Origin of the sequence: Youngiibacter fragilis 232.1 (assembly GCF_000495435.3) — a bacterium.
GTDB lineage: Bacteria > Bacillota > Clostridia > Clostridiales > Clostridiaceae > Youngiibacter > Youngiibacter fragilis.
In genome coordinates, this window is the sequence record NZ_AXUN02000046.1 from 57,672 (window position 1) to 114,239 (window position 56,568).

Annotated in this window: 63 protein-coding genes (2 of these 63 running past the window's edge); 3 read left to right on the plus strand and 60 right to left on the minus strand. The window is 48.4% G+C overall.

Annotated features, from left to right (window positions below; genetic code table 11):
* From T472_RS03140 to T472_RS03275, 29 genes are all read right to left on the minus strand, one after another.
* On the minus strand, positions 1-97 hold the beginning of the coding sequence (locus tag T472_RS03140; protein ID WP_023387876.1) for a 1-deoxy-D-xylulose-5-phosphate reductoisomerase. Its footprint begins 1,058 nt before the window's first position; only the first 97 of its 1,155 coding nucleotides appear in the window; it begins with the start codon at positions 95-97; the stop codon falls past the left edge of the window.
* Between the two features lie 157 nt (positions 98-254).
* The gene (locus T472_RS19695; protein ID WP_160319116.1) at positions 255-392 is read right to left on the minus strand and encodes a hypothetical protein; all 138 of its coding nucleotides are present in this window, start codon (positions 390-392) and stop codon (positions 255-257) included.
* Positions 393-671: 279 nt separating this feature from the next.
* Complete coding sequence (locus tag T472_RS03145; protein WP_023387874.1) at positions 672-1,466, minus strand: phosphatidate cytidylyltransferase; 795 nt, start codon at positions 1,464-1,466, stop codon at positions 672-674.
* On the minus strand, positions 1,459-2,232 hold the full coding sequence (uppS, locus tag T472_RS03150) for an undecaprenyl pyrophosphate synthase (RefSeq protein WP_023387873.1): 774 nt from the start codon (positions 2,230-2,232) through the stop codon (positions 1,459-1,461). Before uppS ends, T472_RS03145 begins: the two co-directional genes overlap by 8 nt.
* A 27-nt stretch (positions 2,233-2,259) precedes the next feature.
* Positions 2,260-2,814 (minus strand): ribosome recycling factor, encoded by a 555-nt coding sequence (gene frr, locus T472_RS03155; RefSeq protein WP_023387872.1) that lies wholly within the window; start codon positions 2,812-2,814, stop codon positions 2,260-2,262.
* Between the two features lie 43 nt (positions 2,815-2,857).
* On the minus strand, positions 2,858-3,598 hold the full coding sequence (pyrH, locus tag T472_RS03160) for a UMP kinase (RefSeq protein WP_023387871.1): 741 nt from the start codon (positions 3,596-3,598) through the stop codon (positions 2,858-2,860).
* Between the two features lie 112 nt (positions 3,599-3,710).
* Positions 3,711-4,616, minus strand: a complete 906-nt coding sequence (gene tsf, locus T472_RS03165; RefSeq protein ID WP_023387870.1) for a translation elongation factor Ts — start codon at positions 4,614-4,616, stop codon at positions 3,711-3,713.
* A gap of 94 nt (positions 4,617-4,710) precedes the next feature.
* Positions 4,711-5,412 carry a 30S ribosomal protein S2 gene (gene rpsB, locus T472_RS03170; protein WP_023387869.1) on the minus strand — a complete coding sequence of 234 codons (702 nt, stop codon included), beginning with the start codon at positions 5,410-5,412 and terminating at the stop codon, positions 4,711-4,713.
* A 222-nt stretch (positions 5,413-5,634) separates the two neighbouring features.
* Positions 5,635-6,078 (minus strand): DUF488 domain-containing protein, encoded by a 444-nt coding sequence (locus tag T472_RS03175; protein WP_023387868.1) that lies wholly within the window; start codon positions 6,076-6,078, stop codon positions 5,635-5,637.
* 82 nt (positions 6,079-6,160) lie between these two features.
* A complete protein-coding gene (codY, locus tag T472_RS03180; RefSeq protein WP_023387867.1) occupies positions 6,161-6,937 on the minus strand; it encodes a GTP-sensing pleiotropic transcriptional regulator CodY in 777 nt (258 codons plus the stop codon).
* Between the two features lie 241 nt (positions 6,938-7,178).
* Positions 7,179-9,257: a type I DNA topoisomerase gene (topA, locus tag T472_RS03185; RefSeq protein ID WP_023387866.1), complete on the minus strand. Its 2,079-nt coding sequence runs from the start codon at positions 9,255-9,257 to the stop codon at positions 7,179-7,181.
* A gap of 118 nt (positions 9,258-9,375) precedes the next feature.
* On the minus strand, positions 9,376-10,377 hold the full coding sequence (gene dprA, locus T472_RS03190) for a DNA-processing protein DprA (protein ID WP_023387865.1): 1,002 nt from the start codon (positions 10,375-10,377) through the stop codon (positions 9,376-9,378).
* 60 nt (positions 10,378-10,437) lie between these two features.
* The gene (rnhB, locus tag T472_RS03195) at positions 10,438-11,247 is read right to left on the minus strand and encodes a ribonuclease HII (RefSeq protein WP_023387864.1); all 810 of its coding nucleotides are present in this window, start codon (positions 11,245-11,247) and stop codon (positions 10,438-10,440) included.
* Positions 11,231-12,097: a ribosome biogenesis GTPase YlqF gene (gene ylqF, locus T472_RS03200; protein WP_023387863.1), complete on the minus strand. Its 867-nt coding sequence runs from the start codon at positions 12,095-12,097 to the stop codon at positions 11,231-11,233. The genes rnhB and ylqF overlap by 17 nt, the downstream gene beginning before the upstream one ends.
* 64 nt (positions 12,098-12,161) lie before the next feature.
* Positions 12,162-12,509 (minus strand): 50S ribosomal protein L19, encoded by a 348-nt coding sequence (gene rplS, locus T472_RS03205; RefSeq protein ID WP_023387862.1) that lies wholly within the window; start codon positions 12,507-12,509, stop codon positions 12,162-12,164.
* 173 nt (positions 12,510-12,682) lie between these two features.
* A complete protein-coding gene (gene trmD, locus T472_RS03210) occupies positions 12,683-13,405 on the minus strand; it encodes a tRNA (guanosine(37)-N1)-methyltransferase TrmD (RefSeq protein WP_023387861.1) in 723 nt (240 codons plus the stop codon).
* Positions 13,395-13,892 (minus strand): ribosome maturation factor RimM, encoded by a 498-nt coding sequence (rimM, locus tag T472_RS03215; RefSeq protein WP_023387860.1) that lies wholly within the window; start codon positions 13,890-13,892, stop codon positions 13,395-13,397. Before rimM ends, trmD begins: the two co-directional genes overlap by 11 nt.
* A gap of 54 nt (positions 13,893-13,946) precedes the next feature.
* Entirely contained in the window at positions 13,947-14,174 is a 228-nt protein-coding gene (locus T472_RS03220) for a KH domain-containing protein (RefSeq protein WP_023387859.1), read from the minus strand.
* Positions 14,175-14,190: 16 nt separating this feature from the next.
* The gene (rpsP, locus tag T472_RS03225) at positions 14,191-14,436 is read right to left on the minus strand and encodes a 30S ribosomal protein S16 (RefSeq protein WP_023387858.1); all 246 of its coding nucleotides are present in this window, start codon (positions 14,434-14,436) and stop codon (positions 14,191-14,193) included.
* 27 nt (positions 14,437-14,463) lie between these two features.
* Positions 14,464-15,807, minus strand: a complete 1,344-nt coding sequence (ffh, locus tag T472_RS03230) for a signal recognition particle protein (protein ID WP_023387857.1) — start codon at positions 15,805-15,807, stop codon at positions 14,464-14,466.
* Between the two features lie 11 nt (positions 15,808-15,818).
* On the minus strand, positions 15,819-16,151 hold the full coding sequence (locus T472_RS03235; RefSeq protein ID WP_023387856.1) for a putative DNA-binding protein: 333 nt from the start codon (positions 16,149-16,151) through the stop codon (positions 15,819-15,821).
* Positions 16,152-16,256: 105 nt separating this feature from the next.
* Complete coding sequence (gene ftsY, locus T472_RS03240; RefSeq protein WP_023387855.1) at positions 16,257-17,159, minus strand: signal recognition particle-docking protein FtsY; 903 nt, start codon at positions 17,157-17,159, stop codon at positions 16,257-16,259.
* Positions 17,152-20,724 (minus strand): chromosome segregation protein SMC, encoded by a 3,573-nt coding sequence (gene smc / locus T472_RS03245; protein ID WP_023387854.1) that lies wholly within the window; start codon positions 20,722-20,724, stop codon positions 17,152-17,154. The genes ftsY and smc overlap by 8 nt, the downstream gene beginning before the upstream one ends.
* Positions 20,714-21,742, minus strand: coding sequence for an elongator complex protein 3 (locus tag T472_RS03250; RefSeq protein WP_023387853.1), 1,029 nt, complete (start codon positions 21,740-21,742; stop codon positions 20,714-20,716). The genes smc and T472_RS03250 overlap by 11 nt, the downstream gene beginning before the upstream one ends.
* Positions 21,735-22,424 carry a ribonuclease III gene (gene rnc, locus T472_RS03255; protein ID WP_023387852.1) on the minus strand — a complete coding sequence of 230 codons (690 nt, stop codon included), beginning with the start codon at positions 22,422-22,424 and terminating at the stop codon, positions 21,735-21,737. Before rnc ends, T472_RS03250 begins: the two co-directional genes overlap by 8 nt.
* A gap of 137 nt (positions 22,425-22,561) precedes the next feature.
* Positions 22,562-22,792, minus strand: coding sequence for an acyl carrier protein (gene acpP, locus T472_RS03260; protein ID WP_023387851.1), 231 nt, complete (start codon positions 22,790-22,792; stop codon positions 22,562-22,564).
* A 58-nt stretch (positions 22,793-22,850) separates the two neighbouring features.
* Positions 22,851-23,846 carry a phosphate acyltransferase PlsX gene (gene plsX / locus T472_RS03265; RefSeq protein WP_023387850.1) on the minus strand — a complete coding sequence of 332 codons (996 nt, stop codon included), beginning with the start codon at positions 23,844-23,846 and terminating at the stop codon, positions 22,851-22,853.
* Between the two features lie 162 nt (positions 23,847-24,008).
* Complete coding sequence (gene rpmF / locus T472_RS03270; protein WP_023387849.1) at positions 24,009-24,194, minus strand: 50S ribosomal protein L32; 186 nt, start codon at positions 24,192-24,194, stop codon at positions 24,009-24,011.
* Positions 24,195-24,196: 2 nt separating this feature from the next.
* A complete protein-coding gene (locus T472_RS03275) occupies positions 24,197-24,694 on the minus strand; it encodes a YceD family protein (RefSeq protein WP_023387848.1) in 498 nt (165 codons plus the stop codon).
* Between the two features lie 306 nt (positions 24,695-25,000).
* On the opposite strand from T472_RS03275, the gene T472_RS03285 reads away from it, so the two are divergent.
* A complete protein-coding gene (locus tag T472_RS03285; RefSeq protein ID WP_207643939.1) occupies positions 25,001-26,266 on the plus strand; it encodes a CapA family protein in 1,266 nt (421 codons plus the stop codon).
* Between the two features lie 70 nt (positions 26,267-26,336).
* Here the strand turns inward: T472_RS03285 and T472_RS03290 are convergent, their stop codons facing one another.
* Positions 26,337-27,530, minus strand: coding sequence for an acetate/propionate family kinase (locus T472_RS03290; protein WP_023387845.1), 1,194 nt, complete (start codon positions 27,528-27,530; stop codon positions 26,337-26,339).
* A gap of 46 nt (positions 27,531-27,576) precedes the next feature.
* Positions 27,577-28,578 (minus strand): phosphate acetyltransferase, encoded by a 1,002-nt coding sequence (gene pta, locus T472_RS03295; protein ID WP_023387844.1) that lies wholly within the window; start codon positions 28,576-28,578, stop codon positions 27,577-27,579.
* A gap of 108 nt (positions 28,579-28,686) precedes the next feature.
* Between pta and T472_RS03300 the strand changes: the two genes are divergently transcribed.
* Positions 28,687-29,868 carry a tRNA(Met) cytidine acetate ligase gene (locus T472_RS03300; protein ID WP_023387843.1) on the plus strand — a complete coding sequence of 394 codons (1,182 nt, stop codon included), beginning with the start codon at positions 28,687-28,689 and terminating at the stop codon, positions 29,866-29,868.
* A gap of 55 nt (positions 29,869-29,923) precedes the next feature.
* On the opposite strand, the gene T472_RS03305 is transcribed toward T472_RS03300, so the two are convergent.
* From T472_RS03305 to T472_RS03330, 6 genes are all read right to left on the minus strand, one after another.
* Positions 29,924-30,481, minus strand: a complete 558-nt coding sequence (locus T472_RS03305) for a hypothetical protein (RefSeq protein ID WP_023387842.1) — start codon at positions 30,479-30,481, stop codon at positions 29,924-29,926.
* Between the two features lies 1 nt (position 30,482).
* Positions 30,483-30,974: a pantetheine-phosphate adenylyltransferase gene (gene coaD / locus T472_RS03310; RefSeq protein ID WP_023387841.1), complete on the minus strand. Its 492-nt coding sequence runs from the start codon at positions 30,972-30,974 to the stop codon at positions 30,483-30,485.
* Positions 30,971-31,564: a 16S rRNA (guanine(966)-N(2))-methyltransferase RsmD gene (rsmD, locus tag T472_RS03315; RefSeq protein ID WP_023387840.1), complete on the minus strand. Its 594-nt coding sequence runs from the start codon at positions 31,562-31,564 to the stop codon at positions 30,971-30,973. Before rsmD ends, coaD begins: the two co-directional genes overlap by 4 nt.
* Positions 31,565-31,576: 12 nt before the next feature.
* Positions 31,577-33,598, minus strand: a complete 2,022-nt coding sequence (gene recG, locus T472_RS03320; RefSeq protein ID WP_023863311.1) for an ATP-dependent DNA helicase RecG — start codon at positions 33,596-33,598, stop codon at positions 31,577-31,579.
* Between the two features lie 48 nt (positions 33,599-33,646).
* Positions 33,647-35,287 (minus strand): DAK2 domain-containing protein, encoded by a 1,641-nt coding sequence (locus T472_RS03325; RefSeq protein ID WP_023387403.1) that lies wholly within the window; start codon positions 35,285-35,287, stop codon positions 33,647-33,649.
* 172 nt (positions 35,288-35,459) lie between these two features.
* Positions 35,460-35,807 carry an Asp23/Gls24 family envelope stress response protein gene (locus T472_RS03330; RefSeq protein ID WP_023387402.1) on the minus strand — a complete coding sequence of 116 codons (348 nt, stop codon included), beginning with the start codon at positions 35,805-35,807 and terminating at the stop codon, positions 35,460-35,462.
* Between the two features lie 185 nt (positions 35,808-35,992).
* On the opposite strand from T472_RS03330, the gene rpmB reads away from it, so the two are divergent.
* Positions 35,993-36,184, plus strand: coding sequence for a 50S ribosomal protein L28 (gene rpmB / locus T472_RS19205; protein WP_082447540.1), 192 nt, complete (start codon positions 35,993-35,995; stop codon positions 36,182-36,184).
* 75 nt (positions 36,185-36,259) lie between these two features.
* Here the strand turns inward: rpmB and T472_RS03335 are convergent, their stop codons facing one another.
* The 23 genes from T472_RS03335 to T472_RS03445 form a co-directional block, all read right to left on the minus strand.
* Positions 36,260-36,892: a thiamine diphosphokinase gene (locus T472_RS03335; RefSeq protein ID WP_023387401.1), complete on the minus strand. Its 633-nt coding sequence runs from the start codon at positions 36,890-36,892 to the stop codon at positions 36,260-36,262.
* On the minus strand, positions 36,889-37,542 hold the full coding sequence (gene rpe, locus T472_RS03340) for a ribulose-phosphate 3-epimerase (RefSeq protein WP_023387400.1): 654 nt from the start codon (positions 37,540-37,542) through the stop codon (positions 36,889-36,891). Before rpe ends, T472_RS03335 begins: the two co-directional genes overlap by 4 nt.
* A complete protein-coding gene (gene rsgA, locus T472_RS03345) occupies positions 37,530-38,399 on the minus strand; it encodes a ribosome small subunit-dependent GTPase A (protein ID WP_040906559.1) in 870 nt (289 codons plus the stop codon). Before rsgA ends, rpe begins: the two co-directional genes overlap by 13 nt.
* A 179-nt stretch (positions 38,400-38,578) precedes the next feature.
* Positions 38,579-40,480, minus strand: coding sequence for a Stk1 family PASTA domain-containing Ser/Thr kinase (pknB, locus tag T472_RS03350; RefSeq protein WP_023387398.1), 1,902 nt, complete (start codon positions 40,478-40,480; stop codon positions 38,579-38,581).
* Positions 40,477-41,196 (minus strand): Stp1/IreP family PP2C-type Ser/Thr phosphatase, encoded by a 720-nt coding sequence (locus tag T472_RS03355; RefSeq protein ID WP_023387397.1) that lies wholly within the window; start codon positions 41,194-41,196, stop codon positions 40,477-40,479. Before T472_RS03355 ends, pknB begins: the two co-directional genes overlap by 4 nt.
* A 15-nt stretch (positions 41,197-41,211) precedes the next feature.
* On the minus strand, positions 41,212-42,237 hold the full coding sequence (rlmN, locus tag T472_RS03360) for a dual-specificity RNA methyltransferase RlmN (RefSeq protein WP_023387396.1): 1,026 nt from the start codon (positions 42,235-42,237) through the stop codon (positions 41,212-41,214).
* A 105-nt stretch (positions 42,238-42,342) separates the two neighbouring features.
* On the minus strand, positions 42,343-43,659 hold the full coding sequence (gene rsmB, locus T472_RS03365) for a 16S rRNA (cytosine(967)-C(5))-methyltransferase RsmB (protein ID WP_023387395.1): 1,317 nt from the start codon (positions 43,657-43,659) through the stop codon (positions 42,343-42,345).
* Positions 43,660-43,661: 2 nt separating this feature from the next.
* Positions 43,662-44,354 (minus strand): zinc metallopeptidase, encoded by a 693-nt coding sequence (locus tag T472_RS03370; RefSeq protein ID WP_023387394.1) that lies wholly within the window; start codon positions 44,352-44,354, stop codon positions 43,662-43,664.
* Positions 44,354-45,331 (minus strand): methionyl-tRNA formyltransferase, encoded by a 978-nt coding sequence (gene fmt / locus T472_RS03375; protein WP_174515114.1) that lies wholly within the window; start codon positions 45,329-45,331, stop codon positions 44,354-44,356. The genes T472_RS03370 and fmt overlap by 1 nt, the downstream gene beginning before the upstream one ends.
* Positions 45,291-45,767: a peptide deformylase gene (gene def, locus T472_RS03380; protein WP_023387392.1), complete on the minus strand. Its 477-nt coding sequence runs from the start codon at positions 45,765-45,767 to the stop codon at positions 45,291-45,293. The genes fmt and def overlap by 41 nt, the downstream gene beginning before the upstream one ends.
* 14 nt (positions 45,768-45,781) lie before the next feature.
* Positions 45,782-47,950, minus strand: a complete 2,169-nt coding sequence (gene priA, locus T472_RS03385) for a replication restart helicase PriA (RefSeq protein WP_023387391.1) — start codon at positions 47,948-47,950, stop codon at positions 45,782-45,784.
* 36 nt (positions 47,951-47,986) lie between these two features.
* On the minus strand, positions 47,987-48,859 hold the full coding sequence (locus T472_RS03390; RefSeq protein ID WP_040906527.1) for a CHAD domain-containing protein: 873 nt from the start codon (positions 48,857-48,859) through the stop codon (positions 47,987-47,989).
* A gap of 2 nt (positions 48,860-48,861) precedes the next feature.
* On the minus strand, positions 48,862-49,371 hold the full coding sequence (locus tag T472_RS03395; RefSeq protein ID WP_023387389.1) for an O-acetyl-ADP-ribose deacetylase: 510 nt from the start codon (positions 49,369-49,371) through the stop codon (positions 48,862-48,864).
* A 130-nt stretch (positions 49,372-49,501) separates the two neighbouring features.
* Complete coding sequence (gene coaBC / locus T472_RS03400; RefSeq protein ID WP_023387388.1) at positions 49,502-50,680, minus strand: bifunctional phosphopantothenoylcysteine decarboxylase/phosphopantothenate--cysteine ligase CoaBC; 1,179 nt, start codon at positions 50,678-50,680, stop codon at positions 49,502-49,504.
* A 1-nt stretch (position 50,681) separates the two neighbouring features.
* A complete protein-coding gene (gene rpoZ / locus T472_RS03405; protein WP_023387387.1) occupies positions 50,682-50,897 on the minus strand; it encodes a DNA-directed RNA polymerase subunit omega in 216 nt (71 codons plus the stop codon).
* Positions 50,881-51,507 carry a guanylate kinase gene (gene gmk / locus T472_RS03410; protein ID WP_023387386.1) on the minus strand — a complete coding sequence of 209 codons (627 nt, stop codon included), beginning with the start codon at positions 51,505-51,507 and terminating at the stop codon, positions 50,881-50,883. The genes rpoZ and gmk overlap by 17 nt, the downstream gene beginning before the upstream one ends.
* Entirely contained in the window at positions 51,500-51,775 is a 276-nt protein-coding gene (remA, locus tag T472_RS03415; protein ID WP_023387385.1) for an extracellular matrix/biofilm regulator RemA, read from the minus strand. The genes gmk and remA overlap by 8 nt, the downstream gene beginning before the upstream one ends.
* Before the next feature lie 32 nt (positions 51,776-51,807).
* Positions 51,808-52,686 carry a YicC/YloC family endoribonuclease gene (locus tag T472_RS03420; RefSeq protein WP_023387384.1) on the minus strand — a complete coding sequence of 293 codons (879 nt, stop codon included), beginning with the start codon at positions 52,684-52,686 and terminating at the stop codon, positions 51,808-51,810.
* Between the two features lie 67 nt (positions 52,687-52,753).
* Positions 52,754-53,752 carry an asparaginase gene (locus T472_RS03425; RefSeq protein ID WP_023387383.1) on the minus strand — a complete coding sequence of 333 codons (999 nt, stop codon included), beginning with the start codon at positions 53,750-53,752 and terminating at the stop codon, positions 52,754-52,756.
* Positions 53,753-54,880, minus strand: a complete 1,128-nt coding sequence (locus tag T472_RS03430; protein WP_023863312.1) for a THUMP domain-containing class I SAM-dependent RNA methyltransferase — start codon at positions 54,878-54,880, stop codon at positions 53,753-53,755.
* Positions 54,870-55,655 (minus strand): exodeoxyribonuclease III, encoded by a 786-nt coding sequence (locus T472_RS03435; RefSeq protein WP_023388035.1) that lies wholly within the window; start codon positions 55,653-55,655, stop codon positions 54,870-54,872. Before T472_RS03435 ends, T472_RS03430 begins: the two co-directional genes overlap by 11 nt.
* Before the next feature lie 9 nt (positions 55,656-55,664).
* Positions 55,665-56,201, minus strand: coding sequence for a bifunctional pyr operon transcriptional regulator/uracil phosphoribosyltransferase PyrR (pyrR, locus tag T472_RS03440; protein WP_023388036.1), 537 nt, complete (start codon positions 56,199-56,201; stop codon positions 55,665-55,667).
* A protein-coding gene (locus T472_RS03445; protein WP_023388037.1) for an RluA family pseudouridine synthase crosses the window boundary here: on the minus strand, positions 56,198-56,568 show its 3' portion. The gene runs 544 nt beyond the window's last position; 371 of the gene's 915 nt are visible here — the last part of the coding sequence; its start codon lies beyond the right edge, outside the window — the gene reads right to left on this strand; the stop codon is at positions 56,198-56,200. Before T472_RS03445 ends, pyrR begins: the two co-directional genes overlap by 4 nt.

Genomic DNA, 56,568 nt, shown 5'->3' on the forward strand with positions numbered 1-56,568 from the left:
ATGCACCTACAAGCTTTATTTCCTTCTCGCTTCTCAGCACTTCCAAAGTCTGTGTCCCTATGGAGCCTGATGCTCCTATTATGGATATGTTCTTCACATTGCACTCCAATCCGGGGCAGAACCACATCTCTCTGCTCCCATTTTAATTCATCATGCTGAAATAATCCTTACGGAGATATTATCTATTACGTAGAAAAAAGAGCTTTCGCTCTTTTATTATACAATATTAATGTTGATGTGTCCTTCCTGCCGCACTACGTTGTTCTCTTTATCAGAAGGGTTAGTATGTAGTTGTTCAGTGATCTGTTTTCCTTTTCAGCTTCCTTGAGCAGTTCTTCCTTAAGGTCTACTGGAAGAGTAAACAGGATCTTGGTCTTTGGATCCTTCTTCATGATATTCACCTCCAAATATATAGACTTGCCCGCCTTTGTATCTCTTTGATTATATAATAGTTTTATAGCATGAATTAATCAATATATATTGTATAAACTGTTTATGAACTAATTATGATAAATTGTATCAGGCGGGATGCGCCTTAATAATAATTGGGTTAGAATTGGTTTGCAATTTCCATACTTATCCCAGCGCCGGCAATACCGGTGCGATTACCTATATATAGGAATGGCGCAGAAAGCGGGGTCTGAGGCTTATATGCCGCAGACCCCGCCAATTCAGCGGATGAAATACTGGTTATAGAAGAAGACCATCATCGCAACGAACATTATCGAGTCAAACCTGTCAAGGACACCACCATGTCCCGGTATGACCTTAGGATAATCCTTTTCTCCTGCATATCTCTTGACCGCAGAAGCGGCAAGGTCTCCAACCTGTCCGAGAACAGCTCCCAATAGTCCCATTGCAAGGAAATGCAAAGGCTCGATTCCGGTAGAGGATGCCGTTGCAATCCCGACAGCCAGTGCACCAAGCGCTCCTGCTGCTGCACCTCCCAAAGCACCTTCGACTGTTTTCTTGGGGCTTACCCTTTCAATCAGCTTGTGCTTACCGAAGAATCTTCCTGTATAATACGCGAACGTATCGCATACCCAGGATATTATGAACACCGTATATACCATAATGAGTCCATTATCAAGGCTATCAAGGAGTATCAGGTAGCCGAAGAGGACACCGGAATATATGAATCCGGTTATCGTTATTGACAGGTCCGAAAGGTCGAACCCTTCACTGAATACCATCATCATGAAACCAACAGCGGTTCCTGCGACTATTATTGTCCCGAGGCTGCCGAACGCATCTCCACCGGATATGAGGATCGCAAGATACGCTGCCAGAAGAATGTATCCCAGCACCTGTGAAGGCCTGAATCCCTTCTTCCGTGTCACAGAATAGAATTCGAACAAGGCCCGGGCTGCAAGCAGCGAGACAATAATCTTAAGAGGCCAGCCTCCAAGGAACACCATGACCAGGACAGGTATGAGGGTCAAAGCTCCCAGATACCTGCTATTCATTCATTATCCCTCCAAACCTTCTGTCCCTTGACTGATAGTCAGAGATTGCCTGCCTGAGGTCCTTCTCCGAGAAGTCAGGCCAATTTATGCTTGAAAACCAAAGCTCCGAGTACGCTCCCTGATACAGGAGGAAATTGGATAACCTCAATTCTCCGCTTGGCCTGATTATCAGTTCAGGATCTGGGATCCCCGAGGTGTACAGGTAGTCCTTGAATTTCTCCTCATCCATATCGTCTGATGATATGGTTCCCTTTGAAGCCTCGTCCATGATCCTCCTTACGGCTGATACGATTTCCTCACGTCCACCGTAGTTGAGTGCCAGGTGCATCCTAACACCTGTATTTCCGATTGTCTTTTCCTTCGCATCCAGAAGGGCTGTCCTTGCCGCTTCCGGCAGACGGGATATGTTTCCGATGAAGTCGACTGCCACATTATTCCTGTGCAGTTCAGAAATCTCGCCCTTCAGGTATTCTACCAGAAGGGTCATTAGAGCTCCTACCTCATCCTTAGGTCTTTTCCAGTTCTCTGTCGAAAATGCGTAAAGAGTCAGGTGTCTTACTCCCAGTCTCTCGCATTCCTTCAGGATCCGTCTGATCGTCTCCACTCCAGCCCTGTGACCCATGGTTCTAGGAAGATTCCTCTCTTTTGCCCACCTGCCGTTGCCGTCCATTATAATCCCAATATGTCCCGGAATCCTTCCCATGTCCAGGGAAGGTTCAGCGACCTTAGGAACCTCTTCCTGTTTTTTCCCGAAAAAATTAAACATTTGATCTACCTTTCGAAAGGAGAATCATCAGACGGTCATGATTTCCTTCTCTTTTCTTTCAAGCATTTCATCGATCTTCTTTACGAAAGCGTCAGTCTTCTTCTGCATATCCTCTTCGCCCTTCTTGATCTCATCCTCTGAAATATCGGACTTCTTCAGACCTTTGATCTTTTCAATTGCATCTCTTCTTATGGACCTGACAGCAACCTTGCACTCTTCCCCGTGCTTCTTTACCATCTTCACCAGATTAAGCCTGGTCTCCTTGGTAAGTTCAGGAACGACAAGCCTTATTACAGATCCGTCATTTGAAGGGTTGATGTTGAGGTCGGACTTCTGTATGGCCTTCTCTATTGCTTTCAGGGCCTTCTTGTCCCATGGAGTTATCATCAGCACCCTGGGTTCCGGCGCGGATACGTTTCCGACCTGGTTTATTGGCACCATGCCTCCGTAGTATTCAACCTCGATACGGTCAAGCATCGTTGGATTGGCCCTTCCGGCCTTCATTGTAGCCAAGTCGGATTCAAGAACATGTATCGACTTGGTCATTTTCTCTTCAGCAGTTTTGATGATATCCTTTATCATTTCCATTCCTCCGATTCAGATTATTTAAACTAAATGATTTCAATCATTGGCAGTCTTCAGCAGCTTCCTTTGCAAAGTTGTCGATTATCGTGCCATATTCCTCTCCGGTTGCAGCCTTCCTTATATTTCCAGCTTCATCAAGGGCGAATACTATTATCGGAATGTCGTTGTCCATGCAAAGGGTTATGGCTGTCGAATCCATTACAGTAAGGCCGAGCTCGATGACCTGCTTGTAGTCAAGGGTGTCGAATTTTATGGCATCGTCAAACTTATTAGGATCCTTGTCATATACCCCGTCAACCTTTTTGGCAAGAAGTATGCATTCCGCCTCAATCTCGGCAGCCCTTAAGGCCGCTGCCGTATCAGTTGTGAAATAAGGGTTCCCTGAGCCTGCCGCAAAAATCACGACCCTGCCCTTTTCAAGGTGCCTTATGGCCCTTCTTCTTATATATGGTTCAGCGATTTCCTTCATCTCGATTGCAGACTGGACTCTTGTCTCAATCCCCAGGTCCTCAAGCGAGTTCTGCAGCGCCAGTGCGTTTATGCATGTTGCCAACATTCCCATGTAGTCTGCAGTAGCCCTGTCCATGCCTCCGCCTTCTCTGCCTCTCCATATGTTGCCGGCACCAATGACCGCACCAACCTGGACCCCCATGTCGACGAGCTCCTTGATTTCAGTTGCTATCCTCTTTGCCACCTCGAAATCTATCCCGAACCCGTTCTTTCCTGCCATGGCTTCACCTGAAAGCTTCAGCATGACCCTTTTGTATTTGCACTCGCTCATTTTTATCCTCCGCTTGGATGTAATCTAATTACATTCTATCAACATTTTGAAAAAAAGAGAACACAGGGTGTTCTCTTTTGATGTTACTCTTTCACTAAAGGCAAGGTTCCTGTTACTTCTTCATCTGAGCCGCAACTTCAGCTGCGAAATCAACTTCTTCCTTCTCTATGCCTTCACCCTTTTCAAATCTTGCAAAGCTCTTTATTGCTATGCTTCCGAGTTTCTTTGACTCTTCCTTGAGGTATCCTGTGATTGTAAGGTCAGGGTTCTTGACGAACTGCTGCTCTACAAGACATACTTCCTTGAGGAACTTCTGCACTCTTCCAAGCACCATCTTCTCAACTATGTTTGCAGGCTTGCCTTCATTGAGGGCCTGTACCCTGTAGATTTCCTTTTCCTTTTCAATCGTTTCTGCATCAACAGAGGTCTTGTCAAGGTATTTTGGGTTAAGGGCTGCAACATGCATAGCAACATCCCTTGCCACGTTGGCAACCTCATCAGTCGCATTCTCTGAAGCAGTCTCTACAAGCACGCCTATCTTTCCGCCCATGTGGATGTATGATGCAACAACACCATCCTTGGCTTCGATCTTGACATATCTCCTGAGGCTCATGTTCTCACCGAGCTTGGCGATAAGAGCTGTTACAGCGTCCTGTACAGTTGCCTCTCCAAGTGTGAGTGCCTTAACGTCTTCTATGCTTGACACCTCGTTCTTTGCCACAAGAGCGGCTATCTCATTGGCAAGTCCTGAGAATGCTTCGTTAGCTGAAACGAAGTCAGTTTCACAGTTGAACTCTACCATTGCTGCGCTCTTTTTGTCTTCAGATACGTATGTAGCGACTACACCTTCAGCTGCGATCCTTCCGGATTTCTTCGCTGCTGCCGCAAGTCCTCTCTCCCTCAAAACCTCAACTGCCTTCTCCATGTCTCCGTTTGCTTCAGTAAGGGCCTTCTTGCAGTCCATCATTCCTGCTCCGGTCATGTCTCTGAGCTCTTTTACTGCCTGTGCACTAATCATTTATTTGCCTCCTGACTAATTTCTTTTTTTGTCCATTAAAATATCCGGTACTAATATAAAAGGTAAATGGAAAATCCACCTACCTTTTTTCGTTTTACTCGGCCTGATCTTCTCCCTGCCTAGCTTCTATTATGGCATCTGCCAGTCTGCCTGTGATAAGCTTGACAGCCCTTATTGCATCGTCGTTTCCAGGGATGACATAGTCTATCTCGTCCGGATCACAGTTTGTGTCGACAATTGCAACTATTGGAATTCCAAGAGTCTTGGCTTCCGCTATGGCGATTCTTTCCTTCCTTGGGTCAACAACGAACATTGCTCCGATATTCTTGGAGTTCATGTTCTTTATTCCGCCAAGGTTCTTCTCGAGCTTATCCATTTCTGCAACAAGTGCAGCAACTTCCTTCTTTGGAAGAACTTCGAAGGTTCCATCCTCCTGCATCTTCTTGAGTGACTCAAGCCTTCCTATTCTTGTCTTTATAGTGTTGAAGTTTGTGAGCATTCCACCGAGCCATCTGTTGTTGACGAAGTGCATTCCTGCCCTTGCTGCCTCTTCCTGTATAGCTTCCTGTGCCTGCTTCTTTGTTCCAACGAAAAGAATGTCCTTGCCTTCAGCTGCGACTTCCTTAACGAAGTTATAAGCCTCGTCAACCTTCTTCACAGTCTTCTGCAGGTCTATTATGTAGATCCCGTTCCTCTCTGTGAAAATGTACGGAGCCATTTTGGGGTTCCATCTCCTTGTCTGGTGTCCGAAATGGACTCCAGCCTCGAGGAGCTGCTTCATTGAAATTACTGCCATTTTTTGTTACCTCCTGGTTTTTTAACTTCCACGGCCATCATCTTTAAGTAGAACCTCTTCCAAGGCACCATTACTAAAATCAGGACGTGTGTTTATTTTTATCCTCAAGTATTGTACCATATGCACCTAAGTCTCGCAATAGGCAAGTCCAGTGAATGTCCAGTGAAATTGCATCGGGGAAAATTAGCTGAAATATGCCGACAATACGTCAGATTGACTTCTTCAGAGATTTACGACCTCAGATCCTTCAAATATTTCAGCAATATAGTCTGCAACTACGCTGCGATGACACTCCCTGTGATCCTCTTCGCTGCAGAGAAGGCATATCCCATCCATCATCCCTGCATACTCATCGATGAGTACCTGCTTCATGTCCCTTTCACCAAGGGTCTCACGAAACTTAAGCCCAAACTGCTCCATGCTCAGTTTTTTTGCTTTCCGGTCTTCAAACAGACCTTCATCAGGTGCGAACCTGACATCATGCCTGTATCCTATACCAAGCAGCTCTTCAGTAAAGTATCTAAGGTCATCACCCTTGGCAAATCCGGCAAGCTGTGAAGTGTTCCTGAGCCTTATGTCCAGAAGAAACCTTACATCATGGTTGCGAAGCAGTTCAAAAAAGGTTTCAGCGGACTTCCTGTTTGACCCGATGGTGAATATCCTCATCCAGTTCCACCTCCTGAGGCTTCAAGCCCGGCCGAAGATTGCTTCAGGCCGGGCTTTACGATCAGACGATCAGAGTCATTCCTTATTTCTTGTCAATCCCAAGCCTGTCAAGAAGCTTGTCATTCAGGATAGTGATCCTGGTACCCTTCATCCCAAGCGACCTGGACTTTATTACACCAGCGCTTTCAAATTTCCTGAGCGCATTGACGATTACCGACCTGGTTATTCCGACCTTGTCTGCAATCCTGGATGCAACGAGGAGTCCTTCATTGCCGTCCAGCTCCCTGAATATGTGGTTTACCGCTTCCCTCTCACTGTAGGAAAGAGTATCGATCGCAAGCTCGACAACTGCTGTCTTCCTCAGGTCCTCTTCGATCTCTATCTGCTTTGACCTCAGTATCTCAAGACCTATTATGGTTGCTGAATACTCTGCAAGTACAAGGTCGTCGTCATCGAACGGCGCAAGGATACTTACAAGTATGAGAGTTCCGAGTCTTTCTCTGTTTCCGTTTATAGGTACTATGGTCGTATACTTCGACTGATTGTCGTACTCCTTCTCGAAGTTCAGAACTTCCCTGTCGCCGGGTTCGAGATTCGAAAGAGTCTCGCTAACCTTGAGAAGAGTTTCATTGTACGATTCGCTGAACCTTTTCTCATCCAGAATGTATGAGAACTCATCATTTGTTGTGAAGGCATTCCTGAGATTGAGACCAAGTATCTTGCCCCTTCTTGATACGACATAGACATCTGATTCAAGCTCTTCGCTAAGGATATGGCAGATGTCGTCAAAAACTACGGGATCGGTACCTGATTTCTGAAGGATCTTGTTGAGCTTCCTTGTTTTGTTTAGCAGTGACATGTGGGACCTCCTCAAACAAATCTCATGATTTACAATAATTAGAAAATTTAGAATTATTCTAGATTCCTTAAAAATAATAACATATTATCAAATAATATACAATGCATTATTTTATATTGGCCTTGATTTTCAGTAATATTCATTCACTATCCAAAAATTTGGAATTGTTCAGATGAAGTACGAATTAACTCTTGCGTCAAATTTTGTGCACAAAAATAGGACGGTTAACCCGTCCTATTCCTTACTTCTCCAACTTCACCTTGTTCTTGCAGGTCTCAACGGAGCATTCGAGATATGCCCCATCCTTCTTGGTGTATTTCTTGTACTGCAATCCACCGCAAACCGCGCACTTTTCCTTGACCGGCTCATACCAGCTGACAAAGTCACATTCAGGATATCTTGAACAGCCGTAGAACCGCCTGCCCTTCCTGGATTTTCTTGCGAGCACTTCACCAACGCTGCATTTAGGGCATGGAACATCCAGTTTTTCAACTATAGGTTTAGTGTTGGTACATTCAGGGTAGCCCGAACAAGCGAGGAACTTGCCAAACCGGCCGTTCTTTATAACGAAGTGCTTTCCGCATTTTTCGCATATTTCATCGGTGACCTCATCCTCTATTGTGATCTTGGACACCTTGCTCTCAGCTTCCTCAATATCCTTTTTCAGTGGAATGTAGAAGCTTTCAACCACATCAGTCCACTTTGTTCCGCCTTCCTCTATAAGGTCCAGCTTCTCCTCTATGGAGGCAGTGAATTCAACATCGACAACATCCTTGAAATGCTCTGACATTATCGAGTTGACTATCTTGCCAAGCTCAGTCGGAAGAAGGTTCTTCTTCTCCCTTTCAACATACTGCCTGTCGAGAAGTGTCGATATGGTAGGTGCATATGTAGAAGGTCTTCCGATCCCCATTTCCTCCAGGGTCTTAACGAACGAAGCCTCAGTGAACCTTGGAGGCGGCTGCGTAAAGTGCTGTTCAGGCAGCACCTTTTCCCTTTTCAGGATATCTCCTTCAGCAAGGTCAGGGATCATGGTATTCTCTTCCTCATCATCGTTCTTGTATTCATACAGCTTCATGAAGCCATCGAACGCGACAGATGAGCCGCTTGCCCTCAGGGTATAGCTGCCGTTTTCAACCTCAAGGCTTACTGTATCTATCTTTGCAGATTCCATCTGGCTTGCCAGGAACCTTTCCCAAATCAGTCTGTAAAGCTTCAGTTCTTCATCCTTCAGGCTTCCCTTAACCACATCAGGTGTAAGCGAAACATTGGATGGCCTTATCGCTTCATGCGCATCCTGGGCGCCCTTCTTACCCTTGTACGTCTTGGGGACTGCAGGGTAGTATTCAGGACCGAAGGCATCCAGTATGAACTCCCTTGCCATGGCCTGAGCCTCATTTGATACCCTAACTGAATCAGTTCTCATGTATGTTATGAGCCCTACAGTTCCATGACCCTTGACATCGACTCCCTCATAAAGCCTCTGGGCGATTCCCATAGTCCTTTTTGTCTGGAAGTTAAGTCTTCTTGATGCTTCCTGCTGGAGGGTGGAGGTTATGAATGGCGGAAGCGGATTCTTTGCCTTCTGACCCTTCTTAAGGCTTTTTACCCTGAATTCGCCTTTTTCAAGCTCCTTTGTGATAGCCTCGGCTTCCTTCGCATTTGAAATCTCGACCTTCTTGCCATCCTTTGTGGAAAGCCTTGTCCTGATCTTCTTTGCAGCTTTCGCCAGAAGAGCATCAATAGTCCAGTACTCCCGGCTTTCAAAGTTCCCAATCTCAGTCTCCCTGTCGCAAATGAGCTTCAGAGCAGCGGATTGCACCCTGCCTGCACTTAGGCCCCATTTGACATTTTTCCATAGTATCGGGCTTATCTCATATCCCACAAGCCTGTCAAGGATCCTTCTGGCCTGCTGGGCATCGAAAAGGTCCTCGTTTATCGGCCTTGCATGCTTTATGGAATTCTTTACTGCATCCTTGGTGATCTCATTGAACTCGATCCTTACCTTCTGCTTCGGATCAAGCTTCAGGATCTCGGCAAGATGATAGCTTATGGCCTCACCTTCACGGTCAGGGTCAGTTGCGAGATATACGATGTCTGACTTCTTTGCCTGCTTCTTCAGGGTGTCGATCAGATCACCCTTACCCCTGATCGTTATGTACTTCGGCTCGAAATTATTGTCTACATTCACTCCAAGCTGACTCTTAGGGAGATCCCTGATATGTCCCATGGACGCTTCGACGACATAGTCCTTGCCCAGATATTTCTTTATGGTCTTGGCTTTCGCCGGTGATTCAACTATGACGAGTTTCTGGCTCATTCGTTTCCCCTTTGTCCTGTCCATGGCATTTACGACAGCAAGTTTGCTAGCGATATCGGAATATCGCAATTTATTCCATATTCTATACCATGGTTTCAAAATTGTCAAAAATATGGCATTATCTTTTTCTGAAAATTATTCTGGAATCTCCAGCTGATTCTACAATGAAGGGCTTATCAGTCATCTGTATATTGCTTTCGAAGGTTTCCTGCTTCAATCCGGTGATCCTTGAAAGGAAGGACTTTTCGACAGGGATTCCCAGAAGCCCTAAGTCCTCCAGTCTCCAGCCCACACATCCCGGGTCAGCTGAAATCATGTCCAGGACGAGCTCAGAAGGATGAGACAGAAGCCTTGCACCCATCTGTATCAGCTGATGGACTCCCTTCGAACCTTCACTTCTGATGTCTCCTGGAACCGCATAAACCCTCCTGTTCCACTCCTCCGCATATGCCGCTGTATGAAGGCTTCCGCTCTTCTCCCTGGCCTCAGCAACAACCACAGCTGAAGCCAAGGCCGCAATTATCCTGTTCCTCATTGGGAAGGTCCATTTTTTCGGCTTGAATCCGGGGGGATATTCGCTTAACAGCACTCCATTTTCAGCAATCAGACTGAAGAGCCTCCTGTTTTCGGACGGATAGGCTACATCCACACCACAGCCAAGTATGCACGCTGTTTTCCCTTCATTATATAAAGCTGCGAGGTGTGCTTCAGAGTCCACTCCCCTCGCACCTCCTGACACAACACAGGCTCCCAGCCGCGACACCGCGGAGGATGTCGCCCTTGCTGCAAACCTTCCATATTCTGAGCAGTCCCTTGAACCGACTATCGCGATACATGGCCTGTAAAGGAGTGAAAGGTCCCCCCTGTAGTACAGGACCATGGGAGGGGATTCCATCCTGTAAAGCTGCTCTGGATATTCTGAATCACCCACTGCAGCTACCTTTGCTCCAGCCTTCGTTATCATATCCAGAGCATCCTGATAGTCCCTCACGCCTGACCTTCCCAGGTATGGGGCACGGCCCTCCATTATGAGCCTTTCCTTCTCAGCATAAGGGACTGACGACAGAGCGATCGATAGCCGTATACCTCTGTCTAGAGACCTTGCGGATTCCCTGTCCATGAACATACCTCCTGCAAGCATGATATATCCATTATGCCTTCAGGAGGTATCCTTATTCATTCATGTTGTTTTTTCAAGTATGGATGTCAGGAAGCTCATCCTGTGGATCGGACAGGGACCCAGCCTTTTCAGCGCATCTATATGCACCTGACTCCCGTAGCCCACGTTTGAATCGAAGCCATAATCAGGATAGTACTGGTGTATGTTCTCCATTATCCTGTCCCTGTGGACCTTAGCAATTATCGAAGCACAAGCTATCGCTGCGCTCTTCGTATCTCCCTTTATGACAGGGGTGTTCCTTCCTCGGAAGTCCTTTATGGGATATCCGTCAGAAAGCACCATGTCTACCTTTATCGGAATCTGCCTCAATGACCCCCTGAACACCTCATGGTTGCAATAGGATATACCGACCCTGTCAATGTCAAGGTTGCTCATCTCATAGATTGCATAGGCTTCAGCCTGTTCCATGATTTTCTCGAAAAGTTCTTCCCTCTTCTTCCTTGAAAGCTTCTTCGAGTCATTTATCTCAAGTATCAGGGAACTATCCAAACTGTCCGTCCTGAGTACTACCGCGGCACCGACTATTGGTCCGGCAAGGGGACCCCTTCCAACTTCATCGACACCTGCCACAAGATTGCCAAACTTAGCGTCAAAGTCATATAGAGCCCTTACACGTGCAATTTCCGCAGAAATCCTGTTCTCTTCCCTTGTTATGGAGCTGCAGAGGGCCCTCACTGAAGACCTGGTATCACTGCCAAGGACATGCAGCCAGTAGTCCCTTTCCTCAAGCAGCTGACTGAGGTTTTCCTTCACGAACCTTGAGACTTCAGAAGCCTTCATGGTGCCTATTCCATCACTCATCCTGTTCATCCTCTTCCTCCGGCCACTCGAGGGTTATGTTGCCAAGCTTGTTTCCCCTGAACTCATCAAGCAGCATCACAGCAACCCTGTTGTAGTCAATTTCACCCTTTGACATTATACAGCCGCGCTTCCTTGCTATATTCTCGAGCGTCTCCAACGGGTCCTCTGAAACCGAATCAATCTTATACCTCTCTACCAGCCTGTCACCGTAATGGCTTGAAAGCCTCTCCACAAGCCTCAGGGCAAGTGTCTCGATATCCATGATCTCATCCTTGATGGCACCAGTGAATGCCAGGTGAAGGGATGTCTTCTCATCCTCGAACTTCGGCCATAGTATTCCAGGTGTATCGAGGAGCTCGATTCCATCCTTTGTTTTAATCCACTGCTTGTTCTTGGTTACGCCAGGCCTGTCGCCTACCTTTGCAATCGAAGCCTTTGCCATCTTGTTGATGAATGAGGATTTTCCGACATTTGGTATGCCTACAACCATGACACGCATGGTGTAATTGACTATCCCCCTGTTCTTGCTCCTCTCCAGCTTTTCATGGAGAAGCTCAGTAAGTGCAGGCTTTATGGAATTAAGTCCCTGTCCGGTAAGGGAGTTCACTTCAAGGACCCTTGTCGTATCATTCTCAAGCTTCCTTATCCACCTTCTGGTGACTGAGCTTTCGGCTATATCAGCCTTGTTCAGGAGTACAAGCCTCGGTTTGTTCTTTATTATCTTGTCTACCTGAGGATTCTTTGAGGACCTGACGATCCTTGCATCCCTGATCTCTATCACAGCGTCGACCAGCTTGAGATTTTCCTCAATCTCCCTTCTTGTCTTGACCATATGGCCCGGGAACCAGTTAATTGCCATGCCATCACTTCCTTTCTATCTGCGCATAAACAAAAAAGAGACCAAGGTCTCTTTTTCATCCGGATTATCTTGCTTCCTTGACCTTAGCGGCCTTTCCGACCCTGTCTCTGAGGTAGAACAGCTTAGCCCTTCTGACCCTGCCGTACCTGACCACTTCAACCTTCTCAACTGAAGGTGCATTGACTGGGAACGTCTTCTCGACGCCTACTCCGTAAGCGAGCCTTCTTACCGTGAAGTTCTCTCTTGCTCCGCCATTCTGGATCTTTGTAACAGTTCCTTCGAAGATCTGTACTCTCTCCCTGGCGCCTTCCTTGATCCTTACGTGGACCTTTACAGTGTCTCCGACGTTGAACTCAGGAAGAGCTTCTCCTCTGAGCTGCTCGGCTTCGATAGCCTTTATCAGTTCATTCATGTGCATTCCCTCCTATAAGATTAAATTGACGTTCATAGGAAATGAATCCAAGAGGACCGCCCGTACTAGCACAAACTATATTTTAACATAAAGTAATCAACATATGCAACAAATTTTCAAATGTTGCCTTGATATTCCTCGAGAGATTGTTCTGTTGGAGATTATTACCTGGTTCACTTCTGTTCCTCGAATTTTTTGAGGATCTTCTGGTCATCTCTTGAAAGCACGTGCCTTCTGTACAGGTCTGGCCGTTTCTCCCTGGTTGCCTTCAGCATCATGTACCTTCTCCATTGCCTGATATTCTCATGATGACCTGACAGGAGTATTTCAGGCACCTTCATGCCTCTGAAATCCTCGGGTCTCGTGTAGTGAGGGTACTCAAGCAGGTCTTCGGTGAATGATTCCTCCTGGGAGGATTCGTCCTTTCCGAGTACCCCTGGCAGAAGCCTCAGGATGCTGTCGATAATAGGGATCGCTGCCATCTCTCCACCGGTAAGTATGAAGTCACCGATTGACACCTCCATGTCTATGACGCTGTACGCCCTCTCGTCGATACCCTCGTAGTGACCGCAAAGGAAGACAAGCTCGTTTTCCCTGGAGAGCTCCTCGGCAAGCCTCTGGTCGAACTTCCTTCCTTTTGGCCCCAGGAAGATCACCTTCCCGCCGTTCTTTTCCTTCACATGGGCGATAGAATCGAAAAGGGGCTGCGGAGTCATCACCATTCCGCTTCCTCCTCCATAAGGAGCATCATCAACGCTCTTATGCTTGTCCAGCGTGTATTCCCTTATGTTCACGGCATTGATCTCAAAGAGGCCCTTTGACTTTGCCCTTCCGATGATGCTTTCATCGAATATCCTGAACATTTCCGGAAAAAGGGTGAGAATATCAATCCTCATAGGACCACTCCCTGACAGGTGCTATCACTACCCTGAGAGATTCGACGTCAACTTCCTTTACAATGGTCTTTAATGCAGGTATGAGAAGTTCCTTCGGTTCCCTTATCCAGTATACGTCATTGGAGCCTGTCGCTATAACATCATATATCTCCCCAAGGTCCTTCCCTTCAGTGTCAAATACCCTGCAGCCCTTGAGGTCTTCAACGAAATACGCATCCTTCTCTAGCTTTACTGCATCCTTCCTTCTGACTTCCAGGGTCTTGCCCCTTAGCCTGTCAGCTGCCTCCACGGTGTTTATCCCGTCGAGCTTGAGCACTGCCCTGTCGGTAAGAAGCTTGACCTCGAGGACTTTCACCTCTTTGCCGTCGATCAGGACATTCTTAAGGTTTCTGAACCTTTCCAGGTCATCGGTCAGAGGGAACACCTTGACCTCTCCCACGACTCCATGGGGTTTTGTTATTTCTCCGATAGTTAAATATTCCTTCATTCCTTACCTCTAAAAAAGCCTACTTACAAATGCAAGTAGGCTCTAAAGTCAAAACTACAGTATCTCGACCTGTACTTTCTTGTTCTCTTTCATCGAAGCCGCCTTGACAACAGTCCTGATAGCCTTGGCAATCCTGCCCTGCTTTCCAATGACCTTTCCCATGTCTTCTTCGGCTACCCTCAGTTCTATGACTGTCTGGCCTTCCTTTTCGACTTCGCTTACTGAGACCTTTTCAGGGAAGTCGACAAGTTCCTTGGCGATGAACTCTACCAGTTCCTTCATTGCCCTTCCTCCTCGTCTACTTCGTTATTCCAGCCTTGTTGAAAAGTCTTGCTACGACCTCTGTAGGCTGTGCGCCCTTGTTGAGCCAGCCTGCAGCCTTCTCAGCGTCGATCTTTACTGTGCTTGGCTCAGTTGTAGGATCATAGTATCCAAGCTCCTCGATGAACTTTCCGTCTCTTGGGCTCTTTGAGTCCGCAACAACCAGTCTGTAGAATGGTGCCTTCTTTGAACCCATTCTTCTAAGTCTTATCTTTACTGCCATTTGATTTCACCTCCGTATTTATTGGGGTTAGAACGGCATCTTGCCGAACATTCCCTTCTTTGGATTCTTCTGCATCGAACCCATTTGCTTCATCATCTTCTTCATGTTCTCGAAACCCTTCAGGAGCTTGTTGACATCCTGCACCGTAGTGCCTGATCCCTTAGCTATCCTTCTCTTCCTGGACGGATTGTCCAGAAGTTTCGGGTTTCTTCTTTCCTTCTGTGTCATAGACTGTATTATGCATTCAGTCTTCGCCATTTCCTTCTCGCTGTCCGACAGGTCAAGCCCCTTCATCTCCTGGGAGTTCATTCCCGGGATCATTTCAAGCAGCTTGTTCAGCGGTCCCAGCTTCTTCATCTGAGCCATGGCATTCATGTAGTCCTCGAAATTGAATTCCTTAGTCATCATCCTGGAGCCAAGTTCCCTTGCCTCCTTCTCATCTATGGCGCTCTGCGCCTTTTCGATGAGAGACATGACATCGCCCATTCCGAGTATCCTACCTGCCATCCTCTCAGGATGGAAGACCTCGATGTCAGACATCTTTTCTCCGGTACCGGAGAATTTTATAGGCTTGCCTGTCACTTCCCTTATGGAAAGCGCTGCACCGCCTCTTGTGTCTCCGTCAAGCTTGGTTACTATGACACCGGATATGTCCAGTATGGTATTGAAGTTTTCCGCGACGTTCACCGCATCCTGACCTGTCATGGAGTCGACCACAAGGAGTATCTCCCTGGGATTGACCGCTGCTTTGATGTTCTTCAGCTCAAGCATCAGTGCTTCATCGATATGGAGTCTGCCCGCAGTATCCAGAATGACCACATCGCGGCCTTCCTTTCTTGCGTGTTCCATGGCTGCCTTCGCGATATCCACCGGATTCGTCTTGTCACCAAGTGTGAATACCGGTATGTCTATCTGCTTTCCAACTACCTGCAGCTGCTTTATGGCAGCCGGCCTGTAGATGTCGCAGGCCGCAAGCAGGGGTTTCCTGTTGCGCTTCCTTAGATAAAGCGCGAGCTTGCCTGCCATGGTTGTCTTACCCGCTCCCTGAAGGCCCACAAGCATGAATACGGTGATGGACGGGTCGAAGTTAAGCTTCGCTTCCGCGCCACCCATGAGAGCAGCAAGCTCATCATGTACGATCTTCACGACCTGCTGTCCGGGCGTGAGGCTTTCCAGGACCTCAGTGCCCATCGCCTTCTCGCTGACCTTGGCTACAAAGCTTTTTACGACCTTGAAGTTAACGTCTGCTTCAAGAAGGGCAAGGCGGACCTCCCTCATGGCGTCCTTGATGTCCTTTTCCGTAAGCTTCCCTTTTCCCCTCAGCTTCTTGAAGGTTTCCTGGAGCCTTTCGGCCAATCCGTCAAATGCCATGCGATCCCTCCTTAAATTTCTCCCAGAAGACCTCTGATCTCCTGGAGAAGCGTATTGTCATCTTTCAGGCAGCTTTCACCGAGAACCATCATGATCCTTTCCTTTGTCCTTTCAGACTCCTGCGAGGACCTCATAAGGCTAAGCTTGCCTTCGTAATCCTCAAGTATCCTGATGCATCTCTTTATAAGGTCATGGATGGCCTGCCTGCTTGTATCCTGATTTTCCGCGATTTCCGACAGCGACAGGTCCATATCATAGTACATTGACATGATACTTCTCTGTTTTTCCGTCAGGAGAACCCCGTAATGATCCATCAACAAGGATATTTCCATTCTGTTTTCCATAACCTCACCTACTCACATTAACAATACTAACAAAGGGCAAACACCCTGTCAAGTATTTTTACTTAACAGGGTGCAAACAATTAAAAACAATTCCTCAGTACCAACCTAAATGACAACCTGAGCAAAGGCCTTGGGATCAAATTCCTGCAGGTCGTCTATACCCTCTCCGACTCCGATGTAGAGGACCGGAAGGTCAAGAGTCTGCTTTATTGAAAACACGACTCCGCCCTTTGCCGTACCATCCAGCTTGGTCAGGATTATTCCGTCCAGGTTCGTAACCGACTTGAACTCCCTCGCCTGTACTATGGCATTCTGACCAGTGGTTCCGTCGAGGACTATCATGGAGTATTTCCTGGCATCCCCAATCTCCCTGTCGATTACCCTGTTTATCTTCTCAAGCTCGTTCATCAGGTTCTTCTTGTTATGGAGCCTTCCCGCTGTGTCGCAGATAAGCACGTCTGCCTTTCGCGCCTTGAATGCCTGCACGGCGTCAAACACCACAGCGGCAGGGTCTGAACCCTCCTGATGCTTTACTATCTCCACTCCGGCCCTCTTTGCCCATATCTCAAGCTGGTCTATCGCAGCTGCCCTGAAGGTGTCAGCGGCTGCCAGTATCACCTTCTTGCCATCTGCCCTGTATTTGTGGGCAAGCTTACCTATCGAGGTCGTTTTGCCTACCCCGTTTACCCCGATGACGAGTATGACCATTGGACCTGTGGTATCAAACGGCTCCTCAGATTCCATGTATTCAGCAAGGACATCCCTCATTGCATCCTTCAGGAGGGCAACATCGCTGATATGCTCAGTCCTCACCTTTTTCTTCAGCCTTTCTATGATATCCACAGAGGTCTCATATCCAACATCCGAGGTTATGAGAACTTCCTCAAGCTCGTCATAAAGGTCGTCATCTATAGTGACAGCGAGGCCGAAGACCTCATTGAACTTATCTGTAAGGCTGTCTCTGGTCTTTGCAAGGCCTTCCTTGAGTTTGTCGAATAAGCTACCCAATTTCTCGTTTTCTCCTTTCTTGAGAGAGGTCCAGTGAAACTATCTTTGACACTCCCTTTTCTTCCATGGTCACGCCATAAAGCACGTCCGATGCCTCCATGGTACCCTTCCTGTGTGTTATGAGTATGAACTGGGTCTCAAGTGCAAATTCTCGAAGGAATGCTGAGAACCTCGCTACATTGGCCTCATCAAGAGCAGCCTCGATCTCATCGAGTATGCAAAACGGCGTAGGCTTCATCCTGAGGATTGCGAACGTCAGCGCTATGGCTGAAAGGACCTTTTCCCCACCTGACATGAGTGTTATGTTCTGGAGCTTTTTGCCAGGCGGCTGGACACTGATCTCAATTGGCGCTTCCAGCACATCCCCTTCTCCCAGGATTAGCTTCGCATGCCCGCCGGAAAAGAGCCTTCTGAAGGTATCCTCGAAGTTTTCGCTCATTACCTTGAAGTTTTCCTGGAACATTATCCTCATCCTGAGCGTCATGTCCGCAATGAGCTCCTTCAGCTCAGACTTGGCATCCTCGAGGTCTTTTCTCTGTGCAGTCAGGAAATCCCTGTGTATGCTTACTTCACGGAATTCCTCAATAGCTGCCGTATTTACCGAGCCAAGGCTTGAAATCTCCTTTCTCAGCTGGTTCAGCCTCTTCCTGGCGGCATCCTTGTCAGTAAGCTCTACCATCTCATCCCTTGCCTGTGCGAGTGTCATGTCGAGCTCGTCGTTGATCCTGTTGACGAGCGATATCCGCTCACCCTTAAGCTTCTCAAGTGCATCCTTCTTCCTCATCAGGTCCTTGTCAAGAACATGGTATTCTTCTTCAATCGTTGCAAGGGCACCGCTTATTTCCCTGAGGGATGCCTTGTCCCTTACCTCATCCATGGATATCCTGTCAAGCTCAGCCTCACGTGCGGTAAGGAACGAGTCGAGCCCTTCCTTTTCAGACTTCAGCCTCAGGAGCTTATCTTCAAGCTCAGCAATCGAGCTTTCAGCCTCTTTTTCCTCTGCCTCGTGCATCCTTTCCTCTTCAAGCAGGGAGCTTATGAGCTCCTCCCTTCGGTGGACGTCTTCCTCTTTTGCATTCCAGACCTCTAGAAGTCTTCCTTCAGTTACCATTATGCCAGTTATCTCTTCCTTCAGGGCGTCATATGCCCTGAAGGCTTCAGTCCTCATCTCCTTGAGGTCCCTCTGCTGCTGTCTGTTCCGTCCCCTCTCCTCCTGGAAGGAGGAAAGCCTCATTTCGATCTCGTTTAACATTTCCACAAGGGAATCCAATTCTTCCTGCCTTGACCTTACTGACATCTCCGACTCGGCCAATACCGAGTGCAGCCTTCTTACGTCAGCTCCAAACACCTCAGCCCTTTCCTTTTTCTTTGCGATCTCTATTTCAAGGAGTGATACAGCATAGGAAAGCTCCCTTTCGGCCTTTCCTCTTTCTTCCAGCGCCCTGGCCTTTTCCTGCCTCGCTGAGCTGGCTTCCTCACGGCTTTTCCTGAGGTCTGAAAGTCCTTCTGCAAGGTCTGCAAGCTGGGTCTTTCTCGAGAACAGACCAGAATTCTTGCCTGCAGCGCTTCCACCGGTCATGGAACCGCCGGCATTGACAACATCCCCTGAAAGAGTGACTATCCTATACTGGTATCCCATTTCCCGGGCTGCTGATGTGGCATGGTCAATGTTCTCTGATATGAACACCCTTCCAAGAAGATTCTCTGCGATATTTGAGTAACCTTCCTCGACCTCAAGGAAATCCAGGATGTTTCCAAGTATTCTTCCCTTCTTCAGTTGAGGCGGCTTCACCCGGGTCCCCTTCATAACATTCCTGGGAAGGAATGTTGCCCTTCCGAAGTTCTTCTCCCTGAGGACGCCTATGAGCTCCTTGGCAATATTCTCGTCATCTGTGATAATGTTTGATACAGCTGCTCCAAGTGCGGTCTCCAGGGCTGACTCGTATCCCTTGACAGGGCGTATCACGTCTCCCACAAGCCTTATCCTGCCCAGCCTCTTGCTGTTGCCTGACTTAAGATGCTCCATAAGAAGCTTGACGGACCTTGAATATCCCTCGAAATGTTCCTCAAGGTTCTTCAGAAGTCTGATCTGGGATTCGGATGCCCTTATCTCCTCTGAGAGGGACCTTACCCTTGAATCACTGTCCTCAAGTACCTTTCGGCCTTCTTCCGATTCCTTCCTGAGTACTGCAAGCTCAGCTTCCTTTTTCCCCTTTTCAGCCTCAAGTGAAGCTATTTCCGCCTCGACATCGGCCTTTGCGGAAATGTTCATCTCTGTTGATGCCCTGTAGCCTGCAAGAGCAGATTTGCCGTCCTCTATCCTGCCGGCTATACCAGCTATATCGCCACGGAGCCTCATCTCTTCTTTCCTGAGGCTGTTAAGCTTGACATCGGAATCCTCATCCTCGTCCTTGAGACCCTTCTGTTCTTCCTCGCTGGACTTCAGGTACTCCTCCATCCGTGAAAGATCTGCCCTCTTTTCTGAGAGGATCCTCCCTACTGACTCCCTTTCCCCTCTTCCTGATTCAAGCTCTTCCTTCAGGCCCGAAAGTGCTGCCTTTTCAGTCTCGCATCTTTCCCTTGAAGCTTTCTTCAGGCTCAAGCTCCTGTCCCTGAGCTTCTCCTTGTCTGCTCTTGCGGCTTCAGACATCTGCCTGTCCTTTTCCACCGCCTCAGCCTGACCTCTCTTCATGAAGAATTCTTCCTTCAGGGCTGATTGGATCTCCGCCTTCCTTTCCATTTCAGCTTCAATGGATACCTTCCTTGCAGAAATCTCATCCTTTTCCCTCAGTGCATCATTGAATCTTATCTCTGCCGCATCAGATTCAGCTGACAACTTTGCCTCATCACCCTGCATTTCATCAAGGTCTGACATTATGAGAGATATCAGGATCTCCCTGTTCTCCGCAGAAAGGACAAGGAACTTTTCAGCCTTCTCCTTTTCACGTCCAAGTGGGCCTATCCTTTCCTCGTAGGTTGTAAGTATGTCGGTAACCCTCAGCAGGTTCAGGTCGGTGTTGGCAAGCTTCTTTTCAGCCTCCTCCTTCCTCGACTTGTACTTTACTATTCCGGCTGCTTCTTCAAGAAGCGCTCTCCTGTCCTCCATCTTGCCTGACAGTATTGCCTCTATCTTTCCCTGACCGATGAGTGAATATCCTTCCTTACCTATTCCAGTATCCATGAACATCTCGTGGATATCCCGAAGCCTGCATTGGTTGTTGTTGATGAGGTATTCACTGTCTCCGGACCTGTACAGCCTCCTTGTGACGCTCACCTCAGTAAATGCAACCGGCAGGCTCCTTGATGAGTTGTCAAGCACGAGGGTGACTTCAGCGAAGCCTAGCGGCTTACGGAACTCAGTACCAGAGAATATGACATCCTCCATCTTACCGCCTCTCAAGCTTTTAACACTCTGTTCTCCAAGGACCCACCTGACTGCATCAGAGATGTTCGACTTTCCGCTTCCGTTCGGGCCCACAACCGCAGTGATCCCTTCCCTGAAATCAAGATGGGTCCTGTCGGCGAAGGACTTGAAGCCTCTTATCTCTATTGATTTAAGATACATTTGTTCCTCCTCCGTCAAAAGGGATGATTTCAAATATCCCCTTCTGTTCGCTGTCAATTGTCTCGACTCTTACTTCCACCTTCTCTGAAAGCCTTGTAAAATATCTCTTTCCTCCGGCATAAAGCTTCGACAGGTCCCTCCTGCCTATCCTCACAGTCACCCTGTCAAATCCTGCATCCTCGATCTTCCTGCACATGGCATAGCTTTCACAGAGCTCCCTGATCGCAGGGTGGTAAGGTCCGGCAAGGACATCTCTCCCTGGTGCAATGTCAGACGTAGGCTGCAACCCGACCCTTATAACATTCACTCCGGCATTCTCATACTCGACGAGCATCCTTGATGTGACTGCAACTGCCCTGTCAAGTGTATAAGGCTCATAGCTCCCTGCAAGGTACAGGTCAGCCATCTCAGTGTCCCTTATTACAAGTGCAGGGTAGATCCTTGCAATGTCAGGTTTCATCCTTATGCTTTCCCTGACGGAGAACAGGTCCTTTTCCTCATTGTCGAGAGGAAGCCCTGTCATGAGCTGGTGTCCGAGAGTGAAGCCGAATGACCTTATCATTCTGCTTGCATCCTCCACAACCCTGGGGCTGTACCCTCTTTTCGACGCCGCAAGGACATCCTCTGACAGGGACTGCACTCCAAGTTCAATGATGTCCACAAGATGCTCCTTGAGGTGCGAAAGAATGAACAGGTTGATATAGTCAGGCCTTGTTGAAAGCCTTATCCTGTCTATGATGCCATTTTCCTTGAGTTCCCTTGTCACCGAAAGAAGCTCCCTCTGTTTCCTTATGTCTAAGGCAGTGAAGGTTCCTCCGAAGAATGACACCTCCAGCTCAGTATTGTCCCTGTCGATCGTCAGAAGGTAGTCCTTCACGATCCTCCTGACATACCCTGCGTCTATGCTGTCATACTCTTCCCTGAGTACACCGGTTATCTTTGCCTGGTTGCAGAATACGCAGTCATGCGGACAGCCAACGTGCGGTATGAATATGGGTATGATGACATGTCTACGCATCGAAATCCTCCGGTCTTACAAGCTTCTCCAGTGCATCCCTTGCAGCGGTCTGCTCGGACTCCTTTTTCGAAAAGCCCTCTCCCCGTCCCATGGTAATGTCATCTATGACTACCTTGGAAAAGAATTTCCTTCTGTGAGGTGGCCCCTCGAACTTAACCATGTCATACCTTATGTCCACATCTCCATTTTCCTGAAGTATCTCCTGAAGTCTCGTCTTGTAGTCAAAGACTATCTCATTCCTTCCAGCCATCTCGATGAGGCTGCGGAAATTCCTGGCGACGAAACCCCTTGCTTCCTCCATTCCCTTGTCCAGGTATATGGCTGCTATTACCGCTTCCACTGCATCAGAAAGCAGCGAGGGTCTGGTCCGTCCGCCAGTCTGTTCCTCACCTCTGCTCATCCTCATATGCCTGCCGAGGTCAAGGGCCCTTGCAACCTCATGAAGTGAGCTCTCGCATACGATCAGTGCCCTGAGCTTCGTCAGCTCCCCCTCGGACTTTTCAACGAACTCTGAGTAGAGCATTTCGGTAATGCAAAGTTGCAGGACAGCATCTCCAAGAAACTCAAGCTTCTCATTGTAATCCATATTCTTGTGCTGATTGGCAAAGGATGAGTGTGTAAGTGCGGTCTCAATGAGCTTCTTGTCAGTGAATTCGACACCTATGGTCTTTTCAAACTCCATAAATTCATCTCCTTTATGAAGTTTATTCCTCAAGCTGCCTTATATTGCAGCCTCAGGAATAAACTTATGATCCTTTACATTATACAGAAAAAACAAAATCCCGTATACAGCACGCTGGATACGGGATTTCAAATCATCTAATCTTCTCCGGTGAGCGTCTTAAGATAATTGACAACATCTCCGACCTTCTTGGCGTTCTCCGCCTGCTCGTCGGCTATCTCTACGTCAAACTCCTCTTCAAGCGCCATGACCAGCTCGACTATGTCAAGTGAATCAGCACCAAGATCCTCGAAGGTCGAGTCCATTGTGATCTCGTCTTCGTTCAGACTGAGCTTGTCTGCAATTATTGCCCTTACTTTTTCAAACATTAAAATCACCTCCATAGATTGTATAATAGTGGAATCCCCGGTTTAATGCAACATAATCCTACTGTTCTTTTGCCATGTTTTCCTTGTAAATTTTAAGGAAGCCTCTGTCATAAAGCTTTTTCGCCTGTCTAAGCGCATTTTTGTATGCTCTTGCGTCCGAACTTCCATGCGCCTTTATTACCAGCCCGTCCACACCAAGAAGTGCAGCTCCACCTTCTTCCTTGTAGTCGTGCTTAGCCATGAACTCCTTCAGAGAAGGCTTGACCAAAAGTCCTCCTACCTTTCCCCTTGTCGTTGACATCATCGCTTCCTTTATCATGGACATAAGGTTCTTTACGACACCTTCGTACATCTTGAGTATCGTATTGCCTGTGAATCCATCACAGACCAGTATCTGTACATCACCATCCGTCACTTCCCTCGGCTCCACATTACCTATGAAGTTGATGGTAGTGTCAGCCTTCAGTAGCTGATATGCCTCTTTTGTCAGCTCATTTCCCTTTTCTTCCTCTGCACCGATATTGATCAGCCCTACCTTCGGTTTGACGAAGCCAAGTACGCTTTCAAAATAAACCCTTCCCATCCTGGCAAACTCAACCAGATTGTATGGCTTGACATCTGCATTCGCTCCGAGGTCTATCACCATGAACCTGCCGTTCTTTCCAGGTATGAGGGCGGCAAGCGCAGCCCTGTCGATTCCCTTTATCCTGCCTATGATAAGGAGACCTCCTGCAAGAAGAGCTCCGGTTGACCCTGCTGAGACCACGGCGTCTGCCTTTCCTTCCCTGACCAGGTCGAAGGCTCTCCTTAAGGATGAATCCTTCTTCCTTCTCAAGGCGATCACCGGCGCTTCATCAAGGCTGATGACTTCCCTCGCATCCAATATCTCGACCTTTGTCTTGTCAAACTGATACTTTGCAAGCTCAGCCTCTATCTTCTCCTTAGGACCTGTTATCACGACATTCACACCATATTCATTGACTGCCTGGATCGTACCCGCCACCACTTCCTGTGGAGCGTGGTCTCCACCCATTCCGTCTACCGCTATCCTCATATGGTACCTCCACTTAAAATATTCTTACTGCCGCAATTATAACATATTGCAATAGTAAGACATACATGTCATTCATATGAAAAAACAAAAAAGCCAGCCATGGGGACCGGTAAAACGATTCCCTGACTAGCTTATTGACATTCTAAAACATCACAAAAATGTCTATTCAGCCTCTACAGCTACTACTTCCTTACCGTCGTAGTATCCGCATGCCTTGCAGACTCTGTGGGGGAGCTTCTTCTCATGGCACTGCGGGCACTCTACGAGTCCTGGAGCCGCGAGTGTGAAGGTCTGAGCCCTTCTCCTGTCTCTTCTGCCTTTAGAAAACTTTCTAGCTGGATTTCCCATTGTTACACCTCCTTGAAAATGTCCTTGAGAGCCGATAGCCTCGGATCCTCATCTATGGATGCACAATCGCACTCACTTACGTTGAGGTTGGTTCCGCAGCTCTGGCAAAGGCCTTTACAGTCCTCTTTGCATAGGACTTTTATGGGCATCGAGATATAGATGCTGTTCAGAACAACATCCCTGAGGTCAATAAATCCGCCTTCCTGGACAGGCACAAGTCCCTCTTCTTCTTCTCCGCCTTCTGCGATCTTTTCGTCTATTTCGACTACGAGATCCCTTTCAAATTCTTCCAAACATCTTGAACATGTCTCCGACAGTCTGGTCGTCGCGGTCAGCTTAACAGCCGCAACCCCTTCGGCCACATCGACCGTGCCGGTGACCTTTATCGGTTCAAGAGTCCTGATCTCCTCATTGTTGAAAACAAGCTGGCTTGCCGATATGGCAAATTCCACAATCCTTGTTATACCGGTCTTGTTGATATCACGCAGTGATATAAGCATATCTACTCCTAGATCTTCATCCTCAGGCATCCTGTGTGAGTAGGATGGTGCCAAAAGGATAAAGTTTTGCCCTTGTGAGCAAACACGTATTATTATATTTATTCGGAGTTAAAAAGTCAAGCATTTTCAAACCAACCGGCTTGTTCTGCTTTTTCACGAATGCTTCATTTCGTGTTCCCTATTCTCTCCGTACCTCGATTATATACCAATCCATGGATTTGTGAAGAGGGAGCTCCATTTTTTACCTTTTTGTACTTTTTTATGGCTGAAGTGAAGATATAATTAAGGGGATAATTGTATAGGACGGTGAGTAAAATAGCCAGAAACGTCAAAAAAGCGATCCCATGGGCACTGCTCCCGATGCTGCTTCTATCCTCCTGCGGATTCTTTGAGCCTGCAGCAGGCTCCGCCGAACCGACTGCGGCAACGTCCCCTACGGCTCCAGTAAAACCTTCGTCACCTTCAGTCCCGCCAGAACCCCCTGAGCCTGACAACACGGTGGTCATCACTGCTGTCGGCGACATCATGGTCCATTATCCTCAGCTTGTCGCCCAGAAGACTGGAGAAGGGACGTACGACTTCAATGATAACTTCATTTTCATAAAGGACATCATAGGGGATTCGGACCTGTCGTTTGCTAACCTGGAAACCACCATACTCGCAAGCAGGAAGCCATCCACCTACCCGCGCTTCAACTCACCCCCGGAGCTGCTCGATGCAATAAAATCAGCTGGCTTCGATATCATTTCAACGATCAACAACCACACAATGGATACCGGCAAGGCAGGTGTCCTCGCTACTCTGGATGAGCTAGACGAAAGAGGTCTCACCTCTGTAGGCACATACAGGAACAAGAATGACGTCAAGTATGTAGTCCGAACGGTAAAGGACATGAAGTTCGGGATAGCAGCATACACATGCGGATACTTCAACAGCAGCGGTTCATACATCAACAACATACCGACTGAGGGCATGGGAAGCCAGCTGAACATCATAGACACTACCAGCGTGGATTCCTCCTTCGAAAAGATCAGGGTCCAGATTGAAAAGATGAAGCAGGAAGGCTGTGAGTTCATCACAATCATACTGCACTGGGGTACGGAGTACCAGAAGGAGCCAAACAGCTACCAGAAGAAGCTCGCAAGGAAGCTTGTTGATGAAGGAGTCGACCTGATACTCGGTTCACACCCTCACCTAGTCCAGTCCATGGAATTCCTCAAGTCATCCGATGGAAAGCATGAAGGCCTTGTCGCCTACTCCATGGGAAACTTCCTTTCCAACCAGAGGTTCGATATCCTTGAGATAAAGGGAACAGAAACCGGAATGGTTGCGAGAGTGACACTCGATAAGGATGAGGATGGCAATATAGCGATCATGAAGGCCGAATACATTCCCACATGGATAAGCCTTACAGGCGTCGAAGAGAATGCCGACTACAAGATATTGCCGATAGGGAGCGACTATGTGGAAACCGCAGAAAAGTACGATGCGGATGAGAAATCTGTAAAGGAATCCCTTGAATGGCTGAGGTCAGTCATGAAGGACGAGAAGGTCACCATTTACGGAGAATAGACCGAACCGATCAAACCTGAATAAGATAAGACAGCCGGACCAAATGAAGTGGTCCGGCTGCATTATTTCACTATTTTACCAATGCCAATGTGTCTCTTGCTATCATGAGCTCCTCGTTAGTAGGAACTACAAGGACCTTCACTTTGGAGTCGTCAGTGGATACTACTGTCTCTTTTCCTCTTACCTTGTTCTTAGCCCTGTCAAGGTTGATTCCAAGGTACTCAAGGTCAGATGCTATAGCCTCCCTGGCTTCAGGGGCATTCTCTCCGAGACCTGCAGTGAATACGAGGGCATCTATTCCGTTCATGGCTGCCACGAAATATCCTATGTACTTCTTGACCCTGTAGTAGAACACATCAAGGGCAAGGTTCGCCCTGTTGTTGCCGCCGTCAGCTGCAACCTCAATGTCCCTGAAGTCTGAAGATACGCCTGAGAGTCCAAGCACACCCGACTTCTTGTTCATGATGTCCAGAACTTCATCGTAGGAGTAGTTGTACTCCTTCATGAGGTAAGGGATTATCGCAGGGTCTATGTCTCCGCATCTTGTTCCCATGAGGAGACCTTCAAGCGGAGTGAAGCCCATCGAAGTGTCAACTGACTTGCCGTTGTGTACAGCTGCAACAGATGCGCCGTTTCCAAGATGGCATGTGACTATCTTGAGGTCCTTTACATCCCTGCCCAGTATCTCAGCAGTCCTGTATGAGACATATTTGTGGCTTGTTCCGTGGAAGCCGTACTTCCTTATATGGTTTTCCTTGTACATCTCATAAGGAAGTCCATAGAGGAAAGCCTTTTCCGGCATGGTCTGATGGAATGCCGTATCGAATACCGCAACCATCTTCGTGTCAGGCATAAGCGTCTGGCAGGCCCTTATTCCTATTATGTTCGGCGGATTGTGCAGCGGTGCGAGAGCCGAGAAGTCAACAAGGTCCTTCATGACCTCGTCATTGATGATGACGGAATCAGCATACTTTTCTCCACCATGGACAACCCTGTGTCCAACAGCACCGATCTCATCCATTGAAGCGATGACGCCGTTAGTGCCGTCTGTGAGTGTGTCAAGGACATGCTTGATAGCATCCTTGTGGTCCTTCATTGGAACGGACAGTACATACTTATCCCTTCCATCCACCTTCTGAGTGAGCTTTGAGCCTTCAATCCCGATTCTTTCTACAAGACCGTTCGCAAGGGCGTTTTCATTGTCCATGTCGATCAGCTGATACTTGAGGGATGAGCTTCCGCAATTGATTACAAGTACTTTCATTGGTTTCCTCCTGCCTTTTAGCTATATATATTTATTTAATTGAAAGCTATTTCTGTGCCTGTGCCTGAACAGCTGTTATTGCCACGACATTCACTATGTCCTCGGCGCTGCAGCCTCTTGAAAGGTCATTTATCGGCTTTGCAAAGCCCTGGCATATCGGTCCTATGGCTTCTGCTCCTGCAAGCCTCTGTACGAGCTTGTACCCTATGTTTCCAGCCTGGAGGTCAGGGAATACGAGGACATTTGCCTCTCCAGCAACCTTCGAGTTTGGAGCCTTCTGCTTACCTACCTTTGCAACAAGGGCAGCATCAGCCTGAAGCTCGCCTTCTATAGCAAGGTCAGGTCTCAGCTCGTTCGCCTTCTTTACAGCATTCTGGACCTTGGTAACAAGCTCGTGCTTTGCGCTTCCCATTGTCGAGAACGAAAGCATCGCAACCTTCGGGTCCATTCCGCAAAGCTTCTTCGCCGTATCTGCTGTAGAGATCGCGATCGCTGCAAGCTCATCCTCATTCGGATTCGGATTGACAGCACAGTCTGCAAACAGCATCATGCCTTCCTTGCCGTAGCTCTCGTCTTCAAGAAGCATTACGAAGAATGATGAAACGACGCTTATTCCAGGAGCGGTCTTCACTATCTGGAGACCCGGCCTCAAAAGGTCACCGGTCGTATGTATGGCGCCTGATACCATTCCCTGGGCATCGTCCTTCTTGACCATCATGGTACCGAAATACATCGGGTCCAGCATGGTCTTTGCAGCTATCTCTTCAGTCACACCCTTTGATTTCCTGAGCTCGTAGAATTCCCTGACATATTCTGCGGTTTTCTCAGACTTCGCAGGGTCCTGTATCTCGATCCCTTCTATGTTCAGTCCCAGCTTCTCGGCCTTCTCCCTGATGACTTCCCCGTTTCCTACAAGTATGACCTCCGCTATCTTCTCAGCATTGATTTCAGCGGCAGCGGTGAGATTCCTTTCCTCTTCGCCTTCCGGCAGGACTATTCTCTGTATGTCGCTTTTGGCCATTTCCTTCATTTTTGACATAAAATCCATAAAATTTTCTCCTTTCGTGTTTACCTCTTAATATGATACAACTTTCAATGTGTGCATTTCAAGGTAAATGCAGTAAAATATACTTTATAATAGATTGGAGGTTACATCATGAGACCTTGCGCCATAATCGCTGAATATAATCCATTCCACAAGGGGCATGCTTACCAGGTTGAAGAGACACGGAAAAATGGTGCGACCCACGTCATCGCACTGATGTCAGGGAACTTCGTGCAGCGCGGAGCGCCTGCACTGTTTGACAAGTACCGAAGAGCCCATATGGCAGTCCTTGGCGGGGTAGACCTGGTGCTCGAGCTGCCTTCGGTATATGCGCTCTCATCGGCTGAATTCTTCGCACGTGGCTCGGTCGACATCCTGAACAGCCTTCATGGAATCAAGATGCTTTCCTTCGGCTCAGAAGCCGGAGACTTAGATACCCTTTCAAGGATCGCAGAAATCGTCTCTGAGGAACCTGATGAGTACAGATTACTTCTAAGGAAACACCTTGACCTCGGGCAGTCATTTCCAGGAGCAAGGTCAAAGGCCCTCGAAGCTATGCTTCCGGATATTCCTCAAGGTGTTCTTTCAAGCCCCAACAACATTCTTGGAGTTGAGTATCTGAAGGCACTCCGAAAGACAGCCTCATCCATCGAACCGTTTACGATCAGGAGGCAGGGAGCCGGCTACCATGATGAAGACCTTGGGAAGTCGCTTCCGTCAGCCACAGGGATAAGGAAGCTTCTCCTTGAGGGCGGTACTGCAGAAGGACTGCTCCCGTCAAGTTCCGGGGACGAGCTTGCGAGTCTTGTCTCATCAGGATATTCGATGGTCACCCTCGAGAGCTGCAGGGACCTGCTCCTGTACAGGCTGACTGTAGATGGAGACCGCCTTTCAAGCCTCCCGGATGCTGCCGGCGGTCTTGGTGAGCGCATGGCAGCCCATTCACACCTCATAGGTTCGGTTGGAGTTATTGGTTTCATTGAGGCTGTCAAGACAAGGCGATATACCCATACAAGGATATCGAGGATACTCATGCAGTTCCTCCTGTCTTTCGACAGGTGCGACCTTGACAGCCTGAGGAGGGGTGCTCCGGGTTCAGTCAAGATCCTCGAGTCGACTCCTAGAGGGAACGAGTTCCTTGCTTCCATAAGGAAGGATACTGAAATCAGGCTCATCCATAACTTCGGAAAGGAAACCGACGAATACCAGACACTTGATTCAAAGGCATCAAAGGTCTATGGACTGCTTTGCAGGGATTATGACGATTCGTGGGATTTCAAGGGCTACATATGACAAAAAGCAAGGCTCCCAGCACCTGTCTTAGGATGCTTGCGAGCCTTCTTGCTGTCTATTTCATTTCCCTGAGTTCCTTGATATTTTCCCTCACGACTGCCGCAGTTCCTGTTATGTCCCTGTTGTAGTCCGATATGAATCCTTCGAACAGCTTCTTGAGGCTTACCATCATCTCGCTGTTCTTGGACTGGAGCTCCTTCTCGAGGTCAGTAAGAAGATTGTCCGCATAATCCCTTGCAGACAGCCTTACCATCTTAGCATCTGACTGGGCCTTCGCGATTATCTCCTTGGCCCTGACTTCGGCTTCCTTCACAAGGTCATGGTTGTCAAGCTTCGCCTTCATGAGCTCAGCCACCTCAGCCTTGGACCTTTCATACTCACTCCTGGCCTCGTTTAGGATCCTGTCCTTTTCAGAAAGCACCCACTGTGCTGTCCTCAGGTCTTCAGGAAGCGCCTGTGTAAGCTCATCAAGGACTGAAGTGAGCTCATCCTTGTCCACCATTACCTTCTTGCTGAAGAATACCTTCTGACCGTCCTCGACAATCTCCTGCAGAACTTCTACAAGACTCGTTATCTCGATTTTCTTTGAGGTTACCCCATAACTTTCATTCATATCAAATCCCCCTGTTCTTTCTTTCCTTGGCATATATCTCTTCAAGAAGTTCATCAGGAACCAGGCCGCTGATATCTCCCTCGAAATGTACTATCTGCTTTATGTTTGATGAGCTGATATATGAATTGCACGGTTCCGTCATGAGCAGCACTGTATCAATATCCTGCGAAAGCTTCTTGTTGGTATGGGCCATCTGTATCTCATAGTCGAAGTCAGCGACTCCCCTAAGTCCCTTGACTATGACATCAGCCCCTTCTACCTTGAGGAAATCAACCAGCAATCCTTCGAAACTCTTCACTTCAATATTATCATAATTGCCGACCACTTTCTTTATCATCGCCAATCTTTCTTCTACAGTGAACATGCACCTCTTGTCGATGTTGTTAAGCACAGCGACAATCACTCTGTCAAAGATCCTCATGGACCTCAGCATTATATCAAGGTGACCGTTTGTCATTGGATCGAAACTGCCTGGGTATACAGCTGTTGTCATACATGCTCCTTTCGATGCTGGTAGAAGGCAAGGACGGTCTTGCCGTACTTTCTCCTGTCCACTAATTCAAGGCTTCCTTCCGGTTCGTATATATCCTCGGATATGTCATATTTTGATACTATCACTCCGTCAGATGAAAGGAGCCCTAGCTCCTCGATCATGAGGACTGATGTTTTCACCATATTGTTCAGATACGGAGGGTCCACAAATATTATATCAAAAACATCGCCCTTATACCCTGCTTTTTTGCAATATTCATATGAATCTGAGAGGATGGCGGTTGATTTTCCCGAAAACCCCAGATTTTCCACGTTTTTTGTGAGTATATCATATGTTTCCCTCGATTTTTCGACCATTACGGCACTTCCTGCACCTCTGCTTATGCTTTCGAGTCCAAGGCTTCCCGTACCGGAAAACATGTCAAGCACCCTTGCATCAAGTATCTTCCCGCTTATTATGCTGAACATGGATTCCTTCACCCTGTCAAGCGTCGGTCTTGTTGCATTGATGTCGCCCTTCTCGGTTATCCTTCCTTGATTGTGCGGTGACAGAAGTTTTCTGCCCTTCGCGCTTCCAGCTATTATCCTCATCTGTTCCTCCTGTCAGTTAAGGCATATGAATTCCAGGGAATCCTCTAACTTCCGTGTGAATTCGGCCTTAACCCTCCTATATTCATCATTCTCCTCATGGAATACCCTTGAAGCGAACTTTCCTGCCCTCGTGAAGATGGCGTAGTCCCTTGCCAGGTCCGAAATCGAAAGACCTGACCCTCCGGACTGGCTTACTCCAAACAGCTGGCCGGTCCCTCGCTGCTTCATATCCTCCTCTGCTATGAAGAATCCGTCATTGCTTCTTACAAGGGTCTCAAGCCTCGTCCTGGTCTCCTCGGAGCTCATCTTCGATACCATCAGGCACCATGACTGGTGCGCCCCTCTTCCTACCCTTCCCCTCAGCTGATGAAGCTGGGCGAGGCCGAACCTTTCTGCGTTCTCTATGAGCATCACAGTGGCGTTCCCTACATTGACCCCGACCTCGATGACCGTGGTGGAGACGAGTGCCTTCAGCTCACCGTTCTTGAATGCCTTCATGACCCTGTCCTTTTCAGCACCCCTCATCCTGCCATGAAGCATCCCCATTGGTATGCCCTTCATCATCCCTTCGGAGAGTTCTGTGAAAAGCCCTTCCACGGAACTTGCCTCAAGCTCCGAATCCTCATCTATGAGCGGTGTTACGATATAAGCCTGCCTTCCGCTTCTTATCTCCTCGATGACCTTGCTGTAGCACTGCTTCCTTCTTTCTTCGGAAAACAGCATCGTTTTGATATTCTTTCGTCCAGGAGGCAGTTCATCGATCGTTGAGACGTCCAGGTCCGAATAGAGGGCAAGAGCCATGGTCCTTGGAATCGGTGTTGCCGACATGACTAGCACGTCAATCTCCTGACCCTTCCCTATAAGCCTGGCACGCTGGTTGACCCCGAACCTGTGCTGCTCATCAGTTACCGCTAGGCCAAGCTTAGGAATAGACACGCTTTCCTCAAGCAACGCATGCGTGCCGATGATTATCATCGGGGTCCCATCAGCAAGGTCCTTCTTTATCCTGTCAGCCTCCTTCTTTTTCGTAGAGCCTGTCAGGACCTCGATCCTTGTCCCGAAGGCCGAAAGGAGAGATTCTGCCTCATCCCTGTGCTGGGATGCAAGGATCTCCGTCGGTACCATAAGAGCACCCTGGTACCCGTTCTCGACGACATTGAAAAGGGCAGTCAGAGCCACTATGGTCTTTCCCGATCCCACATCGCCCTGGAGGAGCCTGTTCATCGGATAGGGCCGCTTCTCGTCAAGGAGTATTTCGCGGATACACCTTGACTGCGCCCTGGTCAGTTCGTACGGAATGCTTTCCTTGAATTCGGCGAGCCTTCCGCTCATCCTGAATGCAATCCCGTTCGCCGCATCCTTCCTTCGGTTCCTGGCGATCATTATCTTAAGGGAATAGGAGAACATCTCCTGGAACCTGAGCCTTTCGAGCGCTTCAGAAAGGTCCTTGTCATTATCCGGGAAGTGGACAGTCCTGACGGCCTTGTCCAGCTCCATGAGCTTCTCCTCAGCGAGTATATCCCCGGGCAGGTTCTCGTTGATAATCACCGAATCCAGTACCTGCCTTATGAGCTTCCTTATGAGGTTTCCTGTGACCCCTTCAGCCTGCGGATAGATAGGTGTTATCTCCACGACTTCCCTTACTGTTGAAGGATTCACCACTTCAAGCCCTTTTCCCTTACGCACGAACTTTCCTGCCAGGTGGTAAGTACTGCCGACAGTGTAGTTGCTCGAAATGTAAGGCATGTTGAACCAGGTCGCCCTGATGTCCCCGAATTCGGACCTGAAGGAAGCGCTGACCATTGCAAGACCCTTCCTGAGCTTCACCGGCCTGCCTATTTTTACAAGCTCGGCTTCGACCACCGACTTATCCTGTCCGTTGAACGACGACTCGCATGCATCCGATAGTTTTTCATAACCTCTCGGAAAATGGAGAATAAGGTCAAGTATGGTCCTGATCCCCATTTCTTCGAGCTTCTCAGCAGTTTTTTCACCGACGCCCTTGAGCGTCATCACCGGGTCATGAACTTCCATGTTTCCTCCATGCAAAGAAGGAAGGCCAAGCCTTCCTGTGTAATGTCATTATTCTACGGAGATTATGAAGTAGTAGAGCGGCTGCTTTCCAGCCAGGCTCATGACATCAAGGTCCCCGTACTTCTCTTCGAGCTTTTCCATGAACGCCTGGACTTCCTCTTCAGCTGCATCGCTGCCGTAGAATACCGTGAGCGCCGAGCTGTGCTCGTCAACCATCCTTTCGATAAGGGCTTCAGTGAGCTGGTATAGGTCCCTTTCAACCTCGACGATCTTGTTGTCGAGAAGTCCCAGGTAGTCCCCCTGCCTGATTTCGATTCCATCTATCTCAGTGTCCCTCACCGCATAGGTGACAGAACCTGACTTAACCTCTTTGAGGCTGCCTGTCATTGACCTGATGTTAGCATCAAGCTCTGATTCAGGATTGAATGCAGTCAATGCCGTTATACCCTGTGGAATCGTCTTTGTTGCTATTACATGCACGTCCTTGTGCGAAATTTCACTTGCCTGGTTTGCCGCCATGATTATGTTCTTGTTGTTCGGCAGAATGAAGATATGTTCCGCATTAAGACTTTCTACAGCCTTCACGATATCCTCTGTAGAAGGATTCATTGTCTGTCCGCCTTCAATTATCACATCCGCACCCAGGTCAAGGAACGCAGCCTTGAGCCCTTCTCCGACAGATACGGAAATGAAGCCATACTTCTTTGCCTCAGCCTCAGTATCTTCCAGAGCTGCAGGATTCTCCCCGTGACCCACGGTTTCCGGGACATCCTGTAGGTTCCTGTGCTGTTCTCTCATGTTCTCTATCTTTATCTTTGTAAGCTCACCCAGCTTTCCTGCTTCTGCAAGAACAAGTCCTGGTTCATCAGTATGGATGTGGACCTTGATGATGTCATCGTAGCCTACGTATACGATCGAGTCTCCCATTGTTTCAAGATATTCCCTGAAAGCGCCATTGTCCGGCTCAGCCAGAATTATGAACTCAGTGCAGTATCCGAAGGTTATCTCTGTATGTGTGTCCCTTGCTGCCACATAGCTTTCTGCAGGTGCCTTCTCTTCTGTCTTTCTCTCGGTCATCTCTCCTGAAAGTGCCTCATACATACCCTGAAGTATTACAACAAGTCCCATTCCGCCTGAATCGACTACCTTTGCAGCCTTAAGCTGAGGTAGCATCTCAGGTGTCCTTTCAAGCGTGTCCTTTGAAATCTCAACGATATTCCTCATCAGCTCGGTACAGTCATCAGTGTGCAGCTCTACAGCCTTCTCTCCAACTTCCCTTATGACTGTCAGTATCGTCCCCTCTGTCGGTCTCATGACCGCCCTGTATGCTGACTTGGAACCTTCTATGAAGCTAAGCGTCAGTTCAAACGGATTAACTTCATCTTTGCCCTCAAGTCCTTTTGCAATCCCTCGGAATATCTGGGAGAGTATGACTCCTGAATTCCCTCTTGCTCCCATAAGGGCACCCTTCGCAAGTGTCTTGGACACTTCTCCGATGTTCGTGGACTTGTGCCCTTCAACTTCCCTGACTGCCGCCCGGAATGTCATGGACATGTTGGTGCCTGTGTCTCCATCCGGAACCGGAAAGACATTGAGCGAATCAACATATGCCTTCTCATCCTCCAGTTTCGCACTGGCGTTGATGACCATGCTTATAAATTGCTGTCCATTGATCTTGCTGTATTTCATCTGAAAATAACCTCCCGTAAAAATGGACAACATAGGGAATGTCCAGCTTTTACAAATCTCTTTATATCAATACTGTTTCTGCCTTGCCTGAAGTCCAAGAATCATATTCTTCCATAATAGTACATATTTAAATACCAATTACCGAAAAGTCAGGTTTTTTTAAGAATTGGTCCTAGAACCTTATACCCTCGATATTTACTGTTATGTTCGCTACCTTGAGACCTGTATGGTTCTCAACGTTGTACCTTACCTTCTGTATTATGTTTCCGGCGATAACGGATATCTTAGTGCCATACTCTACAACCACGAAAAGGTCTATGGAAAGCTCGTTGTTCTTGTAGTTTATCTTGACGCCCTTGTTAAGGTGCTCTACCTTGATCAGTTCCCATAGTCCGTCAGCTGTATTCTTGGAGGCCATGCCCACGACACCATAGCATTCCATAGTGGAAAGACCGACTATCTTGGCGATCACCTCGTCTGAGTAGGTTATGTTGCCGTTGCTGTTGGTTAATCCTATCAATTTACTCCCTCCTTGACTGAATTCATCTTATATAATATTATATTTTCATTGTAACTTCAAGATAAGCTAATGTACACGGAAAATTATGTTGCAAACAAGTCCGCCGTTATGTTAGAATGTTATTTGTTCCAATCGGGATATTAGTTTTCGATTTCATAAACTCTCATGGAGGAGGTGTAAATCTGATGGCAAGAGTATGCGAAGTATGCAACAAGGGTGTCATATCAGGAAAATCTTACTCACACTCACACAGGCAGTCACTTAGAAAGTGGGCCCCAAATCTACAGAAGGTTAGAGCTATTGTCGACGGAACTCCACAGAGAGTTGTCGTATGTACAAGATGCTTGCGTTCTGGCAAGGTTGAGCGTGCGATATAATTAAAGATTGACTGGATAAATCATCCGTTAGAAAACCCAGGGATTAATTTCCCTGGGTTTTCTAACGTCCTTTTTTCAGTCCCTTGACTTCATGACGATCACAATTCCGCTTTTGAATGAAACCTCCATTGTATCCCCGACAAACTCGTTCGAGACGGTCCTGGGGTCCCCCATCCTGAGCCTGTAGTCATGCAGAGGATATCTTGCCCCTTTGATGGTAAAGCCCTCCACATCGCCCCTGAAGGCCTGGAAAGATATGAAGTCCCCGAAGTCCCTGGTGATGACTCCTGGTCTGTTCATCAATCCGATCTTGTTGTAGCCGTCGATAATGAAGGCTTCCTTCCCTTCACTGAGTGCCTCCTCAAGAAGCCCCAGGTTTCCCAGGAAGTGGTCGAGCCTCACACCGGTGCAGCCGAAGAACAGGTAGGATTCAGGCGAGTATTCCCTCGCCTTCAGGTATGCCGCTTCGGTGTCCGTGAAATCCTTGACCGCATCGAACCTGATGATTTCGCACCTGCCCTTGAGGTATTCAAGGGTTTCTTCGCTGAGAGAATCGAAGTCACCAAGAAGCACGTCAGGCATGATGCCAATCTCCTTCAGGAATTCTCCTCCACTGTCCGCTGCGATTATCACATCTCCCGGTTCAACATATGAGGTGAAGAGCTCCCTCTTTGGACTTTCCCCTCCAGAGACTATAATTGCCTTCATCTGAGGGCTTTCCTCAGCTTCATCATGTTCTCCGATATCTCGTTGTTCCTGTAAACCGCCGATCCCGCCACAATGACATCCGCACCTGCCTCGGCAGCTGCCCTGATGTTATTCTCTCCTATCCCTCCGTCTATCTCGATCATGAGTGAGGGATTGAGAACATCCGCCATTTGCCTGAGCTCCCTGACCTTGTCCAGCGCGTACGGAATGAAGGACTGGCCTCCGAATCCGGGATTCACTGACATTATGAGAACAAGGTCCAAGTCAGGAAGGACATGCTTCAATACGGAAACAGGCGTTGCAGGATTAAGCGTTATTCCTGCCATCACCCCAAGGCCCTTTATCCTGTGTATCGCCCTGTCGACATGTTTCTCCGCCTCATAGTGGAAATTGATGAGGTCGGCTCCTGCTTCAGCGAATGCCTCGAAGAAATTCGAGGGCTCCATTATCATGAGGTGCACATCAAACGTGAGCTTGGTAAGCGGCCTTATCGCCTTGATCACAGGAAGCCCGAAGCTTATGTTCGGGACAAAGGATCCGTCCATGACATCGATATGTATCCAGTCAGCCCCTGCTGTCTCAGTTGTCTCGATGTCCCGTCCCAGGTTTGCGAAGTCTGCTGATAATAATGATGGTGCTATCTTGACCATTTTTTCTTGTTTACCTCCATAAGTTCATTCAAGAATCTCAGATAATAGTTGTATCTTTTTTCAGAAATAGTCTTGCCCACAGCTTCTTTTACGCTGCAGCCCGGTTCCTTGTTATGGGAACATCCGGTAAACCTGCAGTTCCCCTCATGCTGGTGGAATTCAGGGAAATAATCCTTCAGCTCGTCAGTTTCCATCGAAAGCTCGATAGATGAGAATCCTGGAGTATCCACTACAAAGCCATCATTCACATTTACAAGCTCACTGTGCCTTGTGGTATGCTTTCCCCTTTTGAGCCTTACAGACACCACTCCAGTCTCCATGTGCTCCTTACCGAGTATACGGTTCAGCATGGTAGACTTTCCAGCTCCCGAAGGTCCGCAGAACACGGTGATGTTACCGGGAAGCTCCCTGAGGATCACATCAAAGTCCTTTCCCTCTTTAGCACCGATGAACAGCAGCCTGTAGCCCGTACCCATGAACAGTTCCCTGAGCTCTTCCATCTGCCCCTCATACGACAGGTCAACCTTGTTGAAAACAAGCACTGGAGTTATATTGGATTTTTCGAGCATGACAATGAACTTCATGAGGAGCTCCTCGTTTATGTCCGGATTCCTCATTGCTGACACGACAAAGGCCTGAGTGACATTTGCAACCATTGGCCTCTCAAGCTCAGACGACCTCGGAAGTATCTCAGAGATCACATTTGAATCCCTCTCAACCTCGATTATGACCTTGTCACCTACCATAGGGGTCACATTCCTCAGCCTGAATATTCCCTTGGCCTTGCATTCGACTACACCGCCTTCAGTGCTTACGTAGTAAAAGCCGCCTATTCCCTTTATAATCAATCCTTCCATGGCACCGGTCCCGTGATTTATTTGGGCTAGGCATCCTGCCCTTCCTGCCCCTCCCTTAATTATATCCTTCAATCACTCTTAATTCCACAATTTATATCTCAGCATCCCTTACTGTATCGTTCCAGGCATAATGCTGTTCAAAAAGGCAGCCGCAAGCGGCTGCCCAGTTATTATGCTTATCAAGGCTGAGTTGTTGGTGCTGCAGTTGGCTCAGGTATCGGTTCTTCAGACTCAGGCTCACCAAGTATCTGAACTGTGCTTCCGTAAGGAACTGACCTTCCCACATTCGGGTTCACATCGACCACATTGTCAGTACGTAATGTGTCTCCGGCAAGGACCACCTTGAGTCCAAGGGATTCCAGTTCTGATTCATATGCTGCTACAGTCAATCCTGAAAAGTCGCCTATCAGGACCTCCCTGTACTCATATATGGTCACATTGACCTTGGACCCCTGCTTGACTTCAGTGTTTTCAGGTATTTCCTGAGATTTGATGGAGCCATCCAGTTTCTTGTCACCGGTAGGCTGCTTGGTGACCGTACCAAGCACGAGCTTTACAGACTCCAGGAGATTCTTTGCTTCAGTCTCTGAAAGTGACACCAGATTCGGCACCTTGGAAATCTGTATCTCAGGTCCCTTCGATACCACTATGTTCACAGGACTGCCCTTCGGCATATCCGTCATCGCAAGAGGTTCCTGGCTAATTACCTGCCCCTGGGGGACAGTCTCGCTGTACTCTTCAGTGACAGCGCCCTTGATGAAGTTATTGTTTGCAAGGAGTGTCTCTGCTGATTCAAGTGTCATGTTCAGGACATCGGGAACCTTAAGCTTTACCTGGCCTGCACTTAACACGACCTGCACTGTAGAGCCTTTCTTGACACTTTCACCTTCGCCTGGGAATGACCTCAGGACAGTTCCCTCTGGCAGGTCTGAATTTTCCATCGAACCTATCTGCATTACCAGACCGGCATCAACGAGCATATCTTCAGCGTTTTCCTTAAGCATTCCTGAGATAGCCGGGACCTTTGTGTTTTCATCTACAACTGTTGTGGGATTCTTGGTTCCTCCACCGAACACAAATTGTCCGAGAATAGCTCCCAGAGTAAGGAATACTACCATTACAAGACCCACTATGAGCACTGTCTTGTTCTTTCCCATCGGCTTCTCGTCATCGAATATGTCATCTTCCATTGGGTCTCTCTTAGGTTTAACCGCAGACATCACCTGGGTCTCTCCGCCAAATACCGCTGCAGATTCTATGTTTTCACCTGCACGTACAGTCCTCAGGTCTACAAGCAGCTCCTCGATCTTCTGGTATCTTGCTATCGGATCCTTCGCGGTGGCTTTGATTATTACACTGTTGATCCCTTCCGATAGGAGGGGATTAATCGTCTTAGGAGCTTTTATCTCCTCCTGCATATGTTTAAGTGCAATCGTTATGGGGCTCTCGGCGTCAAAGGGCACTGCCCCTGTGGCCATTTCGAACATTACTATGCCAAGTGAATATATGTCTGATCTTCTGTCGGTAAGGTTTCCTCTCGCCTGTTCCGGTGAGAAGTAGTGCGCTGATCCTATTATCTTCCCCGAATGGGTAATGGTGTTTGAATCAGAGTGTTTTGCTATGCCGAAATCAGTGACCTTGACCAGGTTGTCTCCTGTAATCATTATGTTGTGAGGTTTGATGTCCCTGTGGATTATATTATTGTTGTGAGCGCATTCAAGGGCTCTTCCTATCTGCATGGAGTAGTCCAGTATCTCATCGTTTGTGAGCTTGCCCTTTTCCCTTATGACCTGCTTCAGTGTCTTTCCCCTGACATATTCCATTACAATGTAATGTATGTTGTCCTCACTTCCCACATTGTATATGTTCACTATGTTGGGATGAGAAAGGAATGCCACTGCATTGGCTTCCTGCTTGAACCTGTCAAGTATCTCCCTGTTAGAGGTGAATTCTTCCTTGAGAACTTTGACAGCATCATATCTGTTAAGCTTCGTGTCAAGGGCCTTGTATACGGTAGACATGCCGCCCTGGGCGATCTTCTCCACAATTTCGTAACGGTTGCCGAGTATTTTTCCTATCATTTTACTGCTTCTCCTCCAAATACCAACAAAGTGATGTTATCCTTGCCGCCTCTTTCCTTTGCCATTGTAACCAGATGTCTGAGGCTGTTCCCGTTCTCGCCCTTTTCGCTGACCTCGAGGATCTCTTCCTCGGAGATGTAGTCGGTCAGCCCGTCGGTGCAGAGCAGGTATATGTCGTAAGGATCCGACACAAGCGTATGCATGTCGACCTCCACTTCCTCGTTGGTTCCTACCGCCCTTGTTATTATGTTCTTGTTATGGTGGTGCTTTGCCTCTTCAGCGGTAATCGTGCCCATGTCCACTAGTGTCTGGACCAGCGAATGGTCCTTGGTAAGCTTGACGATTGAATGCTCCCTGATCCTGTATACCGAGCTGTCCCCTACATGAGCCACATGGATCCTTCCATGCTCAGAAAGCACCGCGGACACTGTTGTTCCCATGCCCTTCAGGTGCTTGTCATTGGCTGACATCCTGTATATTGCCCTGTTGGCTGATTCCACAGCCATTTTCAGCTGCTGGTCCGGCAAAGCCGAAAGTCCGTCTGTGAAAGCATCCTTTATGGTCTTCATGGCCATTTCACTGGCCACCTCACCTGCATTGTGACCACCCATTCCATCGCATACGACGAAAAGTGCAAATCCATTGCCTTCAAGCCAGCCAGCGCTGTCTTCATTAAGTTTTCTGATATTGCCGATATCGGAAATCAAATCTACCATTAGCCGTCTCCTGTCCTACATGCCATCAAGATAGCTTCTTCTGAGCTGTCCGCATGCAGCATCTATGTCTCCACCCATTTCTCTCCTTACCGTGGCTTCAATCCCCCTTGATTCAAGGGCGTTCCTGAAGCTTTCCACAGCTTTGTTCTGTGATGGCCGAAAGAGCATCTCCCTTATGACGTTCACTGGAATCAGATTGACATGCGTCTTCATCCCCTTGAGCAGGGAAGCAAGAGCATAGGCATCCTCCAGACTGTCGTTCACACCGTTTACCAGTGAGTATTCAAAGCTCACCCTTCTGCCTGTCTTGTCCATGTAGTACCTGACCGAATCCAGTATCTCCCGGATGGACCAGCGCCTGGCGATCGGCATTATCTCGCGCCTCTTTTCATCAGTCACGGCGTGGAGCGAAATTGCCAGGGTTATCTGCAGCTTCATGTCCGCAAGCTCCCTTATCCTGTCCACAAGTCCGCACGTTGACAGGGTTATGTTCCTGTGTGAGAGGCAGAGTCCTTCCTTCATGTTGACAAGCTCGAGGAATCTCAGGACATTCCCAAAATTGTCCAGAGGCTCACCGCTCCCCATGAGCACGACATGGGACATCCTCTCACCCGCTTCCTTCGACGCTGCCATAACCTGACCCAGTATCTCACCTGGTAGAAGGTTCCTGACCATTCCGCCCTTTGTGGAAGCACAGAAGGAACAGCCCATGGCACAGCCAACCTGGGATGATACGCATACGGAGTAACCATAAACATACTTCATCACCACGGTTTCGATTATGTTTCCATCCTGCAGGGCAAGAAGCATCTTGACTGTCCCGTCCTTTGAGACCCTTTTGTCTATCACCTCAGGGACATATATGACGAAGGCTTCCTTAAGCTTCTCTCTTGATGTGCTGTTCAGGTTCTTCATTTCATCGAAGGAACCGGCTCCCTTATACAGGTAGTCAAGTACCTGCTTGGCCCTGAATGAACCTTCGCCACTGTCCTTGAACCATTCCTTCAGTTCATCATAGCTCCAGTCGAATATATTGTCCAAAAAAACACCTCTTGATTAGTTCTCCAAAGATTATATCATAAATCACCGCAAATGCTGAAATACACTGCAGTCTATAGAAAATCATAGGAATATTTTAAGATTTCATCATTTCCGCACAAGCTTTGAAAGGAAAAAGCCATCCATGGTTGATGTCGGAAGAACTGTAATGAAACCTTCCTCTGAATACAGAAGGTTTGGATGGTCCCCTAGCTGAATCCTTTCCGCCTGGAAATCAGGGTTGTTTTCAAGGAACCACCTGACGTTCTCCTCATTCTCAGAAGGATTCAGCGTACATGTCGAATAGACCAGGGTACCGCCTTTCTTCACATAAAGCCTGGCGACATCCATGAGCCTTCGCTGGAGTGCAGGAAGACCATCAAGCTCCTCCTGGGTCTTGGTATGCTTGATGTCAGGCTTCTTCCTTATTATTCCGAGTCCCGAGCATGGAGCGTCAAGAAGCACCGAACCAGCGCCGAAGAGCTCCGGGATAGGCTCGCCTGCATCGTGGAGCCCGGCTTCTATCCCCTTAAGCCTGAGCCTACCTGCATTTTCCTTTATTGTCCTTATCTTCGCCTCATATATGTCATAGGCGAGCACCCTTGCCTTGTCTCCTGAGAGCTCCGCAATATGGGTGGCCTTTCCGCCGGGTGCGCTGCACAGGTCCAGGTATATACCTCCTTCAACCGGTTCCAGAAGCGGAGCTGCGAGCATCGAGCTTTCATCCTGGACAGTAAGCAGGCCTTCAGAGAAGAACCTGTTCGAAGCTACCGAACCTCCGCCTTTAATAATAATACCAAACGGGGACACTGATGTCGGTTCAGCCCTGAATCCATCGTTTTCAAGCTCCCTGAGGACTTCATCCCTTGATATCCTTAGCGTGTTGACCCGGTAGGTGACAGCAGGCCTTTCATTCAGGCCTTCAAGTATCTCCTCGGTCCTTGACTTGTAGTTCCTGCTGAAGTGCATGACCATCCATAGCGGGAATGAGTGTTCGTATGCCATCCTTTCGAGCTTTGACCGGAACCTCGGGACAGTATCATCCCTCGTTACGCTTCTCAGCACAGCATTCACAAACCCTGCCACTCTCGGATTCACTTCTCTCGCTAGCTCAACAGCTTCACTTACGACAGCATAGTCTGGTATCCTGTCAAGGTACTTAAGCTGATATGCTGACATCCTCAATATCTGGAGGACCAAGTTCTCGATCTTCTTCAGTGGAGTAGTGGAATTCCTTGCGATCATATCATCAATGGTAACAAGCCTTTTCAGTGTACCATATACCAGTTCGGTGACAAGCGCCCTGTCATCGTCCTTCAGGTTCACTGAAGAAAGGGCATTATCCAAAGCAATGTTTGAATATGCCCCTTCATTCATAATTTTAACAAGTGTCTCAAGTGCGACCTTTCTCGCCTTTGCAGCCACCTTTATCTTCTCCTGTTCCTCAGGATAAGCAGCCTTGCAAGGTTAGCGATTCCTGAAAGTGCAGCAGCTATGTATGTTAGTGCAGCGGCATTCAGCACCTGTCTGGCCTTTCCCAGTTCATCGCTGTCAAGGATGCTGTATCCCTCAAGGACAGCCATGGCCCTGCTTGATGCATTGAATTCCACAGGAAGGGTCACAAGCTGGAAAAATACGGTTGCTGAAAACAGTACTATTCCTATGGTCTGGAACACTGGTATTGAAAGGAAGAGTCCAAGTATGAATATTCCGAAACCGAAGTTTCCTCCGATCGAAGCCACAGGTACCAGAGCTCCCCTTATCTTCATCGGAAGGTATTCCTGCTGATCCTGGATCGCATGTCCCACCTCGTGGGCAGCAATTCCAAGCGCTGCTATCGACCTTGAACTGTATACACCCTGGGATAGCCTGAGCTTCTTGCTTCTTGGATCGTAGTGGTCGGTAAGGTCCCCTGCGACCTGCTCGACAGGAACCTCATACAGGCCAGCCCTGTCAAGAATGAGCCTTGCGGCGTCGCTTCCGGTCATACCGCTCCTGTTTGCCACCCTGGAATACTGTGCATAAGTGGACCTCACCTTGTTCTGTGCGTACATGGCGATAATTATCGCCGGAATAAGTATGAGCATCGTTGAATCAAATCCATAAACCGGATAATACACTATTTTATACCTCCCTTGAATTCAGTCGAGTCAATCCTGTTTCCATTCAGAAAATCCCTGATGGCCATGGGTTTCTTGTTCGGATACTGTACCTTCTGTATGCTTAGGGACCCATTCCCTGTGGATACCACAAGTCCTGCCTTTGATACATCTGTTATTTCTCCGGGTTTCCCGAAAGTATCCTGAATGACCTTCGCCTCGAGTATCTTCACCTGGTCATCGCCAATGAATGAATATGCCCCCGGGACTGGTGCCAATCCACGGATAAGCCTTTCGATCTCCACTGCATCCTTTGTCCAGTCGATCAGTCCGGTTTCCTTTTTCAGCATCGGGGCGTAGGTATGTGAACCGTGGTCCTGTGCTTCAGGCTTTATCGTACCTTTTGAGATACCTTCGACCGTCCTCAGAAGCAGGTCCGCTCCTCTTTGGCTCAGAAGGTCATGGAGCTCACCTGCGGTCATTTTCTCTCCGATCACAACCTCATCCTTGAGGAGCATCGGTCCAGTGTCGAGTCCCTTTTCCATGAGCATCGTGGTGTTTCCGCTTTTCTCATGTCCTTCTATGATTGCCCAGTTTATCGGTGCCGCTCCCCTGAGCTTCGGAAGAAGCGATGCATGAAGGTTTATGCATCCGTATTTGGGTATCGACAGGACTTCCTCACTCAGTATCTGTCCGTATGCCACAACGACAATGAAGTCAGGCTCAATGGCCCTCATCTCTTCAATTGCAGCTGTGTCAGTCCTGAGTCTTACTGGCTGGATGACACGGATACCTCTCTTCAGAGCTTCCTCCTTTACAGGCGGAAACAGGACCTTCTTCCCTCTTCCCTTCTCCTTGTCAGGTTGAGCCACAACCAGTTTAACACCATACCTGTCATCGAGGGATGCGAGTGATGGTACGGAAAAATCTGGAGTTCCCATGAAAATTATGTCCAAATCACACCGTCTCCTCTTCAGGTTCGAAGTCCTCAGGTACATCCTCAAGCTTGTCCGTGAACAGGCTTCCGTTGAGATGGTCGTTCTCGTGGCATATAGCCCTGGCAAGGAGCATTGAGGCTTCAAGGGTGAACTCCTCACCCTCCTCATTAAGGGCCCTGACCTTAACATACCTTGGTCTCTTTACTACCCCTGATTCACCCGGAACAGAAAGGCATCCCTCATAGTCAAGGTATTCACCTTCCATTTCGATGATCTCAGGATTTATGAACACATATTTCTTCTCTTCCAGTCCAATGACAAATATCCTCTTCAGGATCCCTACCTGAGGTGCCGCAAGTCCGACCCCGTCCTCATGGGCCATGGTGTCGAACATGTCCTTTATCAGAGTCCTTATCCTTGGTGTGATCTCAGTCACAGGCTTTGCAATCTTTCTGAGGACATCGTCCCCAACAGTCCTTACATTTCTTAACGCCATATCTTATCTCCTTGTCATAGCATGCTTGTCGGATCAAGGTCTATGCTTGTCCTGACATCCCTTACGCTCTTCTCGAGCACAAGGTCCTTTATTCTTCTTGCAATGTCAGGATCCAGCTCACCTTTAAGCAGCACCTGCCACCTGTGGTTCTGCTTTATCTTTGAGATAAGGCAGGGGCTCGGACCTAACATGATGATTTTATCATAGCCAAATAAAAATTTTCTTAATTCAGCACCGACTGTTTGTATATTTTTTATTAACAGGGCTTCATCCACAGAGCTCTGAACAATGGACATGATCCTTGAAAACGGCGGATTGTACATCATTTCCCTCGCTGAGATCTCACGCCTGTAGAAGCCCTTGTAGTCATGCTCCTTCGCATTCACTATGGAGGGGTCCTCCGGAGTGTAGCTCTGAATAATGACTTTACCAGGCTTGTCATGTCGGCCTGCTCTGCCTGCAACCTGGGTTATCAGCTGGAAAGTCCTCTCGCCGGCCCTGAAATCAGGAAGATTCAGGGACAGGTCGGCAGCGATAATTCCTACCAGAGTCACATTCTTGAAGTCCAGTCCCTTTGTGATCATCTGTGTACCGATCAGGATATCCCCCTCCCGGTTCTTGAAGGAATTGTACATATCCTCGTAGTCTGACTTGTTCTTTGCCGTATCCCTGTCCATTCTCACTACCCGTGCACCTGGAAATTCCTTCCTTACCATCTCCTCAACCTTCTCGGTCCCCGTCCCGAACTGCTTTATGTATCTGCTGGAACAGGCCGGACAGGTTTCCGGAAGCACCTGCCTGTAGCCGCAATGATGGCAGGAGAGATCCCTTGAGGTATGGTAAGTGAGGCTTACGCTGCAGTTCGGGCAGTTGAAAACATGTCCGCAGGATCGGCAGGATACGAAAGTCGAGAAGCCTCTCCTGTTCAAAAACAGTATTACCTGTTCCTTTGAATCCAGGGCTTTTTCGATCTCGCCCCTGAGCACCCTTGAGAACATTGACCTGTTTCCTGCCCTGAGCTCTTCCCTCATATCCACTGCAGTCATCTCCGGGAGTGAACCTTTCGTTGCCCTCTTATCAAGTGTTATCAGCCCTATTTCGCCAGTTACAGCCCTATGGTAGCTGTTGATTGAGGGTGTTGCAGATGCGAGCACAAGTCTTCCGCCCTTTCGATCCATCATGAATTCAGCCATTTCAACTGCTGAATACTTCGGGTTCATCTCAGACTTGTAGGATGACTCATGCTCCTCGTCAACCACGATGAGACCAAGGTCCCGAAACGGAAGGAAAAGCGCTGACCTTGCCCCCACGGCTATCTTCACCTCACCATTCTTTACCCTGTGCCATTCATCGAACCTTTCACCTTCGGAAAGCCTGGAATGGAAAATTGAAATGTCCTTTCCGAATCTTCCCTTGAACCTCTCGATCATCTGGGGAGTGAGGCTTATCTCAGGTACAAGCACGATGCTGTCCTTCCCTTCCTTTAGCATCCTCTTTATGACATCCATGAAGACTTCTGTCTTTCCGCTTCCGGTTATCCCGTGTACGAGGTAGGTACCTGGTTTTTTCATTATAGTGTCCGAGGCGATGAGCTGTTCCTGGTTAAGCCTGGGTGCTTCATAGTTTTCATAATCCCTTATGTCATGCCTGCTGCTCCTTACTGAAGACACCTCGATCACGCCATGCCTGATCAGGGTATTGAGTGAGCTTGGTGAAAATCCCATCCTGGATATGTCTGCCCTGATGAATTTCCCCGGATTCTTTCCTATAAGATCAGCTATCGAAGCATATGGCTCCTTGTTAAGCTTCCCTGAAAGCACAAGGTTCGGGTAAAGCTTCTCCTCGGTCTTGAACCCAGCTCCCTTTAATGTGCCTACCGGAATGAAAAGTCTTATGCCCTCGAGATAGGTGCAGAGATATCTCTTCCTCATCTCCTCAACAACTTCAACAGTCCAGCTGTCGAAAAGCGTTCCCGGAAACACCGAGGAGATGTCCTTTATACCCTTGACCTCTGCTTCAGGAATCATTTCAACTACAAATCCGTCAAGCCTCTTGTTGGATGCCCCGAACGGTACCTTAACCCGGCTGCCGACCGAAATATTCATCTTTTCGGGTATCTTGTATGTAAAAATCCTGTCCATGGCCTGTGATTCGTTGTTTACCACTATTCCTGCAAATCCCATTGGGTCACCTCCTAAGCTTCCACCTATACTGTCCTTTCAACCGCCTATTGCTTCCATCCTCTCGATTTCCTTCATCAGGAACATGAACCTTTCGCGGCCGGCTTCAATCCTCTTTTCAAGGAACTCCATGAATTCTCCGCAAAATTCCCTGTCCTCGACATTCAGTTCACCTGCCAGCTTCATGTTGACCTCCGCATCATGAATGCTGCCTGCCGTGTCCTGAACTGCCTTAAGACGGGCACGCCATATTGCCCCTCCCAAATCACGGTCTTCCTCTGCAAGTTCCAGGCTGTAGAGCGCTTTCTTCACCTCTATCCTGTACTTGTGTATCCTTCGCTTTTTCCCGAAGCTCTGAGATGCACCTGACCTTAGCCCTTGGAGCATGCTGCATAGCCTTTCCTTGGCAAATGTGTCAAAGTGCGCATCACCCTTCGCTTCATCAGTCAATTCCAATGATACCATCATGTCCCTTATCACTTTCATCTTTTCCTGGATCAGCTCCCTGTCCTCTCTCCGGGGTAAGGATCCAGCCCTGACCATTTCAATCGCTTCTTCAGCTTTACCTCCATGCTCCGGATGCTCCCTGACAAAATCCCTCAATGACTTTACCAGCATGTCAGATTCACGCTTATCCCCGAAGGCACCTATGGTATCCTTGAGCATCCTGTCAGCTGTTTCATAGGAAGATTCCTTGATCAGCGGAAGGAAAAGGTAGAGTATTGAGGTCAAGACCCTTATATCCACCCTTACATCATGTACAGCTTCAGGTTCCTCCGGATTTTCATAATGCCTGGAAAGGTCAGTTTCAAGTTTCTTAAGAGTCCTTCCTGTAATCGTGAGATAAGCATCATCGCACCCTTTGGCTGCCATCTTTCCTGAAGCACCTTCAGAAACCCTTGATGACTTCATGGTCATACACCTCTTGAGGCATCCTGCAGCGCCTTCAGGTTCCTGTCATCGAAGCTGACCATAACAACCCTCTCCAAAGTGTCATCATTCCCGAGGAAGTCATTAACGGCTTCCAGAGCAACCCTTGCAGCCTCCTCCACAGGATATCCGTATACTCCCGTGCTTATGGCAGGGAATGCGATGCTCTTAAGTCCATTCGAAGCGGCAAGCTCCAGGGACCTCAGATAGCAGCTGCGAAGAAGCCCTGCGTTATCCTGGCCATGCCTGTAGATCGGGCCGACAGTATGAATGACATGTCTGGCTTTCAGCCTGTAGCCTTTGGTGATCTTAGCCTCGCCGGTCTGACAGCCGTCCAGCCTTCTGCACTCATCAAGAAGTCCGGGCCCTGCTGCCCTGTGTATGGCTCCATCGACTCCGCCTCCCCCCAGCAGGCTGCTGTTCGCAGCGTTGACGATCGCATCTGCATCAATCTTAGTAATGTCACCCTTGGCTATCTCGATCCTACTGTCCATGCTTGCACCTCCTGGTTTCTTCTACTTAGATTATACAGCCTTGGAAGGTCTGCAGGAACTGCTGGTGGCTGGATGAGGAAATATTGCAGAAAATTCAAAGGACCAGGTGATTCCATGGTCCTCTATCTGCCTATTCCTTTTTAAGGATCTCATCAAGCAGCCTGTCGGCAGTTTCCCTCTTGCTGAGCTCTCCGAAAGCTGTCTTTTTGCCAGACCTTGAATACAGCACAAGTGAATTCCTGTCCTCACCGAATACTTTCCCGCCGGAAATGTCATTCGCTGCAATGAAGTCCAGATTTTTATTTTCCAGCTTATCTGTAGCATATTTTTCAATATCATGGGATTCCGCAGCAAATCCTACCAGGACCTGGCCCTTCTTTCTCTCACCCATCTCTCGCAGGATGTCGTTGTCCTTCTCGAGCTCAATGACAAGGGTACCGTCCTTCTTCTTTATCTTGGTCTCCGAGTAGTTCATGACCTTGAAATCTGATACGGCTGCTGCCTTTATGACATAGTCCATCGAATCATACACGGACAGGCTGGCATCCCTCATCTCGCTGTTGGTCTTAGCCTCAATGAGATTGACTCCTGACGGAAGGGGTACTGAAACTTCACCATATACCAGCGTAACATCTGCTCCCCTGTCCCTTGCGGCTTCTGCGATGCTTATTCCCATCTTGCCTGAGGACCTGTTGCTTATGAGCCTTACAGGGTCTATCGGGGCTACAGTTCCACCGGCAGTGACAAGTACCTTTTTCCCCTCAAAATCATTTTTCGGGTAAAGGAGCCTGACAATATCATCCACAATATCCTGGACATTTGCCAGCTTACCTTCACCTACATCACCACATGCAAGCCTTCCGGATCCAGGCATGGTAAAGCTGTATCCAAGTCCTTTAAGCTTCGTGATGTTCTCCTGGACTATGGGGTTTGCGAACATCCTGGTATTCATGGCAGGTGCAATGAGCTTTTTAGCTTCGGTAGCCATAATTGAGGTCGATATGAAATCGTCGGCGATTCCGCCTGCTATCTTCCCTATAATGTTTGCTGTGGCAGGCACGACTGCAAAAACATCCGCCTTTTTCGCAAGTGATATATGGGCTATCTCCCAGGCCTTGGGCTCCATGAACATGTCCGTCAGGACAGGGTTCTGGCTTAGAGACTGGAAAGACAGCGGGCGCACGAATTCCTGTGCTGATTTCGACATCGCCACGTCGACCCCAATACCAAGCTTCTTCAGCGCGGACACGACCTCAAGGGCCTTGTATGCGGCAATGCCTCCTGTGACCCCTATCACCACGTTCTTCAATTTACTTCACTCCGTCCTTCAGAGTCTCGTAATGTATCAGTCCTTCATTTACCTCGTTGATCGCAATCGAAAGAGGCTTGTTGCTGTCAAATTCAGTAAGGAGCGGACTCCCGTCAAGGATCTGCCTTGCCCTTCTTGCGGCCACAGTCACAAGTCTGTACCTGTTATCCACCTTTTCCAGAAGTTCGGTCACCGATGGTTCAATCATTGAATGCATTATAATTTTCCTCCTTCAAGGATACTAGCTCCTTGCTTATCCTCGTTACACGACATTTCTCTGCCACTACTATGCTCCTGAGCTTTTCGTAGGACTCCTCAACAGTCTTGTTTATTATAGCGTAATTGTACTTGGAAACATAGTTGAGCTCGTCGAAGGCAGCCCTGAACCTCGTGATAAGTGATTCAGGGGTCTCACTGCCCCTGCCGACTATCCTTTTTCTGAGCTCGCTCATGGTAGGCGGCAATATGAACACGAAGATGCCCTCTGTAGTGTTCTCCTGGACATTCAGCGCTCCCTGGATATCTATCTCCAGTATTACGTCGATCCCTTCGGAAAGCTTCCTTTCAACCTCAGAACGGGGTGTACCGTAATAGTTGCCGTATACCTCGGCGTATTCGAGGAAGTCGTCTTCAGCGATCCTCTTCTCAAACTCCTCGCGGCTCAGGAAAAAGTAGCTTTCACCATTGACCTCTCCAGCACGAGGCTGTCTTGTAGTAGCGGAAACTGAATTCCAGACATCCTTATGCTTTTCCGTATACTCCCTGCAGACCGTACCCTTGCCTGCACCTGATGGTCCTGAGAGGACCAGTAGCAATCCTCTATTCATCTATACCGACCTCATCGATCTGTCCGTCCATGGACTGAAGCCTGTGCGCCACAGTCTCCGGCTGCACCGCAGAAAGTATTATGTGGTCTGAATCCGTGATGATGACCGCTCTGGTCCTTCTTCCATACGTGGCGTCAATGAGCATGCCCCTGTCCCTTGCCTCCTGGATTATCCTTTTTATTGGTGCCGATTCCGGACTGACTATCGCCACCAGCTTGTTGGCTGATACTATGTTCCCGAATCCTATGTTGACAAGCTTTATTGCCATGAGAACCTCCTTAAGTTCAATTGAGACATGCATCACTCTATGTTCTGCATCTGCTCCCTTATTTTTTCTATGTCGTTCTTTATTTCCAGAACGGTGTTCGTTATCGTTATATCCACCGATTTGGATGCCATGGTATTAGCTTCCCTGTTCATCTCCTGAGCGAGGAAGTCAAGCTTTCTTCCTACAGGCTCCTCCTCCGCAAGGAATGACCTGAACTGTTCCATATGGCTTGCAAGCCTTGTTATCTCTTCGTCTATGCTGGCTCTGTCAGAATACATGGCAACTTCAAGCGCCAATCTGTTCTCGTCAACCGGAATCTGGTCCATTATGCCTTTCAGCCTTTCAAACAGCTTTTCCCTGTATGCCGGCATGACGGTAACCTCACGTGACTTTATTATTTCGAGCTTGTCAAGGATGGAGTCAGCCTTCTGAAGCATATCCCGCTTCAACAGCTCACCTTCCTTCTGTCTCATGTCCTGCATTATGGCTGATGCATCCCTTACCGCCTTTTCGAGAAGTATCCATATCTCGTCAAGGTTCTCTTCGGTCTCTTCAGTGTAGACCACGTCTGGGAACTTGGAGATAAGGGAAACTGAAACATCGTCAACAAGGCCGAGCTCATCCCTCATCCGTTTGAGGACGGAAGCATACCTTCCTGCAAGGGATTCATTATACTTGACTTCAAGGTCATCCTTGATGTGGTTCCTGTATGTGATGAACATGTCAAGCTTTCCCCTGGTTATGTATTCCTGGAGAGTCTTCCTTATTCTGTCTTCCAGCGGGAACAGGCTCTTTGGCATTCTTATGTTGACGTCGAAATATCTGTGGTTGACTCCCTTAAGCTCCACAATGACGCTTCTCTTGCCGTCATCGGCCAGGGCTCTTCCGAAGCCCGTCATACTTTTAATCATGAGATCCTCCGATTTTTGTTTATAAACATTATAGCTTCACAGCGGCATAAAGTTCAAGCACAAGGAATTATGCCTGCAAATGCGGATAAAGGTCACGCTCGAACCATTCCCTCACGTCTTTCGGGTCACTGAAGAGCGAAAGTGCTACCATGAGCTTGATCCTTGCCTTTTGCCCTGGCAGGCTTTCCCCGAATATCACGCCCATGGTCCTTAAGTGTTTCCCTCCGCCCTCATAGCCATAGCTCTCGAACACCCTGCCTTCATAGCATCTTGAGACTATTACGACAGGCACCCCCTTGGACAGGGCATGCCTTATTCCTTCAACCATTTGCGGCGGTACGTTTCCTCTTCCCAGGGCTTCAATTACGATGCCCTTGTCGCCCTTGTCAACAGAGAACCTGATGAATGAGGAGTCCATTCCGGCACATGCCTTGATCAGGGATACCCTCTGCTCCACCTTCGACACGCTTCTGCATTGCCTGCCTGACGCTACCCTGTAGTATATCACACTATTGTTGTCAATTATCCCTATCGGCCCGAATAAAGGTGTCCTGAAAGCATTGAGTGCCATTGAATTGGCTTTGGTCACCTCTGATGCGGAGTGCAGTTCGCCATTCATGCAGACCAGCACTCCCCTCCCCCTGGACGATTCAGAGGAAGCAGCTACAATTGCCTGAGCCAGGTTGAACGGTCCGTCATACCCGAGCTCAGAACCGCTCCTCATGGAGCCGGTAACGACTATAGGCTTTGAGGTCTCTATCGTAAGGTCCAGGAGATACGCCGTTTCCTCCAGAGTGTCCGTACCGTGGGTTATCACAATACCATAGATGCCATCATCCTCAAGCAGCATGGTGACATACGCCTGCAGGTCCATTATGCGGTCTATGGTCATGTGGGGACTGGGGACCGAGCTGAAATTATGGGAGACCACCTCAGCATGCTCTTCAATGCCGGTGACCATGCTCATTATCTCCTCACCTGTCAGAGTCGGAACAGCTGCCTTAAGCTTCTCGTCAAGCTTCATTGAAATGGTCCCGCCATTGAACACCACAGCGATCTTTTTCATCTAGGTCACCTTTTTTTCTGCAAAATACTGGTAATAGTATGTCATTATCCTTCCATTGTAAAGTTTCCTGTTTTTTGAGGCCTTTCTCCCGAATGCCTTCTCGAAACCATCCATGCTGGAAAGGATGAAAAAATCCGCATCCTGCATTCTCGCCTTGTCCCGGCCAAGCTTTGACATAAGCTCCTGGACTTCACCAGCCTCTCCCATCCTTTCGCCATAAGGTGGATTCGTTATGAGCAGGATATCCCTGTCATTCATCGTAAGTCCCCTGAAATCCTCCTTGTAGAAGTATATGTTGTCGAAGACCCCTGCCTTCTTGGCATTGATCCTTGCGGTGCTGAGGACATATGAGTCATAGTCGTAGCCTGTTATGGACAGCTTCCTTCTCTTCTCAGCCAGCTTTGCTCCCTCTCTCACCTGCTCCCAGATGTCAGCCGGGAAGGTTGGCCAGGTCTCAGACACGAAGGACCTGTTTATTCCAGGTGCTATGTTCTGGGCTATCATCGCAGCCTCTATAAGTATGGTTCCGGATCCGCAGAAAGGGTCCACCAGCGGCCTTCCGCCATCATATCCTGCGATCAGGACAAGCGCTGCAGCCAGAGTCTCCTTCAGCGGAGCTGTGCCTGAGCTTTCCCTGTAGCCTCGCTTATGGAGCCCGGGGCCTGACGTATCAAGTGACAGGGTCACCCTGTCCTTTAGGATACCGACCTCTATCTTGTATACAGGACCATCCTCAGGAAACAGTTCATTCCTGTATGTCTTCCTCATTGAATCAACCACTGCCTTCTTTACAATGCTCTGGCAGTCAGGAACACTGTGCAGTGTGCTCTTTACAGACTTTCCGGTCACATGCATCTTGCCGTCAAGCGGCACTATTGAAGGAAAATCAACTGCAAGGGTCCCCTGGTAAAGCTCCTCGAAGGAAAATGCATCAAACTCAGAGAGGCAGATGAGCACCCTTTCTGCAGTCCTGAGGTGGATGTTGCAGATGGCTATATCCATCTCATCACCCTCGAACATCACCCTCCCGTTTTCAAGCTTCAGGTCCTCATACCCAAGGTCCTTAAGCTCCCTTGCGGTGACATTCTCAAGTCCGAAGGCACATGTGGCTATGATCTTATAATCCATCTTTCTCTCCTTCGGCGATAACAAGCGATATGGGGCAGTGATCCGACCCAAAATATTCGTTGTGTATCCCAGTATCTGTTACAATGTCCAGAGCGTTGTCTGAAACCACGAAATAGTCTATGCGCCAGCCTACATTCCTGTCCCTGGCCTTGAACCGCTGGTCCCACCATGTATATATTTCAGTATCACTGTTCCTGTCCCTGAAGACATCCCTGAAGCCTGCTGCGAGAAGCCTTGTGAACCATTCCCTCTCTATAGGCAGAAATCCTGAGGTGGTTTCATTTGATTTTGGATTCTTGAGGTCGATCTCATTATGGGCAACATTGAAATCGCCTGTTATGATCACCTTTCTGCCAGATTCCCTCAGAGACCTGAACTCAAGAAGAAGGTCCTCATAGAACCTCATCTTGTAGGCAAGCCTCTCCTCACCGCTTCCTCCATTTGGAAAATATATGTTGAAGAGGGTGACTTCTCCCTTGTCTATCCTTATTACCCTGCCTTCGGCATCATAATCAGAGATACCAATGCCGAGCCTAATGCTGTCCACAGGTACCCTTATGTAGGCCGCGACTCCGCTGTAGCCTTTTCTGAGCGCTGAATGCATGTGGAGGGTATATCCCATTTCTCTGAGGTAATGCTCCTCCTCGAGCTGGCTTTCCTGCATCTTGGTTTCCTGTACCAGGAGTATGTCTGCATCAAGGAGAGCAGCACTCTCCCTGAACCCCTTCCTGGCTATCGCCCTTAGTCCGTTTACGTTCCATGATACTATCTTCATCATGCTCTCCTAAAGCTCGTACAGCTTTACAGCTTCATTGCCGTCTGTTTCCATGAGCTCAACCTGTATCAGCTCCTGCCTTGATGTGGGTATGTTCTTTCCCACATAGTCGGCCCTTATTGGAAGCTCCCTGTGACCTCTGTCAATGAGAACGGCAAGCTGGATGCTCTGGGGTCTTCCATTCGAGAATACCGCGTCGATGGCGGCCCTTACGGTCCTTCCTGTGAATATCACGTCATCCACCAGTATGACCTTCTTTCCCTTTATCTGCACATCAATTGCAGCATCCTTTATCATAGGCATCTCATAGCTCTGCTCCAGGTCATCCCTGTAGAACGTTATGTCTACGCTTCCCACAGGGACTTCCGTATCCTCGAATGACCTTATGTTCTCTGCTATCCTCTCTGCAAGAGGCATCCCTCTCCTCTTGATTCCGATGAGGACTATGTCGTCAACGCCCTTGTTCTTTTCGACGATCTCGTGGGAAATCCTCGCTATCGCTCTCTTTATGGCCATTTCATCCAAAAGGTTTGATTTGAAATTCACTTCGTGCCCCCCTGCCTTTTTAGGTTTTTAAGGTATTCCCTGAATTCTTCATGGACAGGTCTGAAGAAAATGAGCCTATTGCCTCCCGGCATGTCAAATCCCAGCTTCGCTGCATGGAGCATCTGACCTTTCGTCCTGTCCTTTTTGGTTCCATATACGAAATCACCGACTAAAGGATGCCCGACCGATGCCATATGGACCCTTATCTGGTGCGTCCTGCCGGTTTCAAGGCTAACCCTTAGAAGCGTACAGCCCTTGTACCTCGCTATCACCTTCCAGTGTGTTACTGCCCGCTTCCCATCCTTGTCTATGCCCATCTTCAGCCTGTCCTTCTTTGACCTTGCCATGGGAGCATCTACCGTTCCCT

What these genes read in the sequence shown, in the direction of transcription:
- T472_RS03235 (WP_023387856.1), bottom strand. Translation starts at nt 16,151, where the DNA reads ATGGAAAACAGAATGGAAATATCCTTGTTGATGGATCATTACGGGGTT.
- rpmB (WP_082447540.1), top strand. Translation starts at nt 35,993, where the DNA reads ATGGCAAGAGTATGCGAAGTATGCAACAAGGGTGTCATATCAGGAAAA.
- dprA (WP_023387865.1), bottom strand. Translation starts at nt 10,377, where the DNA reads ATGGACAGGGAATCCGCAAGGTCTCTAGACAGAGGTATACGGCTATCG.
- def (WP_023387392.1), bottom strand. Translation starts at nt 45,767, where the DNA reads ATGGCGTTAAGAAATGTAAGGACTGTTGGGGACGATGTCCTCAGAAAG.
- rpe (WP_023387400.1), bottom strand. Translation starts at nt 37,542, where the DNA reads ATGGTCAAGATAGCACCATCATTATTATCAGCAGACTTCGCAAACCTG.
- T472_RS03435 (WP_023388035.1), bottom strand. Translation starts at nt 55,655, where the DNA reads ATGAAGATAGTATCATGGAACGTAAACGGACTAAGGGCGATAGCCAGG.
- T472_RS03335 (WP_023387401.1), bottom strand. Translation starts at nt 36,892, where the DNA reads ATGAAGGCAATTATAGTCTCTGGAGGGGAAAGTCCAAAGAGGGAGCTC.
- T472_RS03425 (WP_023387383.1), bottom strand. Translation starts at nt 53,752, where the DNA reads ATGAAAAAGATCGCTGTGGTGTTCAATGGCGGGACCATTTCAATGAAG.
- frr (WP_023387872.1), bottom strand. Translation starts at nt 2,814, where the DNA reads ATGATAAAGGATATCATCAAAACTGCTGAAGAGAAAATGACCAAGTCG.
- priA (WP_023387391.1), bottom strand. Translation starts at nt 47,950, where the DNA reads ATGGGATTTGCAGGAATAGTGGTAAACAACGAATCACAGGCCATGGAC.
- T472_RS03395 (WP_023387389.1), bottom strand. Translation starts at nt 49,371, where the DNA reads ATGGACAGTAGGATCGAGATAGCCAAGGGTGACATTACTAAGATTGAT.
- rsmD (WP_023387840.1), bottom strand. Translation starts at nt 31,564, where the DNA reads ATGAGGATAATAGCTGGAAGCGCGAAGGGCAGAAAACTTCTGTCACCG.
- codY (WP_023387867.1), bottom strand. Translation starts at nt 6,937, where the DNA reads ATGTCACTGCTAAACAAAACAAGGAAGCTCAACAAGATCCTTCAGAAA.
- rimM (WP_023387860.1), bottom strand. Translation starts at nt 13,892, where the DNA reads ATGAAGGAATATTTAACTATCGGAGAAATAACAAAACCCCATGGAGTC.
- T472_RS03305 (WP_023387842.1), bottom strand. Translation starts at nt 30,481, where the DNA reads ATGAATGAAAGTTATGGGGTAACCTCAAAGAAAATCGAGATAACGAGT.
- T472_RS19695 (WP_160319116.1), bottom strand. Translation starts at nt 392, where the DNA reads ATGAAGAAGGATCCAAAGACCAAGATCCTGTTTACTCTTCCAGTAGAC.
- T472_RS03175 (WP_023387868.1), bottom strand. Translation starts at nt 6,078, where the DNA reads ATGAGGATATTCACCATCGGGTCAAACAGGAAGTCCGCTGAAACCTTT.
- T472_RS03355 (WP_023387397.1), bottom strand. Translation starts at nt 41,196, where the DNA reads ATGGTAGATTTGATTTCCGATATCGGCAATATCAGAAAACTTAATGAA.
- rpsB (WP_023387869.1), bottom strand. Translation starts at nt 5,412, where the DNA reads ATGGCAGTAATTTCAATGAAGCAGCTCCTCGAGGCTGGAGTCCATTTC.
- rsgA (WP_040906559.1), bottom strand. Translation starts at nt 38,399, where the DNA reads ATGGAAGGATTGATTATAAAGGGAATAGGCGGCTTTTACTACGTAAGC.
- rpmF (WP_023387849.1), bottom strand. Translation starts at nt 24,194, where the DNA reads ATGGGAAATCCAGCTAGAAAGTTTTCTAAAGGCAGAAGAGACAGGAGA.
- T472_RS03250 (WP_023387853.1), bottom strand. Translation starts at nt 21,742, where the DNA reads ATGCGTAGACATGTCATCATACCCATATTCATACCGCACGTTGGCTGT.
- T472_RS03430 (WP_023863312.1), bottom strand. Translation starts at nt 54,880, where the DNA reads ATGGATTATAAGATCATAGCCACATGTGCCTTCGGACTTGAGAATGTC.
- pyrH (WP_023387871.1), bottom strand. Translation starts at nt 3,598, where the DNA reads ATGAGCGAGTGCAAATACAAAAGGGTCATGCTGAAGCTTTCAGGTGAA.
- pta (WP_023387844.1), bottom strand. Translation starts at nt 28,578, where the DNA reads ATGGATTTTATGTCAAAAATGAAGGAAATGGCCAAAAGCGACATACAG.
- T472_RS03220 (WP_023387859.1), bottom strand. Translation starts at nt 14,174, where the DNA reads ATGAAGGAACTGGTAGAGTTCATCGCCAAGGAACTTGTCGACTTCCCT.
- rnc (WP_023387852.1), bottom strand. Translation starts at nt 22,424, where the DNA reads ATGGAGTTTGAAAAGACCATAGGTGTCGAATTCACTGACAAGAAGCTC.
- T472_RS03145 (WP_023387874.1), bottom strand. Translation starts at nt 1,466, where the DNA reads ATGAATAGCAGGTATCTGGGAGCTTTGACCCTCATACCTGTCCTGGTC.
- uppS (WP_023387873.1), bottom strand. Translation starts at nt 2,232, where the DNA reads ATGTTTAATTTTTTCGGGAAAAAACAGGAAGAGGTTCCTAAGGTCGCT.
- T472_RS03420 (WP_023387384.1), bottom strand. Translation starts at nt 52,686, where the DNA reads ATGATTAAAAGTATGACGGGCTTCGGAAGAGCCCTGGCCGATGACGGC.
- T472_RS03300 (WP_023387843.1), top strand. Translation starts at nt 28,687, where the DNA reads ATGAGACCTTGCGCCATAATCGCTGAATATAATCCATTCCACAAGGGG.
- ffh (WP_023387857.1), bottom strand. Translation starts at nt 15,807, where the DNA reads ATGGCATTTGACGGATTGGCCGAAAGGCTCCAGGAAACCTTCAAGAAG.
- smc (WP_023387854.1), bottom strand. Translation starts at nt 20,724, where the DNA reads ATGTATCTTAAATCAATAGAGATAAGAGGCTTCAAGTCCTTCGCCGAC.
- rpsP (WP_023387858.1), bottom strand. Translation starts at nt 14,436, where the DNA reads ATGGCAGTAAAGATAAGACTTAGAAGAATGGGTTCAAAGAAGGCACCA.
- plsX (WP_023387850.1), bottom strand. Translation starts at nt 23,846, where the DNA reads ATGAGGATAGCGGTAGACGGAATGGGTGGAGACCACGCTCCACAGGAA.
- T472_RS03290 (WP_023387845.1), bottom strand. Translation starts at nt 27,530, where the DNA reads ATGAAAGTACTTGTAATCAATTGCGGAAGCTCATCCCTCAAGTATCAG.
- ylqF (WP_023387863.1), bottom strand. Translation starts at nt 12,097, where the DNA reads ATGGCAATTAACTGGTTCCCGGGCCATATGGTCAAGACAAGAAGGGAG.
- rnhB (WP_023387864.1), bottom strand. Translation starts at nt 11,247, where the DNA reads ATGAACAGGATGAGTGATGGAATAGGCACCATGAAGGCTTCTGAAGTC.
- trmD (WP_023387861.1), bottom strand. Translation starts at nt 13,405, where the DNA reads ATGAGGATTGATATTCTCACCCTTTTTCCGGAAATGTTCAGGATATTC.
- T472_RS03275 (WP_023387848.1), bottom strand. Translation starts at nt 24,694, where the DNA reads ATGCTTATATCACTGCGTGATATCAACAAGACCGGTATAACAAGGATT.
- coaD (WP_023387841.1), bottom strand. Translation starts at nt 30,974, where the DNA reads ATGACAACAGCTGTATACCCAGGCAGTTTCGATCCAATGACAAACGGT.
- rpoZ (WP_023387387.1), bottom strand. Translation starts at nt 50,897, where the DNA reads ATGCATTCAATGATTGAACCATCGGTGACCGAACTTCTGGAAAAGGTG.
- rplS (WP_023387862.1), bottom strand. Translation starts at nt 12,509, where the DNA reads ATGAATGAACTGATAAAGGCTATCGAAGCCGAGCAGCTCAGAGGAGAA.
- acpP (WP_023387851.1), bottom strand. Translation starts at nt 22,792, where the DNA reads ATGTTTGAAAAAGTAAGGGCAATAATTGCAGACAAGCTCAGTCTGAAC.
- T472_RS03325 (WP_023387403.1), bottom strand. Translation starts at nt 35,287, where the DNA reads ATGAAATACAGCAAGATCAATGGACAGCAATTTATAAGCATGGTCATC.
- tsf (WP_023387870.1), bottom strand. Translation starts at nt 4,616, where the DNA reads ATGATTAGTGCACAGGCAGTAAAAGAGCTCAGAGACATGACCGGAGCA.
- recG (WP_023863311.1), bottom strand. Translation starts at nt 33,598, where the DNA reads ATGGAAGTTCATGACCCGGTGATGACGCTCAAGGGCGTCGGTGAAAAA.
- remA (WP_023387385.1), bottom strand. Translation starts at nt 51,775, where the DNA reads ATGGCAATAAAGCTTGTCAACATAGGATTCGGGAACATAGTATCAGCC.
- pknB (WP_023387398.1), bottom strand. Translation starts at nt 40,480, where the DNA reads ATGATAGGAAAAATACTCGGCAACCGTTACGAAATTGTGGAGAAGATC.
- topA (WP_023387866.1), bottom strand. Translation starts at nt 9,257, where the DNA reads ATGAGCCAGAAACTCGTCATAGTTGAATCACCGGCGAAAGCCAAGACC.
- T472_RS03390 (WP_040906527.1), bottom strand. Translation starts at nt 48,859, where the DNA reads ATGAAGTCATCAAGGGTTTCTGAAGGTGCTTCAGGAAAGATGGCAGCC.
- fmt (WP_174515114.1), bottom strand. Translation starts at nt 45,331, where the DNA reads ATGTACCTGAGGACTTCGAACCTGAAGAGGAGACGGTGTGATTTGGAC.
- gmk (WP_023387386.1), bottom strand. Translation starts at nt 51,507, where the DNA reads ATGAATAGAGGATTGCTACTGGTCCTCTCAGGACCATCAGGTGCAGGC.